The organism is Micromonospora sp. NPDC049497 (genome assembly GCF_044465805.1).
Taxonomy (GTDB): Bacteria; Actinomycetota; Actinomycetes; order Mycobacteriales; family Micromonosporaceae; genus Micromonospora.
Map to the genome: position 1 here is coordinate 1 of NZ_JBITMC010000004.1, position 55,683 is coordinate 55,683.

Consider the following 55,683-nt stretch of genomic DNA (forward strand, 5'->3'; position numbering starts at 1 on the left):
CGCAGCCACCAAGACCAACGACTGAACATCAACAACCAGCGAGGGGGTCAACATTCGGCCGGAACAGAGGGGTCAAGGTTGAGCCGGCGTTGACATGAGCGGGACCGCCGGGTGTTGGAGTCCCTTTGCTGCCTTCTCGCTGCCTCCGGGCAACGACTGAGCCTCAGATACGAGTCAAGGCCCCTCGATCGAGGGGCCTTGAGCTCGCCGTATTCATGGTGGGCGATACTGGGATCGAACCAGTGACCTCTTCGGTGTGAACTCTCGGCAAAGGGGTCGCATCGGACTCGATGCGAGGCCAGATGGCCTGCTGACGCGCTTTTCGGCTCGTTTCGGCTGGCACGGTTGCTGTACTTCGGTGCTGTACTGCTGGCATCAGACGAGGCGCTGGATGCGGACCTTCGGGCGCTCGTTCTTGAGGTGGCCTTGCTTGTGCTGGCGGATATGCTCGTCCCAGTACCTCCTGGTCGTAGTCGGGGTCGGGTGGGATCCACTTGTGGGAGCCGTCGCTGTAGTGGAACTTCTCGTCGCCGGGTCGCAGGATGCTCATCGGGTCCAGCCGAGGAATCGGTGGTGCAGGTGGCCGGCGGGCGCGTGGGCCAGGTCCTGGGCGGCGTCGACGAGCTGGGCAGCCAGGTAGAGGGCCAGCGACACCGGGGCGTGGTCGTACTCGGCTCGCAGCTCCCGCCGCCGGGTCTGGCAGGGCCACTCCCCCGCGCAGCCGCCGCACGTCCAGGCCGGCTTGATCGGGTGGTGAGTGGTCATCGCGGCCCCTCCTGGCTGGGCCAGTGGCCGCGGTTGATCGGAATGCGGTGACGGCTTTGGCACGGCAGGGTCGCGCCGCAGCGGCAGATGTGTCGCCCCTGCCGCCACGACCACACGGGTCGGTGGCGACGGGCGAAGGTAAGCGCTGCCGCCAAGACGTACTCGTCGTAGGAGACGCGCTTCATCGGCCCGCCACACTCAAGGCCACTAGCCGCCGAGTTGGCGAATTCCAAGGGAGCATTGCCGCCTCCTGGTGCTGGAGGTATCCGGAGGCGTGGATGTCCGATCGCGGGGGATGCGCCGGACATCCACGCCGGCGAGGACGGCCCACAGCGCCAACCGGGGGAATCGACCTCCTCGGAAACCTCCCATAGGTACCGTTGGGTGGTCAAGGGCTGACGTAGGTGGTCTACTCGTGTTGCCAACCGAGGGGAACACCGTGCCACCGCGCTACCGCTATGAGCAGATCGCCGACGACCTGGCCGAACGCATCAAGTCCGGCGAGTTCCAGCCGGGCTCCAAGCTGCCCAGCCGGCGAGAGTTGATCGAGCACTACGGCGTTACAGAGCCGGTCATCGACCGTGCCATGCAGGTGCTACGGATCAAGGGCATGACCGAGACGCTGCCAGGCGTAGGCGTCTTCGTCGCCGAGTAGTTACACAGCGGCCTGGATCAGGCCTGTGCCACCAGCAGACGCTTCGGTGTGAACGCGGGCACGGAGCACCGTTGGAGGCCATCCGATGCCGTCTTGCGCTGCTGGGTAGGGCTTCCGTGCTGCCGGGAACCGTCTACTGCCGTTCGGCGCTGGTCTTTTCGCTGCCTCCTGGCTGCCTCTCCTGCTCCGTCGCCCGCCAGTGCCCTGCTCGTGACCTTTGCCCGCTCTGGCCACGTGGTCAGGACCAACGCTTGCATTGCCGCCCTCACCAGTCGTCCGGGTACAAGTCCTCCTCCGGGTAGCCCGCAGAAATTAGCCGCCTGCGGACTCTCTCGACCTCTTGTGGCGGCGGGCGCTGCAGGCCGCGGACGCCGGCGTGGCCGGAGCCACCAGCCCGGCGGTGAGGCCGACGAACGCGCCCAGCGAATCGGGTCACCGTCCGGCCATTTGCATCCGTGATCTTCGAGTTGCCCATTTTGCGCCGTACCGCTGCGTCGCGCGGCTCTGCCGGCGGAGCTACGGATTGCCCGATTCGGCCAGCCGGTTCGGGGTCACCGGCGTGAGAGTCGTCGCAGCCTTCTCCACGTCCGCCGCCGGCACGTCGGTGCCCGGGCTGACGAGGACGAGCGCGTCGCCACGTCGTACGAGATGGACCTCTCCAACCGGCTCCACGCGCGTCCAGTGGTCGGGGCCGACCTGTCGGCATCCGGGCGATGCCGGTGGCTGGTTGCGCTGCCGCCGCAGCACGATGTCGGCCACGGCGAGACCGCACCGACCGGGCGGAGCGAAGTCGTCCGGCAGGTCGACGACGTACACGGAGATCCACCGACGACCCCGCGTCGCCGTCACCGAGAGCACCCGGTCGGCCCGGTCCGCGTGTGCCGAGGCGATGTCGTATCCCGGAACCTGCGGCACCAGCAGCGGAAGACCGAGTTCGGCGAAGGCCTCCCGGTCCCCGGTGCGGCGGGTCTCCTGCCGCAGGAGCGGAAAGACGGCCAGCGGTGCCAGGAGCGCCACAACCAGTCCCACCCGGACGGCGGGTGGCAGCGCGACGGTGACGACCGCGACGCCGAGGGCGAAACCGATTACGGCAAGCACCACCGCCTGCCACACCGGTGGCGGAGTCCACCGGGGATGCGCCGCCTGCTGTAGCAGGACACCGCCGGCGGTGGCGAGCGCACCGAGCGCGGCCGCCCACGGGGCCGGCCCGACGCCCGTGGCGCGCAGCGCCAGCCACACGGCCGCAGTCACCAGTAGCGGGCCGGCGAGCAGGACCGGGAACCCGAAGCCGAGACAGGCACCGATCGTGTCCGACTCGCAGGCGGCCACGGCACGCGCCCGCTCCTGCCACAGGGCGGCGAGCGCGCCCGCTCCGACACCGCCCGGGACGGCGGCGACGGCCATGCGGTTCAGCAGGTTCATCGACGCCTCCACACGGTGCGGGGGCCGACCGGACATCGGCCGGGCCCCCGCATGGTAGTCACCAGCGATAGTTGTAGATGGCCATGTAGCAGCCGAGGTCTACTCCGGATGAGACCACCTGCATTAGTTTGCGAGTCATGGCGACTCAGGCCCGCGCTGAGTAATCGGACGGATGCGCGACGACGGGATCGGGGATGTTCTGGCATCATGTCGCGACACATTATCGATAGTCGACGGGTGCTTGATCCGGCTCGCTGGGGGCGCACAGGCGTCGGCGCGCTGCTGGCCTGCCTCGTCGTGCTGCCTACCGCTGGATGCGCCCCCTCGGGCCACGACAGTGCTCGGGATAGGGTCTTGGAGAGAGCCGAACAGGTCGCCCACGAAACCGAGCCCTGGGCGACCGACTCACTCAGTCTGAAGGGCTGGAAAAGCAACCAGTCCGTACTCAACCGGCTTGTCGCCGAAACCGGAGGCGAGCGGCTCACCTCCTCGGTCCACGATCCTGACGAGCGTGGGGTGGGTCTGCTGGCCACGGTAGAGGTAATGATGGTGGGCCGCGTGTCTGAGGGCTGGCTGGCCGGCGACGAGGTGTACTACAACATTTGCGTGCGCTTCGACGTTCGCCGGGAGACCAGTGGGCCCCGCGAGATCACCCCCGTGCCCGTCGACTGCCCACATGGGGTTCCGGCCACCCGGGCACCGCAGTGACGTCGCGGCAATCGGTCCCGTGATGGCGAGGTTCTGGCCCGTTGGTGTTGGCTAGCTTGAAGCCATCGTGGTCGGGCCGTCGACTGGTCCGCCACGTCAAGACGGCCTTGACGCCTCGGGGGTGACCGGCGATAAGTCGGGGGCGGGGTTGGCGGCACGCCTCATGTAAGGGCAGGCCATCGGTCTGCCCACGACTCCTGCCCGAGGGTCGCAGAGGCTCCGAGGTCAAGGGCGGCCCGCAGGGCCGTCGCTTGCGACGCGTAGCGCCCTTGAGCTTGGAGGGGCGGCCCGGCACACTCGCGCCGCCAACCCCGACCCCGACGGCCGCGACCTGCCGCGCGGACCCGGGGTGTCCTTCCCTGCGCCGCGCCCGCTCGGGCGCGGCCCGGCCGGCTGCCGGCCACCAACCTCAACCACCCTCGGCGCTACCGTCTGCGGCGGCCCCCGGGCTTCCCGCTCTTCCGCGCCAGCCGCCGGGCGTTCTGCGTGGCCGGAGTCGGAGCGCCAGCGGAGCGACGGACGCGCGCCCAGGCGGCGGCGCGTGCGGCCCGTTCAGGGCCGCCTTGATAGACGTAAAGAAAGTCCTCCCACATCGGGCTGTCCCGTATCGCACGCCGCCCTCGTCGGCGGCTGGACGGCCGGACGCTAATTGGCCTCGGCCAGGTAGCCGACATGCGGCGATCCTGCTGCTGAGCGCACGTGGTAGCCCCAGCGGCGCAACGCCTGCATGATCTTCTCCGCGCCGGCAGGATTCGCCGAGTGGACGTACACGACGCCTATATCGAACGGGTGCTCCTCGAACGCGGCCCGCTCCAGCACCTCGACTACCGGCCAGATCGTGTCGTCCTCGCCGAGGTCGTGATCCAGCCATAGCTCGTCCAACCGCTGTCCCCGGTGCCGGGCCAGCACCTCAACGCCCGCCGCGCTGGTGCGCGCCACATGTGCCAACCTGCCGTCAACAAACGAACGCAGGCCGTCGACCAGCACGATTCGCGGCAGCTTCTCGGTAACCCGGACGCCCATCCTTCGCCCTGCACCTCAATGCCGCCATCGCTATTGGGGCCCGCATCCGGCATCGAAATACGACGGATTGACGTGTCGGTACCCGGTGCTACTCTGGCGCTCGTCGAGGACGCCAGCGCGGCCTTCCCTGCGGATCGCTGGACTCGATGTCGGAGATGCCGAGCGGCCTTCCTGCCGCTGATGCGGGCCACGTCCCGCCGGCTCTCGATCACACCGGCCACCATGCCGGTTTCCCCGAATCCGCTGAGCGGCCCAGCACGGTCTTCCCTGCCGTCCACGATGGCCCGGATTCGCCCACTTCACGGGTGGGGACAGCCTGCGGCAACCCGCCGGATGCCGATATCCCAGGCTCCTCACCCGTGCCGGCCCATTCATCAGGTCCACGAGCGCGATGGGACATGACCCATCGGCGTGGAGGTGGCACGACCACGATTCCGCCCTCCGGCGTCAGCCGCCCTCTCGGCGGTGCCAGGAGACACGACGAACACCACCAGCGGACACCCGTCGACGGCTGGTGGTGCTTCGTCTCCCGTCCCTGCCACCCCTGATGAGGAGACAGTCATGTCCACCCCGCTCACCATCTACCGCCCCGGCCTCGCCGTCGGCCGTGACGCCCAGGTCCTGCACCGCGCCGCCACGCCGGAGTTCACCGGCTGGCTGGAGCACACTCGCCCCGCCGGCGGCTGTGCTCGCCCGGTCCGCCTCACCGGCACCATCGCCGCCGTCGAGCGAGACACCGGCCGCATCATCGGCCAGCTGCACACCGACGAGCTGCCCGACCGGACGCTCTACAAGGCGTGCGGAAACCGCCGCGAATCGGTGTGCCCGGACTGCGCCTGGGTCTACCGGGGCGACGCCTACCAAGTCGTCTGTCGCGGGCTGACCGGCGGCAAGGGCGTCCCCGCATCGGTCGGCCAGCACCCGGTCGTCTTCGCCACCTTCACCGCCCCGTCCTTCGGCCCAGTCCACCACCGCCACGTCCCCCGCCACACCTGCCGCAGCCGGCAGCGCTGCGACTGCCGACCCGCGCCCTGCCGCGCCCGCGGCAACGCCGGCACCTGCTCCCACGGGCAGCCGGCGGCGTGCTTCGCCCGCCACGACGCCGACGATCCGCGGCTCGGGCAGCCGTTGTGCCTGGACTGCTACGACCACGACCACCAGGTCGTCTGGAACTCCTTCTCTGGCGAGCTGTGGCGGCGAACCAAGCAGGCGTTCGAACGCCACCTCGCCGCCCTCTGCCGGAGGCGAGGCATTCCGCTCGTCCGGGTCGTCACTGCCTCGGGCAAGGTCCGCTGGGTGCCGCCCGTGCGGGTGTCGCATGGCAAGGTCGCCGAGATGCAGCGTCGGGCAGCGGTGCACTTTCACTGTTTGCTGCGCCTGGACGGGGTTGACCCCGACGACCCGGACGCGCTCGTGCCGCCGCCGGCCGGCATCACCGTCGACGACCTGGAAGACGCGATCCGCGTCGCCGCCTCGCGGATCACCGTCACCACGCCCGCGCACCCCAACCGGATACAAGGCTGGCTAATCGCCTGGGGCGAGCAGATCGACGTCCGGCGCATCAACACCGCCAGCGGCGAGCTGACCGACGGCAAGGTCGCCGCCTACCTGGCCAAGTACGCCACCAAGGCCACCGAAGCCACCGGGCACTCGTTCACCCGGTTCACCCAGGCCACCATCGATGACTACGCCGATCCCGAAGGCGAACACCTCGCCCGCCTCATCGACGCCTGCTGGCACCTCGGTCGGCCCACCAGTACCGACATCGCCAGCGGCGCCGCAACGGCCGACGACCGTCAAGGCATCCTTGACACCAAACCGAACGCCTACGCCGGGCTGCGCCGCTGGGCACACATGCTCGGCTTCGGCGGCCACTTCCTCACCAAAGCTCGCCGCTACTCCGTCACCTTCGGCCTGCTGCGCGACACCCGCGCCACCTACCGCCGAGCTGAGGACGAAGAGGCAGCAGACACCGTCACGGTCGGAGTCCTCACCTACATCGGGTCTGGCTGGCTGACCGAAGGTGACGCCTTGCTCGCCAACACCGCCGCCCGACGGCGACGCGAGAGCAGACGCATCGGCCGGGAAGAACTCGCCCACGAAGCCTGGCTCCTCGGGGCCGCCGCATGAGCCAGAACCTCACGCCGCGCTGGTACTCACCCGCCGAGGTCGCCGTCCTGCTCGGCTTCGGCATCTCCAAGGTCAAGATGAAGATCGCCACCGGCGAACTGCGCTCCATCAAGGACGGCAAGTACCGCCGCATTCTCCCCGAATGGGTCGACGACTACATCCGCCAGCAGGTTGAACGCCAGGAGGCCGCCTGATGCCCGCACGCGCACGAGCCAACGGCGAGGGCTCCATCTTCCCCTACCGCAACGGCTACGCCGCCTACGTCTGGGTCACCAAGCCCGACGGCCGGCGAGACCGCAAGTACGTCTACGGCAAGACCCGCGAGGCCGTCCACGACAAGTGGATCAAGCTGCACCAGCAGGCCAAGGCTGGGCCGGTGGCGACCAGCGTCCCGACGGTCGGCAGCTTCCTCACCTGGTGGCTGGCCGAGATCATCGAGCCGAACCGCGCACCATTGACCTACGCGACCTACGAGACGTTCGTCCGCCGCTACATCTCCCCCGGCCTCGGCACGAAACGGCTCGACCGGCTCCAGTCACGCGACGTGCAGACCTGGATCAACAAGGTGGCCCGGACCTGCCAGTGCTGTGCCCAGGGCAAGGACGCCGCCCGCCCGAAGGACAAGCGGCGCTGCTGCGCGGTCGGCCGCTGCTGCCAAGCCGTCCCGTCGACGCGCACGGTCAGCGACATCCGGGCCGCGCTGCGGGCCGCCCTCACCCACGCCCAGGCCGAAGACCTCATCGCCAAGAACCCGGCCGTGCCGGTCACCCTCGCCACCGTCCGTCGGCCGCGGGGCAAGTCCTGGTCGAGCGACGAGGCCCGCAAGTTCCTCGAATCGGCCCGTGCCGACGAGGACCCGCTCTACGCCGCCTACGCCCTGGTCCTCGTCACCGGCCTGCGCAAGGGCGAGGCCCTAGGACTGACGTGGGAGGACGTCGACCTCGACGCCGGAGAGCTGACCATCGGTCGCCAACTGCAACGCGTACGCGGGCAGCTCCTGCACCGCGACACCAAGACCCAGGCGTCCGACGCCACCCTCCCCCTGCCCGACATCTGCCTGACCGCGTTCAAGCTCAGGCAGCAACAACGCGACGAGGCTGAAGCAGCCGCAGGCAAGGCGTGGCACGAAACTGGACTCGTATTCACCACCCGCTACGGCACACCCATCGAGCCGCGCAACTTCCAACGGTCGTGGCAGACGAGGTGCGACAAAGCCAAGGTCAAGCCGATCACCGTTCACGACGCCCGCCGTACCTGCGCCACGCTCCTGGCCGACCTCGACGTCCACCCCAGAGTCGCCATGCAGGTGCTGAGGCATGCCCGCTTCTCCGTGACGATGGAGATCTACACCCAGGTATCGACGAAGGCGACCAGAGACGCACTCAAACGCCTTGGCGATTCTCTCGGCCGCTGACGCCGTTGCTGTACTTAACTGCTGTACGACAGCAGAAAGGCCACCTCCCGAAGCCGGGAAGTGGCCTTTGACCTGCGTGGGCGATACTGGGATCGAACCAGTGACCTCTTCGGTGTGAACGAAGCGCTCTCCCGCTGAGCTAATCGCCCTCAGCGCCGACGACTCTACCTGATCGTGCGACCGGACCAAAAACCCGGGGCGTCAGTTCGTCGCCAGGTACTTCAGCACCTGCGCCACCAGGTCGATGCCGAGGCTGTACTTGAGCGACAGCCACACGACCGCCGACACGAACACCAGCCCGACCCCACCCAGCACGAACCGCACTCCGAGCGACTGTCGCGTCACCCACTGCGTCCAGCCGTGCACGTGCCGTCGGGTGAAGGCCAGCAGCCGGCGGGCCCAGTGGAACTCGACGGCCCAGATGCCGAGGCCGGCGATCACCAGCAGCCACCCGGGTCCGGGCAGCGGGATCAGCGCGATGCCGATCGTCACCACGAGGGCGCCGGCGATGGCGATGAAGATCTTGAGGGCGACCCGGCCGGTGGGATTGGCGCGGATCAACTCGAGGGTCGTCGACACCTGCTGCCGCCAGCGTGGGCGGCTGCGCCGTTCCGCCACGGCAAGGCCACCCCCCTGCTCCCGGACCGGCCGTCCGGGCCGGTCACGCTGCTCCTTCGGCACCCCGTACCCCCGCTTTTCGGCTGAGCAAACCGCGACGTTCGGTGGGCTTGGCGCGGTCATCCTCTCCATTGAGGATCGCTTCGTCACCATTTCCACCCCCAGTGTGGCGCGCGCCCGTCACTGCAACGGCCGACTGGACGTTACCGGAGTAAGTCGTCGACTGAGCCACCCGATGCCGGGCGGGACCAACGCACTGGGCAGAACCGGAAATCCTACATGAATCCTCACATTCACGCGGCGTTTCCGACCCCCTTCCCACCACTGGGTGAAGTCAGCGTATGGCGGAGCGTAGCCAGGAGTAGCACCTGAGTATGGGAAAAGCGGGACACGCGCGTTCCGCAGCGGTGCCGGGGGGAGATCGTCCATGAGTGTCATCCGACCGACGACCGTAGAGGTCGAGACGTCGCTAAGGCTCGTCGCACCTGACGCCACGGCCTTGCCGGTGCGTGCCAGTCTGCGTTACGACCCAGCTGATCCGTATGCGGTTCATGTCCTGTTCCATGCCGAATCGGCCGGGGGCGAGGCAGTCAGCTGGTCCTTCGCCCGTGAACTGCTGGTGACCGGTCTCGACGAGCCGGCCGGCATCGGCGACGTGCGGGTCTGGCCCTGGGCCACCCCGCGCGGCGACTTCGTCGCCCTGGCGCTGTCGTCGCCCGACGGCAACGCCCTCTTCGAGGTGCCGCGGAGCGTACTCGTGCGCTTCCTGCGGCGGACCTACGTCGTGGTGCCACGCGGCCGCGAGGCCGAGCACCTCGACGTCGACACGGCGGTGAACCGCCTGCTCGCCGGTCGCTGAACGACCGGGCAACCGGCCCACACCGGGGCCGCGCGGATCTGCCGAGTCCGCGCGGCTCCGGCTACCCGGGGGTACGCGGACAGCGTCCCGCCCCCGGTGGTGCTCAGCCGTGGGTGGTGATGCCACCGTCCACCGGGATGACGGCACCGGTCAGGTAGGCCCCGGCGCGCGACGACAGGTAGATCGCGGTGCCCGCCATGTCCTCCGGCCGGCCGATGCGGCCCAACGGCACCTGCGCCGCGATGGCCGCACGCGACCCGGGGTCCCCCAGCGCGAACGCCATCATCTTGCTCTCGAACGGTCCGGGCGCGATCGCGTTGACGGTGATCTGCTCGCCGGCGAGCTGGTGTGCCAGGCTGCGGGTGAGCATGTGCACGGCCGCCTTGGTGGCGGAGTACGCGTACACCTCCATGAACGGGACGCGCAGGCCGTCGACGGACCCGATGTTGATGACGCGGGCGGGGTCGTCGGCGCTGGCGCCGGCGCGCAGGGCCGGCAGCAGCGCGGTGGTGAGCCGGAAGACGGCCTTGACGTTGACCGCCCAGAGCTTGTCGAATGCGGCCTCCGGGTACGACTCCAGGGGTGCGCCCCAGGTCGCGCCCGCGTTGTTGACCAGGACGTCGAGCGTGTCGACCCGTTCCCGGACGGCGGCGGCGAGCCCCTGTGCGCCCTCGTCGTTGCCGAGGTCGGCCGGGATCGCCTCGCACCGGCCCTCGGTGGAGAGCTCCTTGGCGACCGCCTCGCAGACGTCGGCCTTGCGGGACGAGATGATCACGTGCGCCCCGGCCCGGACGAAGCCCTGCGCGATCATCAGGCCGATACCCCGCGAACCACCGGTGACCAGGACCGTCTTGCCGTCGACCGAGAACAGATCCGTCATGTCCATCCCATCGTGTCGTCCACCGCCGAAGGCGGCCCGAACCGGAGCTACCGCCCGGTAACGTAGCCCGGCCGCCGAAGCGAGAACAACCCCCGGCCGGGATGCAATGGCCGTGACCTCGGGCTACCGTCGCAGGTGATGGTCCCTCCCGGTCAGCTCACCCCCGTCCCGCTCCCCGGCGCCGGCGCCGGCGCAGCCCCGATCGACACCCTCACGCTAGGTGATCTCGCGCCCGGTCCCGGGTGGCGGCGCCCGGTGCTGGTGAACCGCGACCTGCTGGTCCTGACCACCGGCGGCCACGGCACGGCGGACCTGGACTTCCGTCCGCTTCCCTGCCGGCCCGGCACCCTGCTGCGGGTGCGGGCCGGGCAGGTGCTGCGCTGCACCGTCCCTCCGCTGGACGCCACGGTGGTGCGCTGGGACGCCGAGGTGCTGCGCGGGTTCGAGGTGGATCTCGACGCGGTCCCGCCGTGGCGACAACTCGTCGGCGAGGACGAGGACGCGGTGATCAACGAGGTGACCCAGCTGGCCGTCGACGCTCACCGGCACCGGGACGTACCCGCCGCCCAGGCGCTGCTCCGTCACCAACTCGCCGTCCTGCTGCTGCGGCTGTCGCTGCTTCCCGGCGTCGCGCCGTCGACCGCGCCGCGCGCCGAGGCGGCCACCTACCAGCGGTTCCGCCGGGAGGTGGAACGCGGCTACCCGCACAGCCGCCGCGTGGAGGACTACGCGGCCCAGCTCGGCTGCTCGGTGCGGACGCTGACCCGCGCCTGCCTGGCCGTCACCGGTCGCAGCGCCAAGCAGGTGCTCGACGAGCGGGTGGCGCTCCAGGCCAGCCGGCTGCTGGCGGCCACCGACGAGCCGATCGCCCGGATCGGTCGCCGGCTGGGGTTCACCGAGCCGACCAACTTCGGCCGGTTCTTCACCCGGGAGGTCGGCTCCAGCCCCGGCGCCTTCCGCGCCGCCCGCGACCAGCCTCTGGCCGGAGCCGCCCGGCCCGCCGCGGGGCAGCCCGCGCCGCCCGGGTCCGCGCCGCCCGAGCCCGGCGACCGGACGCCCTCACCGGCGACGTCCCCGGCCGGTCGGGAGAAGCCGACGAACGGGCGGCTCGTGCGTCCGCGCCCACCTGCCGACGCGACGGGCACCCGCCGCCCGGCATGATGGCAGGGTGCAGATCTCCGCGCGCGGCGACTACGCGGTACGGGCGGCGCTGAGCCTCGCCACCGCGTACCCTCACCTGCTCTCCACCCAGGCCATCGCGGCGGAGCAGGACATGCCCCGCAAGTTCCTGGAGGCGGTCCTGGCCGACCTGCGCCGGGGCGGCATCGTCCGGGCGCAGCGCGGCGCGGAGGGTGGCTACACCCTGGCGCGTCCACCGCGGGAGGTGACCGTCGGCGCGGTGCTGCGGGCGGTCGAGGGCCCGCTGGCCGGGGTGCGCGGCCTGCGCCCGGAGGAGACCCGGTACGAGGGCTCGGCGGAGAACCTGCCCGGGCTCTGGGTGGCCGTCCGCGCGGCGGTGCGCCGGGTCGTCGACGAGGTCAGCCTCGCCGAGATCGTCAGCGGGCGTCTCCCCGCGCACGTCCGGAAGTTGACGGCGCTGCCGGACGCCTGGGAGCCACGCTGATGCCGACCCCGACCCTGCGCACCGACCGGTTGGTGCTCCGGGCGTACCGGCCGGACGACGCGGAGGACTTCGTCGCCCTGCTCAGCGACGCGGAGGTGGGCCGCTTCATGGGCGACGGGCCGCTGGCCACGCAGGAGGCGGCGGAGCTGTTCGGCCGGGTGTTCACCGTGGTCTACGCCGAGGACCTCTTCAACGTCTGGGCGGTGCACCACGACGGCCGGTACGTCGGGCACGCCGAGATCAAGCGGACCGACCAGGTCGACGGCCACGAGATCGTGTACGCGCTGGCGAAGCCGGCCTGGGGTGTCGGGCTCGGCACCGAGCTGGCCCGGGCCCTCGTCACGTACGGGTTCGACACCCTCGGCCTGCCGCGGGTGCACGCCACCGTCGCCGACGCCAACCGGGCCAGTCTCGCCCTGCTGACCCGGGTCGGCTTCGTCCACGAGCGCGACATCGCCGAGGCCCACGGCGGCACCACCCGCGTCCTCACCGCCCACGCCCCGGATCCGGTCTAGAGCGGCACCAGCGGGGCCGTCCACCCTGGATCGGGCCCGGTTTCGCGATTCGTGGTTCCGGGCATGTTCACGTTCGACAGGGCAGGGAAGGGAAATTGAAGGGAGCCACGCGATGGGTCTGATGTTCCGCAAGCGCAAGAAGTACGGCCCGATCATCCTCAACTTCACCGAGAACGGGTTCTCGTCCTGGAGCATCAAGATCGGTCGCTGGTCCTGGAACTCCAGGGCCAAGGCGCACCGTGTGGACCTGCCGGGCCCGCTGTCCTGGAAGCAGGACAAGAACCGGGCGTGACGTCCCGAGGTCGAACGGGGTGCCGGTGCTTCACCGGCACCCCGTTCGACTTCGTGCGTAAGGATTCGTGCGTAAGGAAGGGCCCCCCGTTAACGCCTCCGGTAGAAAAAGGGCCCCCGCTTAACGCGGGCGAGCGGCGGTGACGACCACGTCCCCGCCCAGCCGGCCGTGCTCCGGGTCGCGGGTCACCGCGCCCGAGGCGAGCAGCCCGGTCAGCGCCCGGACCGCGTCGGCCGCCCGGTAGACGGTCGAGGTGAGGGCGTACCGGCGCAGCTCCGTCACCGTACGCGGACCGGAGCGGGTCAGTTCGGCCAGCAACTCCCGGCGCAGCGGTCCGGGCTCCGGGTCGGCCGCGATGTCCAGCACCCGGCCGGCGGGGTCGGCCGGGTCGCGGTAGCGCACCCCGGCGTACTCGTCGACCGCCCACAGCGCCTCCTTGAACGCCTCCAGGCTCCGGTCGAACCCGGTGGCGAAGGCGAGCCGGCGCGCGGGCGTGCCGTCGGTGGGTACCAGATCGACCTCGGTGACCAGCGGAAACCCGGCGTCGGCGAGTGCCGGCCGGGTCGGGGGCACCGGGCCGGAGGAGACCAGGAGCACCTCGGCCGGCCGGCCGCCCGCCGCGCCGCGCAGCACCGCCGGGTCCACCGGCCCGTCCACGTACGACAGCAGGGGCGCGCCCGCCGCACCGGCCGCCTTCAGGGCGACCGGCAGCCGGTCCGGCCCACCGGGCACCAGGTGTACGGCAACCTCGCTCGGCAGGGCCGCCTCCGCGACGCCCAGCCGGGCCGCCAGCTCCGTCCCCCCGCCGGCGAGCACCACCACGGTCAACTGTCGACCGCGCAGCCGGTCGGCGTACTCGGCCACGGCGCCCAGGGCGGCCTCCGGCGTCCCGGAGTCGTCACCGGCGTACGCCAGGACGACGGTGGCCCGCCGCGCGCGGTGGGCGACGCCCGGCAACCAGACCTCGAGGTGTCGGACGAGCAGTTCGCGCAGGACGGCGTCGGTCGGCATGCTGCCGTTCTACCCCACCCGCCCGCCGCGTGGACGGGCGGAGGGGCAACCCGCCGCGTGTCAGGCGGGGACGGAGATGCCGACGCCGCCGCGGGTCTGGCCGCCGTAGCGCCGGCGTTCGGCGTCCAGGTCGAGGCGGCCGATGCGCTTGCGGGCGGTGAGGGCGGTCTCGTCGAGGAGCGCGGCCGGCACCAGCCAGACGATCTCGAACTCCAGCCCGTCGGGGTCCTGCCCGTAGAGGCTCTTGGTGGTGCCGTGGTCGGAGCTGCCGACCAGGGCGCCGGCGGCGGCGAGCCGCTGGGCGGTGGCGGCCAGCTCGTCGAGGGTGTCGACCTCCCAGGCCAGGTGGTACAGGCCGACGGTGGAGCGACCGGCGGCGGAGCGACCGGCGGCGGCACCGATCTCGAACAGGCCGAGGTCATGGTCGTTGGTGGAGTCGGGGGCCTGGAGGAAGGTGGCGCCCCGGAAGCCGTCCGGCGTCATCGCGACCGGGCGGAAGCCGAGCACGTCACGGTAGAAGGCGACGCTGCGCTCCAGGTCGCTGACGTAGAGGACGGCGTGGTTGAGACGGTGGATTCCCATGCCACCGACGGTACGCCGATTTTGTTGAGCGTTCAACTAACTGCCGTATGATGGGCGTCATGACCCGTTGGCTGGACCCGGACGAGCAGCGCACGTGGCGGGCGTTCCTGACCGCCTCCCGGGGCCTGATGGAGACGCTCGACCGCGAGCTGCAACGCGACGCGGGGATGCCGCACGCCTACTACGAGATCCTGGTCCGCCTCTCCGAGGCACCCGACCGGCGGCTGCGGATGAGCGACCTCGCCCAGGTCAGCGGCTCGTCGCGCAGCCGCCTCTCGCACGCGGTGAGCCGCCTGGAAGCGGCCGGCTGGGTGCGCCGCGAGGACTGCCCCACCGACCGACGCGGGCAGGTCGCGCTGCTCACCGACGCGGGCTTCGCGACCCTCGCGGCCGCCGCGCCCGGGCACGTGGAAGGCGTACGCCGGCACCTGTTCGACGCGTTGAGCCCGGCCCAGGTCGACCAGCTACGCCGGATCAGTGAGGCCCTCGTGGACCATCTCCGGGAAACCTGACCGGCGCGGGTCTTGTACTTACCGTCGTCGGATGAGCACGATGGGGCGTGCCCTCCGGCTTCGGTGACCTGACTGACCAAGCGCATCACCTGGTGTCCACCGGCGACCTCGCCGGCGCCCAGCGGCTTCTCGCCGACGCGCTGACCGACGCCGACCCGCGCCCGGCCAACGCCACGCCCGAGCTGGCCGAGGCGGCCGGCCTCCAGGCGCGCGTCCTGGTCGCGCTCGGCGAGCCGCACTCCGCGCGGGGCTGGGCCGCCTTCGCGTACGCGGCCGCGACCCGGCTGCACGGCCGATCCGACCAGCGCACCATCGCCGCCGCGGCCACCCTGGCGGCGGTGCTGCACCGGGTGGGCAGCTGGTCCCGCGCCGCACGGCTCTACCAGGAGGTGATCATCGAGCTGACCGCCGCGGACGGGCCGGAGTCGCTGCGGGTGCTCGCCGCGCACGCCGACCTGGCCACCGTCGAGTACGCGCGCGGCCAGTGCCAGGCGGCCCGGGACCGGCTCGCCGACGCCTGGGAGCTGCACCGCGAGGTGTACGGCGACGGCCACCCCAGCGGCATCAAGATGCTCGCCCGGCTGGGCGCGATGCAGCGCGACTGCGGCGAGTTCACCGAGGCGCACGACAACCTGGCGCTGGCCCGGGAGCTGTGCCGGCAGCACCTACCGGCGGACGATCCCCTCGCGGCGCAGGTGGCGAGCCTGGCCCGGGCCGCCGCGAACCCCGACCACGTCTGCGCGGACACCACCCCGGTCGACCGGGACACCCCGATCGTGCCGACCGCCCGGACGCCCCCACCCGGCGACGGGCCCGCCCCGCCGCACGCGTACCACCCCTCCCAGGCCGGCTACCGGCCCGCCGAGCCGCCGCCGCAGCACACCGACCCGACGCACACCGTGCCGTCGCCCCGGCAGCCGGTGGACGGACCGGCCGACACCACGCCGGCCGACCAGGGCTGGTGGCCGCCCGAGCACGACCGGCGCGAGGAGCCCGCCGTCCCCCCGTCGGTGGTCCCCCTGGCCGGCACCGACGAGGCCGACGGCGTGCACCGGGTACGCCACCACACGGCCCGGGAGCCGAGCGACGAGCCGTACATCCCGTCCCGGCTGCTGCCGGTGCCGGTGCACCGCGCGCCCGCGCCCCCGCGCAACCGGATGCTGCCGCTCGTCGCGGGCGGCGTGGCGGTAGTGCTGCTGGGCGCCGCGGCCGTGGTGGCCGGGGTGTCCCGCTTCGACGGCGACGACGAACCGCCCGCACCGGCCGCGAGTGGCACACCCGGACCCGTCCCGAGCGGCACCACACCGCCGGCCACCACCGCACCCGCACCCACCGGCCCGACGGCCGGCGCCCCCGCCCCGCCGGGCAGCCCACCCGGCGCGCTCGCCCTGCGGGACAACCGCGACAGCGTCGTGCTGCGCTGGACGTACCCAGCCGGCGGTGAGGGGCCGGTGGTCATCTCCGGGGGCCGGGCCGGCCAGACGCCGAACGCCTTCGCCAACCTGCCCGCCGGCACCACCGAGTTCATCGCCTACAACCTCAACCGCAGCACCGACTACTGCTTCACGGTGGGGGTGGTCTGGTCCGCCGACACGATCGCCACCAGCAAGGCGGTCTGCACGAAGCGCCGTTGACCGACCGGTGATCGTCTGCGCCTCAGCGGTCCGACACGCCGGCCGCCGGACCGGTCACGCGCAGACGATCACCGTCCGGCTCCTCGCCGGGCAGGACCGGCAGCAGCACCTCCACCCGCAGGCCCGGAGGCGGATCGGCGTCGGCGAGGTGGATCCGGCCGCCGGCCCGGCGGGTCAGCTCCCGCACGATGGCCAGCCCGAGCCCCGCGCCGCCCACGTCGCGGTCCCGGCCCGGGTCGAGCCGGGTGAACCGGCCGAAGACCCGCTCCCGGTCCGCGGCGGGGATGCCGGGCCCGTCGTCGGTCACCGTCACCCGGTGGTACGCCCCGACGCCGCCCTCCCCCGCACCCGGCTCGACCGCCAGCACCACCTCGGTGCGCGCGTGCCGGACCGCGTTGTCCACCAGGTTGGTGAGGATGCGGCGCAGCTCGTCGGGGTCCCCCACCGTCCACGCCGGAGCGGCCGGGGCGACCAGGCGCACCGGCGGCGACGGGTACCGGGCGGCCACCGAGGCGAGCAGCCCGCCCAGCTCCACCGGCCCGGCCGACCGGACGGCGGGCGCCTCGTCGGTGCGGGCGAGCAGCAGCAGGTCGTCCACCAACCGGCTGAGCCGCTCCACGTCGGTCAGCAGGTTCACCGACACCGCCGGCCAGTCGGTGCGGTCCGCCAACCGCTGCGCGACCTCCAGCTCCGTCCGCATGTTGGTCAGCGGGCTGCGCAGCTCGTGCGCGGCGTCGGCGACGAAGGCCCGCTGCCGGTCCCGGCCGGAGCGCAACCGGTCCAGCATGTCGTTCAGGGTGACCGCCAGCCGGTGGATCTCGTCCTGCGACGCCGGTACCGGCAGCCGCCCGCTCCCGTCCCGGCCGGTGATCTCCTCGGCACCCCGGCGCAGCGCCTCGACCGGGCGCAGGGTCGCGCCCACCACCCGCCAGGCGACCGCCGCGAGCACGGCCACCAGCAGCGGGAAGCTGACCAGCAGGATGGTCCGGACCACGTGCGCGCTCTGCCGGACGTCGCCGAGCGACCGGGCGACCAGGACGGTGAGCGGGTCCTCGGCGGTGCCCGCCGGCACGGCGACGACCCGAACCGGCCCGGTCAGGCCGACCCGCTCCCCCGACACGGTCAGCCGGGTCGGGGCGTCCCGATCGACCTGATCCGGCCGGACCATCGGCACCAGCCGGTCGGCGTCGATCGAGGCCGCCCGGACGCGGCCCTGCGCGTCGATGACCTGCACCCGGACCTGCCCTCCGGCGACCGGCAGCGGGTCGGACAGGGCATCCTCGGCGGCCAGCAGGGCCACCGCGTCGGCGGTGCGGAACGCCTCGGTGTCGACGGTGCGGTGCAGGGACCAGGTGAGCACGCCGAGCAGCACCAGCCCACCGACGGCCAGGCCGACCGACACACCGAGCACACCGATCACCATGAGGCGGCCCCGCAGGCCGAGCGCGGCCCGCAGCCGCCGCCACGGCCGGCGCACCGGCGCCGGCGGGGCGCCGGGACTCACGGCACCGCCTTGGCTCGCGACTGCGGGGCTCGCAACACCGGCTCACTCCTCGCGCTCACGTAGCGAGCCGGTAGCCGACGCCGCGCACGGTCTCCAACCGCTCACGGCCGATCTTGCGCCGCAGGTAGCCGACGTAGACCTCGACGGCGTTCGGGGCGGTCTCCATCCCGGCGTCCCACACGTGGTCCAGCAGCTCGGTCTTCGACACGACCTCGCCCGCCCGCCGCATCAGGTAGTCCAGCAGCGCGAACTCCCGCGCGGTCAGGGCCACCTCGGCATCCGCCCGGGTCACCCGCCGCCGCGCGGGATCCAGCCGCAGGTCCCCGACGGTCAGCACGGTCGGGCGCTCGGGAGCGCCGCGCCGCAGCAGCGCCCGCAGCCGCGCCAGCAGCACCACGTACGAGAAGGGCTTGGTGAGGTAGTCGTCGGCGCCGCAGTCCAGCCCGTCGGCCTGGTCGTACTCGCCGTCCTTGGCCGAGAGCATGAGCACCGGCAGCCAGTGCTCCTCGGCGCGCAGCCGGCGGACCACCTCGTAACCGGAGAGGCCGGGAAGCATCACGTCGAGGATCATCGCGTCGTAGCCGCCGTGTCGGGCGGCGTCCAGCCCGGCCGGGCCGCTCGCCGCGACATCCACCGCGAACCCCTCGGCCGCCAGGCCGCGTTGCAGCGCCGACGCCAACCGGGACTCGTCCTCCACCACCAGCAACCGCACGGAGTCAAGGGTGCCACCCCTACGCTCGCACCCGTAGGGGAGTTCCTCAGCACCTTCACAGCGTGGACCGGGCAGGATGTGTCCCAGGAGGTGCCCACATGTCCGTCCTGAAGAGCCGTCCCGTCCTGCGCTGGCTGGTCCCACTGACCGCCGCCGTGACCGTCGTGGGCGGAGGTGCCGCGATCGGCACGTTCGCCGCCCAGGCCGAGCCGAGCCTGCCGCCCCGGACCGCCGCCCAGCTCCTGGTCGACCTGCAGACGTCCCGCCTCGACGGGTTGTCCGGCACGGTCGTCCAGCGCGCCGACCTCGGCCTGCCGCCGCTGGTCGGGCTGGTCGGCGGCAACGAGCTGACCACCCTGCTGACCGGTACGCACACCCTGCGGGTGTGGCACTCCGGGCCGGACAAGCAGCGCGTCGCCCTGCTCGACACCCTCGGCGAGCAGGACATCGTCCGCAACGGCCGGGACGTGTGGACCTGGAACAGCCGGACCAACTCCGCCACCCACCGCGTGCTGCCCGCCGAGGCCGGACGCGAGTCGGCACCCGAGCTGCCGGCGACGCCGCAGGAGGCGGCCGACCGGGCGCTCGCGGCGATCGACCCGAGCACCGAGGTGAGCGTCGGCCGGGCCGCCACGGTGGCCGGGCGGGACGCGTACGAGCTGGTGCTCGCCCCGCGCGACGCCGCCTCGCTGGTCAGCCAGGTCCGCATCGCCATCGACGCCCGCGAGCACGTGCCGCTGCGGTTCGAGGTGTTCGCCGACGGCAGCGACTCCCCGGCGTTCGAGATGGCCTTCACCCAGATCTCGTACGCCCGGCCGGACGCCGACCAGTTCACCTTCAACCCGCCGCCGGGCGTGACGGTGACCGAGGAGAAGGCCGAGGCGCGGCCCGCCGAGGATCGGGGCAAGCCGGCCGACGGGAAGAAGCCGGACGTGCGTACGGTCGGCGAGGGCTGGGCCACGGTGGTGGTCGCGCGGGTCGACGGCGCGGGACCGGCGCGCGAGAAGCGCGACGCCGCGGCGGCCGACGAGCCGGACGTGGGCGCGCTGCTCGGCAGCCTGCCGGCGGTCCGCAGCGACTGGGGCAGCGGTCGGCTGTTCTCCACCAAGATGGTCAACGTGCTGCTCACCGACGACGGCCGGGTGATCGCCGGGGCGGTGACCCCGGAGCGGCTCTACGAGGTGGCCAGGGGCTGAGCGACACCACAGCCTGATCGGGGGTCCGCGCGCGGCGCGGGCCCCCGTGGTCGTTTGCGGCGGGAACGCGACCGGCGGGCAGTGGCCCGGGACTCGCCGTGCGGGCTTGGTCCGGTACGCCGGCGGACGGTATCTTTCTCAGTTCAGGCAACAAAAAAGAACGGCTCAAAGGCCGTTCTCGGAAAGATACTAACCAATTGGGAGACGGCTTGTCAAGGCACTCCGGCGGTCCCGGTGAAGCGCAGCCCGACGACGAGATCGGCCGCGAGCAGGAGTACGTCTCGATGCTCTACGGGCGCCTGGACGGGCTGCGCGACCAGTCGTGCCGCCGGCTGACCGAGGAACTGCGCGCCACCGGTGGCACCCTGCAGGCCCGCTCCCAGCGCGACGGCGCCGTCCAGATGTACGCCGACCAGGTCGAGCAGTACTCCGCGGTGGAGAACGGCCTCTGCTTCGGCCGGCTCGACACCGACGACGGCGGTCGCCACTACATCGGCCGGATCGGCATCTTCGACACCACCGGCGACTACGACCCGCTGCTGATGGACTGGCGGGCCCCGGCGGCCCGCGCCTTCTACCTCGCCACCGCCGCGAACCCCCAGGGCGTACGCCGCCGGCGGCACCTGCGTACCCGGCACCGGAAGGTCACCGGCCTCAACGACGAGGTCCTCGACATCGAGGCCGCCTCACCCACGGCGCACGAGGAGCTGACCGGTGAGGCGTCGCTGCTGGCCGCCCTCAACGCCGGCCGGACCGGCCGGATGCGCGACATCGTCGAGACCATCCAGGGCGAGCAGGACCGGATCATCCGGGCCGACCTGCCGGGCGTGCTGGTGGTCCAGGGCGGGCCGGGCACCGGCAAGACCGCGGTGGCGCTGCACCGGGCGGCGTACCTGCTCTACACCCACCGCCAGCAGCTCTCCACCCGAGGGGTGCTGCTGGTCGGCCCGAACGCGACGTTCCTGCGCTACATCTCCCAGGTGCTGCCCGCGCTGGCGGAGACCGGCGTCCTGCTGCGTACCCCGGCCGACCTCTTCCCCGGCGTCAACGCCCGACGCGTCGAGTCGGCCGAGGCGGCGGCACTGAAGGGCCGCCCGGTCATGGTCGACGTGCTGGGCGCCGCCGTCCTTGACCGGCAGTGGGTGCCCGACGAGCCCCTGGAGATCGAACTCCCGCAGCGGGAGGTCCTGACGCTGGCCCCGGAGACGGTCCGGGTGGCCCGGGACCGGGCCCGGCGGTCGGGCCGGCCGCACAACCTGGCCCGCGCGGTGTTCGACGTCGAGATCGTCTACGCCCTCGCCGGCCAGGTGGCCGAGCGCATCGGCGCCGACCCGCTCGGCGGGGAGAACCTGCTGGACGAGGCCGACGTCGCCGAGATCCGCCGCGAGCTGCGCGAGGAACCGGAGGTGAAGGCCGTACTGGACCGGCTCTGGCCGCTGCTCACCCCGCAGCGCCTGCTCGCCGACCTGTTCGCCGACTCCGACCGGATCGCCACCGCCGCGGCGACGCTGACCGACGCGGAGCGGGCCCTGCTGCACCGCGAGCCGGGCGGCTGGACGCCGGCCGACGTCCCGCTGCTCGACGAGGCGGCCGAGCTGCTCGGCGAGGACGACCGCGCCGCGGCGGCCCGCCGGGAACGGATCCGGGCCTTCGAGCGGGAGTACGCCGAGGGCGTGCTGGAGATCGCCCGGGGCTCCCGGTCGATCGACGTGGAGGACGAGGCCGACGGCGGCGAGATCCTCGGCGTCACCGACCTCATCGACGCCGACCGGCTGCTGGAACGGCAGGAGGAGGCCGAGCGGCTGACCACCGCGCAGCGCGCCGCCGCCGACCGGAACTGGGCGTTCGGCCACGTCATCGTCGACGAGGCGCAGGAGCTGTCGCCGATGGCGTGGCGGCTGCTGATGCGCCGCTGCCCGAGCCGGTCGATGACGATCGTCGGTGACGTGGCGCAGACCGGCGCGCTGTCCGGTACGCCCTCGTGGGCCGAGGCGCTGGAGCCGTACGTGGCGCAGCGGTGGCGACTGGAGGAGCTGACGGTGAGCTACCGCACCCCGGCCGAGATCATGGCGGTCGCCGCCGACGTGCTCACCGAGATCGACCCGGCGCTGCGCCCGCCCCGCTCCGTCCGCGCCAGCGGCGTACCGCCGTGGGACCGTACGGTGCCGGCGGACCGGCTCATCGCGGAGCTGGTCGCCGCGGCCACCCGGGAGGCGGCGGACCTGGCGGGCGGACGACTCGGCGTAATCGTGCCCGCCGGCCGGGTCGACGAGCTGGGCGCAGCGCTCACCGCCGACCTGCCCGAGGCCGCCGTCGGCGAGCACCCGGAGCTGGAGAGCGCCGTGGTGGTGCTGACCGTCGCCCAGGCCAAGGGCCTGGAGTTCGACTCGGTCCTCCTGGCCGACCCCGACCGCATAGTCCAGGAGTCCCCAAGAGGCCGAAGCGACCTCTACGTAGCCCTCACCCGCGCCACCCAACGCCTGGGCATCCTCCGCCCCGCCTAACCCCACCCCACCCCACCCACCCCACCCACCCACCCGCCGCCCGCCGCCCTCCCCGGTGATCAAGGGGTTTGCGTCAGGATCCGCGCTCCGGCTTGACGCAAAGCCCTTGATCAACGCGGGCGGTGGGTGGGGTGGGTGGGGCGGGGTGGGGCGGGGTGGGGTGGGTGGGGTGGGTGGGTTACTGGTCGAAGGTGGAGTTGCCGGGGCCGGTGGCTGTGGTGGACTGGTCGCTCGTTGAGCCGCCGGTTGGGGTGCTGAGGCCGCCCGTGGTGGCGTCACCGGTCGTGGTCGGTGCGACCTTGCCGGGATGGCGTTCGGGTTGGCGGGCCAGCCGGCGCACGCTCGCCGGGCCGGCGGTGCCACCGGTCGTCGTGACCGCACCCTGACCGCGGGTGGGACCGCCGTCGCGCAGCACCTGCGGGTCGACCCGGACGTGAGCCGGGTCGTCCGGGTCCTCGTCCTGGATCACCCGCTGCACGTCGGTCTGGGGCACGGTCACCTCGTCCAGGGCCCCCTCGCCGTACACCTCACCGGCGATTCGGTCCTCGGCCCGCCGGGCGGCGTCCTGTCGCATGTCGTCCTCACGCATGTCGATTCACCTCGCAGAAGACGTCGGTGATCTCAGCGTGCCCGGCCACCGCCCGGCCAAACCCGCAGCGCCCGCCGGCCGACCCCAACCGCGACCCCCAGTACGGCCCGGCCTTCGCCACGGACCGGACATCCGCACCTCCAGCGACGGTACGGGCTCAAGGTGATCCCGTACACCGTCAACGATCCGGCGGTCATGCAGCGCGTCGTGGACCTGGGCGTCGACGGCATCATCACCGACAACCCGGACCTGCTGGTCCGGGTGGCGGTCCGTAACGGCCTGCGCTGAGCGCGGCGCCGGGCGGCACAGGGTCACGGCCCGCCCGGCGCCGCGACAACTATCCGGCCGGAGGTGGGTGTTACTGCCCCCGACGGGTCGGGTAGTCGCAGGGTGCCCCCGGCAGGAACGCGAACCGCGCCGTGGCCGACACACGGTGGCGGGGCGGGGGACTCATCAAATCCGAGGAGGACCCGATGAGCACGCAGGCAGCAAGCACCCGGCCGATGAACCGTCCGCAGGCCGACGTGCAGAACCGCACGCAGATGCAGGAACGCGCCACCATGGACCGCGCGGCCACGGAGACGCCCACCCGTCCGATGCCGATGGCGCACGACGGACGGCGCGAGGCGGTCCAGGCGCCCGGTACCGAGACCAAGCCGTCGCTGCGGACGACCGAGTTCTGGGTCTACATCGCCGCGGTCATCGGTGTCCTCGCCGCGTCCCAGTTGGTAGGCAAGAACTCCGCCGGGGTGGACATCTTCCGGGCCGACAACGCCTGGTTCATGATCACCTTGCTGACCCTCGGTTACCTGGGCAGCCGGGGTCTGGCCAAGGCGGGTAGCAACTTCCGCAGCGGTGACGAGCGCAAGGCCCGGCACTGACCGGCGCACCACCGCGTAACACCACGATGCCCTCCGGGATCCGTCCCGGGGGGCACCGTCGTGTGGAGGGCTACTCCTCGAAGCCGCCGAAGTCACCCTCGAAGGCGTCCTCGATCATCTCGCCGGCGACCATGCCGCCGGCCATACCGAGCGCCGCGCCGGCGACCATGCCGCCCATGCCGGGACCCCGGCGGTGACCGGCGTACGGGTTGCCGAAGCCACCCTGCGCCCGCAGGCCGCCGTAGCGGGAGGTGGTCTCCTTGAGCCAGCCGTCCACCACCTGCGCCCAGTCGACCCGGTCGGCGTCGGCGTGCGAGACCTGGTAGCGACCGAAGACGTCGTGGCCGGCACTCAGGAACCCGCCGCGCTTGTCGCACTCCAGGATGACGTCCACGCCCTGCCGGCTGGTGACGAAGGTCAGCTCGACCTCGGTGATGAGCTGCGCGTACTGGGGCGCGGCGAAGAACTCGATCTCCTGGTAGAACGGCAGGGTCTGCTGGGTGCCCCGGATGTGGCCCCGCTCCAGGTCGGCGTGCTTGAACCGGAACCCGAGCCGCTGGAAGGCCTCCAGGATCCGCTCGTGCACCGGCAACGGGTGCACGTTGACCTGGTCCAGGTCGCTCTTGTCGACCGCGCGGGCGATCGCCAGCTCGGTGCGCAGGCCCATGGTCATGCCGTGCAGGCGCTGGCCGTACACGTCGGTGATCGGGGTCTCCCACGGCACCGGGAGCTGGAACGGCAGGGACATCTGCTGCTTCGGGGCGAGCTGGAGCGCGCCGCTGACCGGCATCCGATGGAACTCCATCACCCCGGCGAACTCGTGGTCGCCGCCCTCGATCTCCACCCGGGTGACCAGGCCGATGACGACCTGCTCGATGTTCGCCGGCGCGTCACCGCCGACCAGGTTGACCTGCCCGTCCAGGGTGAGGCCGGGTCGGGTGTTGGGGTTCGTCAGGACCGTGTCCACGCTCGGACCGCCCACGCCGAACGCGCTCAACATCTTCTTGAAGACCATCGGAACTCCCGGATACCGATCCCCGCTCCGATCTGGAACGGGTCGTTGCTGCGGACCCTATCCAGATGCCCTGTGAGATGGCTGTGAAGCACGCCGGAGCGGCGATACGAGTAGATCCATCGGCGACTCAAGGGCGGATACCAGTTGCTAGAGATATCTTTCTAAAGCAATCTCTAGCGTATGACCGACGAGGCGCCTCAGCGTTCGATCAGGCTCACCGACCCGCGGGCCCTGCGGGCGTACGCGCATCCGCTCCGGATGCGTCTGATCGGGCTGCTGCGCAGCGACGGCCCGATGACCGCGACTCAGGCTGCCGCCCGGCTCGACGACAACGTGCCGAACTGCTCGTTCCACTTGCGACAGCTCGCCAAGTACGGGTTCGCCGAACGCGTTCCCGGGGCGGACAGCCGAGAACGGCCCTGGCGGGCCACCGCACGAGACACGTCCTGGGACGACGACTCCGACGACCCGGCCATGAAGGCCGCCACGGACCAGCTCAACAGTGTGATGCTTGCCCTCTTCGTGCAACGCGCGCAGGACTACCTCGCGGTCCGCGGCGACGAGCCTGTCGAGTGGCGGGCCGCCGCCGGCTTCGGGGACGCGCTGCTGCACGTCACCGCCACTGAGCTGCGCGAGCTCACGGAGGACATCGACGCGCTGCTGGCCCGGTACGACGAACGGGTTGCTGACCCGGCGAGACGCCCGCCCGGCTCTCGCCCGGTGCAGATCATCCAGATGGCGGTGCCGCGTGGACCCGTACCCGCCGAGGACCGGCAAGCGGAGACGGACCGTGATTGAACCCCTCGTCCTCACCGAACCCGCACCGCCGCGCCGGCCGCACATTCCCAAGCTGCTGCGGCAGACGGCCTTCCGCCGCTACTGGTCAGCGCAGACCGTGTCGCTCTTCGGCGACCAGATCACCGAGCTCGCCGTGCCACTGCTGGCCGTGCTCGCGATCGGCGCCGGACCCGCCGAGATGGGCTACCTGACCGCCGCCGCGCTGCTGCCGAACCTGTTCTTCTCCCTGCCGGCCGGCGCCTGGGTGGACCGGTACCCGCGTCGCCGCCAAGTAATGATCATCGCTGACCTCGGCCGGGCGGGCCTTCTCCTGGCCGTGCCGCTGCTGTGGTGGGCCGACGCCCTCAACCTACCGTTGCTCTGTGTTGTGGCCTTCCTGATCGGGACCCTCTCGGTGTTCTTCGAGGTGGCACACAGCAGCCTGTTCGCCGCCCTGGTCCGGCGACCGGACTACGTGGCCGCCAACAGTCTGATCAACGGCAGCAGAGCCATGTCGTACGTGGCCGGCCCGAGCATCGGTGGCGTGCTCGTCCAGGTGCTCACCGCCCCGGTCGCACTGGTCGCCGACGTGCTCACCTACCTGACGTCGGCTGTCTTCCTCGCCCGGACAAGGGTCACCGAGCGTCCCGTCCAGGCCGGCCCCGGCCTGGGCATGGCCGCCGGCGTGCGGTACGTGGCCCGCTCTGCGGTCCTTCGGGCGCTCCTGCTCGGTGCCACCACCCTCAACCTGTTCAACTACATGTTCGCCGCGCTCTTCCTGCTGTACGTGACCACCGAACTGGACGTCTCCCCCGGCCTGCTGGGCCTGATCATCGGAGCCGGCGCGTTCGGCGGCCTGCTCGGCGCAACGATCGCCGGCCCGGTCAGTCGCCGGATCGGCATCGGCCCCGCGGCGATCCTCGGCCTCGTCGTCTTCCCGGCCCCACTGATCCTCGTACCGCTGGCCGGCGGACCACGACCGCTGGTGGTCGCGCTGCTGGTCACCGCCGAGTTCGTCTCCGCGCTGGGCGTCATGGTCCTCGACATCGCATACGGATCGGTGCAGATCGCGGCCACACCGGAGACGATGCTCGCCGTGGTCTCCGGCTTCAAACGCACCGTCAACTACGGCATCCGGCCGGTCGGCGCCCTGATCGGCGGCGCACTCGGCGCCGCGATCGGCGTACGCCCCGCCCTCTGGATCGCCACCGTCGGCGCCCTGCTCGGAGTGCTCTGGGTCCTCTTCTCCCCGCTGCGCACCATGCGCCAACTGCCCGAGGAGGAGTGAGTGCTCCGCCCGGCGCCCCGTTCTGGGGCGCCTGCCGTGGCGGTCAGCAACCGCGGCCTCCGCAGCTCGATCAGGCGGCTGGTCAGAACGACACAGGATCCACGACGATCAGCTCACCCACCTGGTCACCGATCTGGCTGCGCGCCTCGGCCGGCAGGCCGACGTCGGTGACCAGCAGGTCCGCCTCCTCCAGCGGCGCGATGGTGGCGATACCGATGGTCTCCCACTTGGTGTGGTCGGCGAGCACCACCAGCCGGCGGGCGGCGTTGATGAGACAGCGGTTCACCCCCGCCTCAAGCAGGTTCGGCGTCGTGAAGCCGGTCCGCGGGCTCATCCCGTGCACGCCGAGGAAGAGCAGGTCCACGTTGAGCGTGCCGATCGCCGCCTCGGCCACCGGGCCGGTCAGAGCGTCCGACGGCGTCCGGATGCCGCCGGTCAGCACGACCGTCTGGTCGGCGCGCGGGTTCTGGTAGAGCGCGTCGGCGACCGGGATGGAGTTGGTCACCACGGTCAGGCCCCGCACGTCGGCGAGCAGGGTGGCCAGGGCGGCCGTGGTGGTGCCGGCGGACAGCGCGATCGCCATGCCGGGCTCGACCAGCGTGGCGGCCCGTTCGGCGATCGCCCGCTTCTCGGCCTGCTGCCGGATGGACTTGGCGGCGAAGCCCGGCTCCTCGGCGGAGCCGGGACCGGCCAGGGTCGCGCCGCCGTGCACCTTGTCCACCAGGCCCCGCTCGGCGAGCACCTCCAGGTCGCGGCGGATGGTCATGTCCGAGACCCCGAACCGGCTCACCAGGTGGCTGACGCGGACGCCGCCACGCTGCCGGATCAGGTCGAGGATGGCGGTCTGCCGCTGCTGGGCGAGCATCGAACCTCCTTGACGGCCGTGGGGAAGGGTAGTCGGCTCAGGCCGGATCCGCGGTGCGGGCCGCGTCCTCGCGTACCACGGCCACCTCGCCGGGGGCCACGGTCAGCTCGCCGGCGCAGGCCGCTCCGCCGAGCAGTTCGGTGCCGGTGACCGCCACCCGGGCCTCGGCGTCGGTGTGGTTGACGACGAAGAGCCAGCTGCGGTCGCCGGCCCGGCGCCGCACCACCTCCACCCCCGCCGGGACGTCGGCCGCCGGGCGGACGCCGGACTCGGCGACCAGCCGGGCCACCAGCGCGTCGGTGCCCTCGGAGTCCAGGCGGGTGCCGACGTACCAGGCCGCGCCGTCGCCGACCGCGTGCCGCGTCACCGCCGGCACGCCCGGCAGCGGCCCGTCGGCGTACGCGGCGAGCACCTCGGCGCCCTCGGCGTGCAGCCACTCGGTCCACACGTCGGCCGTCGAGCCGTCGTCAAGGTGGATCCGCTCCCCCGCCCGCAGCGGGAAGAACTCCTCGGTACGCACACCGAGCAGCTCGCGGAACGCTCCCGGGTAGCCGCCGAGGCGGATGTGGTCGTTCTCGTCGACGATGCCACTGAAGTACGTGACCAGCGCGGTGCCGCCGGCGGCGACGTACGCGCGCAGCGCCTCGGCGTGCGCGTCGCGGACCAGGTAGAGGGTCGGGACCAGGACCAGCCGGTAGCGCGACAGGTCGGCCGAGGGATGCACCACGTCGGCGGTGATCCCGGCCCGGAACAGCGCACCGTGCAGGGCGGTGAGCCGGTCGGCGTACGTGACGTCGACGCTGGGGTGCGAGTCCAGCTCGGCGCCCCACCACGCCTCGAAGTCGAACAGGATCGCCACCTCGGCGTCGACGCGGCTGCCGATCACCTCGGAGATCGCGGCCAGGTCCGCGCCCAGCCGGCAGACCTCCCGGAAGACCTTGGTGTCGGGCCCGGCGTGCGGGAGCAGCGCCGAGTGGAACTTCTCCGCACCGGCTCGGGAGGCCCGCCACTGGAAGAAGAGCACGCCGTCGGCGCCGCGCGCCACGTGCGCGAGGCTGTTGCGGCGCAACTGCCCCGGGGTCTTCGCGACGTTGCGGGGCTGCCAGTTGACCGCGCTGGTGGAGTGCTCCATCAGCAGCCAGGGGTCCCCGCCGGCGACGCCGCGGGTGTGGTCGGCGGCGAGTGCCAGCCCGAGGTGGGAGTCCGGGTCGGCGGCGGTGAGGTAGTGGTCGTTGGAGACGACGTCCACGTCGGACGCCCAGGAGTGGTAGTCCAGGTACTTGATGCCGGTGCCGATCATGAAGTTCGTGGTGACCGGCTGCCGGACCAGGCGGTCGAGCACCGTCCGCTCGGCGCGCAGCTGGGCCCGCTGCTCGTCGGAGGAGAAGCGCAGGAAGTCCAGCTGCTGGGTCGGGTTGGCGAAGGTCGGGGCGAGCCGGGGCGGGTTCACCTCGGCCCAGTCGCCGTACCGCTGGCTCCAGAACGCGGTGCCCCAGGCGGCGTTGAGGCCGTCCAGGCCGCCGTACCGCTCGCGCAGCCACTGGCGGAACGCCTCGGCGCTGACGTCGCAGTAGCAGTGCACGTTGTGGCAGCCCAGCTCGTTGGAGACGTGCCACATGACGACGGCCGGGTGCTCGGCGTACCGGGTGGCGACGGCCTCGACCAGGGCGAGCGACCGGTCCCGGAACACCGGCGAGCTGGGGCAGTACGCCTGGCGTCCGCCGGGCCACAGGATCGCGCCGTCGGCGCGGCGGGGAAGGGTCTCCGGGCGCCGGTGGGCGAGCCACGGCGGCGGGCTGGCGGTGGCGGTGGCCAGGTCGACGGCGATCCCGCCGCCGTGCAGCGTGTCGATCGCGCGGTCGAGCCAGCCGAAGTCGAACTCGCCGGGGGCGGGCTCCAGCAGGGCCCAGGAGAAGATGCCGACCGACACCAGGTTGACCCCGGCGCGGCGCATCAGTTCGACGTCCTCGGCCCACGTCGCTTCGGGCCACTGCTCCGGGTTGTAGTCGGCGCCGTACCAGATCCGGTCGCCCTGCCATCGCCGCATGGCTGCAGAGCGTGCCCCGACCTGCGAGGCAAGTCAACAGTTTCCAACATCGACATCGTTTCCAACGTTTACCTCATTACAGCCTTGTCACGACTGGGTTATCCGCGCCAGCCGCCCCTCTTGACAGCGCGGGAAGGGCGAGTAGTTTCAGGCGCCACTGGCAGTTCGTGTTTGCCAATGTGGATTCGCGATGGATCCGGATGTGGGATCACGAATGGCCGACCCGCCACCCCGTCACGGCCCTCGGGCGCAGCGCACCTCTTCATCCGCAGGAGGCACCATGTCCCGTCCCCGATCCCAAGCCGAGTACCTGGCCCGGCTCGTACCCCCCTCCGTCGCCGGCCTCCGCCGCCGCTCGGTGCTCGCCGGCGCCGGCGCCGGCGCCCTGCTCGGCACCGGTCTGCTCGCCGGCTGCGGCGGCGACTCCGACTCCGGCGGGTCGGGGTCCAAGACGGTGTCGCTCGGGTCGAACCAGTCCGACCCGAAGCCCAAGGAGGTGATCGCGAAGGTCGTCGACGGTTTCCAGACGTCCTCCGGCCTCCAGGTCGCGGTCAACACCGTCGACCACAACACGTACCAGGAGAACATCAACAACTACCTCCAGGGCAAGCCGGACGACGTGTTCATGTGGTTCGCCGGCTACCGGATGCGGTTCTTCGCCGCCAAGGGCCTCGCCGGGGACGTCAGCGACGTCTGGGGCAAGCTCTCGGGGCAGTCGGAGGCGTTCAAGAAGGCGTCCACCGGCGACGACGGCAAGCAGTACTTCGTGCCGTCGTCGTACTACCCGTGGGCGGTCTTCTACCGCAAGTCGGTCTGGCAGCAGAACGGCTACCAGGTGCCGACGACGCTCGACCAGCTCACCGCGCTCTCCGCCGAGATGAAGAAGGACGGCCTCGCCCCCATCGCCTTCGCCGACAAGGACGGCTGGCCGGCGATGGGCACCTTCGACATCCTCAACCTGCGCATCAACGGCTACCAGTTCCACGTCGACCTGATGGCCGGCAAGGAGTCCTGGACCTCTGACAAGGTCAAGAAGGTCTTCGACACCTGGCGCGGGCTGCTCCCCCTGCACCAACCGGACTCCCTCGGCCGGACCTGGCAGGAGGCGGCCCAGTCGTTGCAGCAGAAGAAGAGCGGCATGTACCTGCTCGGCCTCTTCGTCGCCCAGCAGTTCAACGCCGACGAGCAGGACGACCTGGACTTCTTCACCTTCCCGGAGATCGACCCCGCGATCGGGGCCAAGGCCCTGGACGCGCCGATCGACGGCTACATGATGGCGCGCAAGCCCAAGGAGGAGGAGAACGCCAGGAAGATGCTGGAGTACGTCGGCTCGAAGGCGGCGGCGGACATCACCGTCAAGAACGACCCCAGCACCCTGGTCGCCAACACCGAGGCCGACACCAGCGGCTACACGGCGCTGCAGAAGAAGGCCGCCGAACTGGTCGGCTCGGCCACCGAGATCGCCCAGTTCCTCGACCGCGACACCCGCCCCGACTTCGCGTCGACGGTGATCATCCCGGCGATCCAGCAGTTCATCAAGAACCCGGCCGACATCGACGGCCTCGTCAACAGCATCGAGAACCAGAAGAAGTCGATCTTCACCGACTGACGAGACGGCGAGAGGGGAAGGACACCGTGTCCGACCTGCCCCTGATCCAAGCGGATCGCGCCGTGCCGCCGCCGGCCGCGACCACCACCTCCACGGGTGGTCGCGGCCGCCGGCTACGGCTCCTGTCCCGCACCGACCGCGTGGTCATCACGCTGATGGTGCTCGTACCGCTGCTGCTCGTCGTCGGCCTCGTCTGGCTGCCGTCCGTCGCCACCGTGCTGCTCTCCGGCACCGACTGGGACGGCATCGGCCCGGTCAGCGAGATCGAGTGGGTCGGCGCGCGCAACTACTCCGACGTCATCAACATCTACCCGCCGTTCGTCCCCGCCGTGCAGAACAACCTGCTCTGGCTGGTGGCGCTCTTCGTGGTGGCCACGCCGATCGGCATGTTCCTGGCCGTCCTGCTGGACAAGGAGATCCGCGGCAGCCGGTTCTACCAGACCGCGCTCTACCTGCCGGTCGTGCTCTCCCTGGCGCTGATCGGCTTCATCTGGCAGCTGATCTACTCCCGCGACCAGGGCCTGCTCAACGCCGTGCTCGGCACGAGCATCGACTGGTACGGCGACCCGGACGTGAACATCTGGGCGGTGCTGTTCGCCGCCGGCTGGCGGCACGTCGGCTACATCATGCTGCTGTACCTGGCCGGGTTGAAGGGCGTCGACCCGTCACTGCGGGAGGCCGCCGCCGTGGACGGCGCGTCGGAGACCAGCACCTTCTTCAAGGTCGTCTTCCCGGTGCTGCGTCCAATCAACATCATCGTGCTGGTGGTGACGGTGATCGAGTCGCTGCGCGCCTTCGACCTGGTGTGGGTCATCAACAAGGGCCGCAACGGGTTGGAACTGATCTCCGCGCTGGTCACCTCCAACGTGGTGGGCGAGGCCAGCCGGATCGGCTTCGGCTCGGCGCTGGCCACCATCATGCTGGTCGTGTCGCTGCTGTTCATCACCGTCTACCTGGCCACCGTGATGCGGGAGGACCGCCGATGAGCACCGCGACGCTGACCCGTGAGACGGCAGACGCCGCGCCGACCCCGGCGCGGCGGCCCCTGCGACCGGCGCGGGTGGTCCTGCACGTGTTCCTCGCCGCGGTGGCGATCGGCTGGCTGTTCCCGATCCTGTGGGCGGTGCTGACCTCCCTGCGGTCCTACGAGTACACCGCCGCCAACGGGTACGTCTCGTTCGGCGGCTGGACGTTCGACAACTACGTCACCGCGTGGCAGACCGCCGAGTTCGGCAAGCACTTCCTCAACTCCGCGTACATCACCCTGCCGGCCGTGCTGCTGACGCTCTTCCTCGCCTCGATGGTGGCGTTCGTCATCGCCCGGTTCAGCTGGAAGACCAACATCGTCCTGCTCGGCCTGTTCACGGCGGCGAACCTGCTGCCCCAGCAGGCCCTGCTGATCCCGCTGTTCCGGCTGTTCACCCAGGTGCCGTTGCCGGCATTCATGAGCGACTCCGAGCTGCTCTACGACAGCTACTGGGGGTTGATCCTGGTCAACGTCGCCTTCCAGTGTGGTTTCTGCGTGTTCGTGCTCAGCAACTACATGAAGGCGCTGCCCCGCGACCTGTACGAGGCGGCGATGGTCGACGGGGCGAGCATCTGGCGGCAGTACTGGCAGGTCACCATGCCGCTGTGCCGGCCCGCCCTGGCGGCCCTGGCCACGCTGGAGGTGACCTGGATCTACAACGAGTTCTTCTGGGCCACCGTGCTCATGCGCACCGGCGACAAGTTCCCCGTCACCAGCTCACTGAACAACCTGCGCGGCGAGTTCTTCACCGACAACAACCTGGTCTCGGCCGGCTCGGTGCTGGTCGCGATCCCCACCCTGGTGGTCTTCTTCCTGCTGCAGAAGCAGTTCGTCCGGGGGCTCACCCTGGGCGCGTCCAAGGGCTGAGGGCCGGCGCCGTCGCGGCAGATATCTCCACGAGCGATATGCCTGTCAGGCATGAATATGACTGGCAGGCATATCGCTCACCGCTCTCATACCCCTCCGGATCCCGCCGAGAGATGGTGCCCATGTCGATCCCGACCATCGTCCACCTCCGTCGCGCCCGGACGAGCCTGGTGCTCGACGCGCGCGGCCCCGGGCTCCCCCGCGTCGTGCACTGGGGCGCGGATCTCGGCACGGTGCCGGCCGACGACCTACCCGGCCTGGTCGACGCGACCGTCCCGCCGGTGGTGCCGAGCAGCTTCGACGCGCCGACCGTGCTGTCGGTGCTGCCCGAGGCGGGCGCCGGCTGGAGTGGGCGTCCGGCGCTGGCCGGGCACCGCGACGGCACCGCCTGGTCCACCGCCTTCCATCTCGACGGACTGGACGTCGAGGACCCCGAGGAGGGGACCGCCCGGGCCACCGTCCGGGCCTCCGACGCCGACGCGCAGCTGTCCCTGACCGTCGAGATCGACCTCGACCCGACCGGCCTGCTGCTACTGCGACACCGGCTGCGCAACGACGGCGTCACCCCGTACGAGCTGCGGCAGCTCGCCCCCGTCCTGCCGGTGCCGGCGGTGGCCACCGAACTGCTCGACCTGACCGGCCGGTGGTGCCGGGAGCGGAGCCCGCAGCGGCATCCGTGGCCGATGGGCACCTGGGTGCGGGAGGGCTGGCACGGGCGGACCGGGCACGACGCGACCCTGCTCCTGGTCGCCGGGACCGCCGGGTTCGGCTTCGGCCACGGCGAGGTGTGGGCGGTGCACACCGCGTGGAGCGGTGACCACGTGACCTTCGCCGAGCGACGGCCCACCGGCGAGTCCACGCTGGGCGGCGGCGAGCTGCTGGCCCCCGGCGAGGTGGTGCTGGGCCCCGGCGCCGAGTACGCCACCCCACTCCTCTACGCCGCCTTCTCCGACGACGGCCTGGACGGGCTGAGCGACGTCCTGCACACCCACCTGCGGGCCCGCCCGAGTCACCCGCGTACGCCCCGGCCGGTCACCCTCAACGTCTGGGAGGCCGTCTACTTCGACCACGACCTGGCGCGGCTGACCGCCCTCGCCGACCACGCGGCCGAGGTCGGGGTGGAGCGGTTCGTCCTCGACGACGGCTGGTTCCGGGGCCGGCGGCACGACCGGGCCGGACTCGGCGACTGGTTCGTCGACACCGACGTCTGGCCGGACGGGCTGCATCCGCTGATCGACCACGTGACCGGGCGGGGACTCCAGTTCGGACTGTGGGTCGAGCCGGAGATGGTGAACCCGGACTCGGAGACGTTCCGCGCCCACCCGGAGTGGGTGCTGTCGGTGCCCGGCCGGTTCCCGCCGGAGTGGCGGCACCAGCAGGTGCTCGACCTCGCCCACCCGGACGCATACGCGTACCTGCTCGGACGGCTGGACGCGATCCTCACCGAGCATCCCGGGATCAGCTACCTCAAGTGGGACCACAACCGGGACCTCACCGAGGCGGGTCACCACGGCCGCCCCGGGGTGCACGAGCAGACCCTCGCGGTCTACCGGCTCCTCGACGAGCTGCGGGCCCGCCACCCGGGGGTGGAGATCGAGAGCTGCGCCTCCGGCGGCGCCCGGGTGGACCTGGAGATCCTGCGGCGCACCGACCGGGTCTGGGCCAGCGACTGCAACGACGCCCTGGAGCGGCTGGCCATCCAGCGGTGGACCGGGCTGCTGCTGCCACCCGAGCTGGTCGGCACCCACGTCGGGCCGGAACGCTCGCACACCACCCACCGGGTGCACGACCTCGGCTTCCGGGCCGCCACCGCGCTCTTCGGCCACCACGGCATCGAATGGGACATCGGTGCGATCAGCGACGGGGAGCGCCGCGAGCTGGCGGCGTGGGTCGCGCTGCACAAGCGGCTCCGTCCGCTGCTGCACGGTGGCCGGGTGGTCCGGGTCGACCACCCCGACCCGGCCGTCTGGGCGCACGGCGTGGTCGCGCACGACGGTTCCCGGGCGGTGTACGCGGTGGCGCGGCTGGCCACCTCGGTGGCCCAGGTGCCCGGGCCGGTCCGGCTGCCCGGCCTGGACCCGCGGCGGCGGTACGCGGTCCGCCCGGCGGTGGGCGTACCGGAGCCGGCGGTCCTCCAGATGACCGAACCTGGCTGGGGGTCGGGGACCACGCTGGGCGGGACGGTGCTGGCGACCGTGGGACTCCAGATGCCCGCCCTGCACCCCGAGCAGACCGTGCTGCTGGAGGTCACCGCGGTCGACTGAGATGACCGGGAACTTTTTTCGACGCGGATGTCGAGAACCGGTGCGCCGGCTTCTACCACCGGGTGAAAGCACCGAGGATGGTGCCCAGTCGTGAGGAGCCAGACGTGAAGTACATGTTGCTGATGCAGTTCAGCGCCGCCGGTACCGCCTTCCCCGCGATCGACACCTGGACGCCGGAGGAGATCCAGGCGCACATCGGGTTCATGGGTGAGGTCAACGAGAAGCTGGTCGCCGACGGCGAGTGGGTCGACGGGCAGGGCCTCGCCGGCCCGTCGCAGGCGAAGATCGTCCGGGCCGGCGCCGACGGCACCCCGGTGGTGACCGAGGGGCCGTTCGCGGAGACCAAGGAGTTCCTCGCCGGCTTCTGGATCGTGGACTGCGAGACCCCGCAGCGGGCCGTGGAGATCGCCGCGCACATCTCCACCGCCCCCGGCCCGGGCGGACGTCCGCTGAACATGCCGATCGAGGTGCACCCCGTCATGTCCGCCCCACCGCAGGAGATGTGACGACCGACCACACCGCCGAGGACCTGCTGCGCGAGCTGGCGCCGCAGGTCCTCGGCGTACTCGCCCGCCGGTTCGGCGACTTCGCCACCGCCGAGGACGCCGTGCAGGAGGCCCTGCTGGCGGCGGCGACACAGTGGCCCGTCGAGGGGCTGCCGGACAACCCGCGCGGCTGGCTCACGCAGGTCGCGTACCGGCGGATGATCGAACTGGTCCGCGTCGAGACGGCCCGCCGGCGGCGGGAGGACCTGGCCGCGCGACGGGAGCCGGACGACCGGCGGACCGCGCCGGCGGCCGACGAGGACCTGACCGCGCTGCGGGACGACAGCCTCGTCCTGCTGTTCCTCTGCGCCCACCCGGCGTTGACACCGGCGTCGGCGATCGCGCTCACCCTGCGGGCGGTGGGCGGCCTGACCACCGCCGAGATCGCGCACGCCTTCCTGGTGCCGGAGGCCACCATGGCGCAGCGGATCAGCCGCGCCAAGCAGCGGATCCGCGCCTCCGGCGTCGCCTTCCACATGCCCGAGGGCGCCGAGCGGGGCCGGCGGCTGGCGTCGGTGCTGCACGTGCTCTACCTGATCTTCACCGAGGGGCACACCGCCAGCACCGGCGCGGACCTGCGCCGGGTCGACCTCGCCGAGGAGGCCATCCGCCTGGCTCGTCAGGTACGCGCGCTGCTGCCCGACGACAGCGAGGTCGCCGCGCTGCTGGCACTGATGCTGCTCACCGAGGCGCGGGCGGCGGCCCGTACCGGCCCGTCCGGCGAGCTGATCTCCCTCGCCGACCAGGACCGGAGCCGCTGGGACGGTGCCGCGATCGCCGAGGGAACGGCGCTGGTCACCCGGGCCATGGCGCGCGGGCCGGTCGGGCCGTACCAGGTGCAGGCCGCCATCGCGGCACTGCACGACGAGGCGACCACCGCCGCCGACACCGACTGGCCGCAGATCCGCGCGCTCTACGGGGTGCTGGAACACCTCTCCGACAACCCGTTGGTGCAGCTCAACAAGGCCGTCGCGACGGCCATGGTGGACGGTCCGGCCGCTGGGCTGGCTGCCGTCGACGCAGTGGCCGACGACCCGCGGCTGGTCAGGCACCACCGCGTCGACGCGGTCCGGGCGCACCTGCACGAGATGGCCGGCGACCGGGAGCGGGCGGTCACCCACTACCGGGCGGCAGCGGTCGCCACGACGAGCGTTCCCGAGCAGCGCTACCTGCTGATGCGTGCCGCCCGCGTGACTGCCGACCGCCGGTGACCACCGGACCTCCCCGGTCCGGCGGTGGCCGGGTCCGCGCGGACCCGGCCACCGGTGGGGGTACGACGGGCCTCAGCTCGCGGTGCAGCTCACCGCGGGCGTGGCGTTGGTGCCGTTCCAACTGGCGATGAAGCCGAAGCTGGTGCTGGCGCCCGCGCCCAGCCGGCCGTTGTAGTCGACGTTGCGGGCGGTGTACGTCGAGCCGGAGGCGCTGACCGTGGCGTTCCAGGACTGGCTGACCGTCTGGCCGTTGGCGAACGTCCAGCGGGTCGTCCAGCCGGTGATCGCCGAGGAGCCGGCGGTCACCCTCACCTCACCCTGGAAGCCGCCCTGCCAGGAGTTGACCACGCTGTACGTGGCGGTGCAGCCGGCGCTCGGCGGCGGCGTGGTGGGGGGCGGAGTCGTCGGCGGCGGGGTGGTCGGCGGCGGGGTCGTGGGCGGCGGCGTGGTCGGCGGGGTGGTGCCGAAGACGGTCGCCTCCTTCGCGGTCTGCCGGATCCCGTTGGCGCCGTTGAAGAGACGCTGGCCCCAGGTGGTCAGGCGGGCCGGGTCGAAGGCGGTGGCCATGTCCAGGTACTCGACACCGCCGCCGTTGCCGCTCCACGACCAGCCCAGCCACCCGATCCCGTTGGCCTGGCTGTACGACAGGATCGTCTCCTCGTCCGGGTTGCCGTCGGAGTGGTCGAAGCCGAACTCGCCGACGACGATGGGCAGGCCCGCGCTGCGGAACCGGCCCAGGTAGTCGCTGATCTCCGCGGCGGTGTCGAAGACGCCGTACATGTGGATGGAGAAGACGGTGTTGCGGTCCGGGTCGGCGGCGAACACCGTCGACGCGTTGTTGCGCATCGTGAAGGACCAGTCCTGGCCCCAGTTGGGCGCGTCCACCATGATCGTGTGGTCCAGGCCGGCGTTGCGCAGCCGCTTGATGGCGTTGGACGTGTCGGTGGCCCAGGAGCCGTAGTTCTGGTTGCCGTACGGCTCGTTGCCGATGTTGACGATGACGTACCTCTCCTGGCCGGCCAGGACGTCGGCGATGCTCAGCCAGTAGTCCACCGCCCGGTCCAGGCTGACCGCGCCGCTCTGCTCGCCGTAGCCGGTGGTGTCGTGGACCTCCAGCACGCAGATCAGCCGGTTGGCCTTGCACAGGGAGATGACGTTGGCGACGTCGGCGTTGCTGTTGCGGGTCCAGCGGTCCCCGCTGGCGAGCACCACCCGCACGGTGTTCGCGCCGAGCGCCTTGACGTTGGCGAAGGAACTGGTCTGCTGCGGGTACCAGGTGTGGGCGTGGTTGACCCCACGCATGACGAACTCCGTGCCGTTGGCGTCGTAGAGCTTGCCGTTCGCCACCGAGAAACCGGTGGCGGCCCGCGCAGGCTGCCCGAACGCCAGTACGCCGACGAGCAGCGCCAGCAGCGCCGCCGCGACGGCGGTAAGTCGTGTCTTCATGGTCTTCCTCACCGAGGGTCCCCCGCTGCCCAGGGCGGGGTGGGGACGTCTCAACCGGCGGCAGCTGCAGCCCGACAGCCGCCACCTGGCTCCCGGCGACGCAGGAATCAGCGTAGGGCGATGGGTGCTCCGACGCAATGAACCGGTTAAGGAAAGCGTGGTCGATCGGGACGTCAGGGTTGGCCGACGCCCACCGGGGTATCCGGTGACGATCCGCCGGCCCGGAAGGGGAGGGACATGGTCAACGTCGGCTACACCCTGATGTGCGAGCAGGCCGGCCCGAAGGAGCTGGTCGACTACGCGGTGCGCGCCGAGGCCGCCGGCTTCGACCACCTCGTCATGTCCGACCACTACTACCCCTGGCTGGACTCCCAGGGCCACTCCCCGTACGCCTGGTCGGTGCTCGGCGCCGTCGCCCACGCGACCAGCCGGGCGGAGCTGATGTCGTTCGTGACCTGCCCGATCCGGCGGTACCACCCGGCGGTGGTGGCGCAGAAGGCGAGCACCATCGGGGTGCTGTCCGACGGCCGGTTCACCCTCGGGCTGGGTGCCGGGGAGAACCTCAACGAGCACGTGGTCGGTGGCTGGCCGCACGTCGAGCAGCGGCACGAGATGTTCGAGGAGGCGCTCCAGATCATCCGCCCGCTGCTCAACGGCGAGACGTTGACCTTCTCCGGCAACCACTACGACGTGCCCGACGCGTACGTCTGGGACCGGCCGGAGCGCCCGGTGCCGATGGCCATCGCCGCGTCCGGCCGCCAGTCGGCCACCCTCGCCGCCGAGTACGCCGACGGCATCGTCGCCACCGACCCGCTGCCCCACCTGATCGAGATGTACGAGGAGGCCGGCGGCGCCGGTCGCCCCCGCTACGGGCAGGTGGCCATCTGCTACGGCCCGGACGAGGCGGAGTGCCGCAAGATCGCGCACGACCAGTTCCGGTGGTTCGGCCTCGGCTGGAAGGTCAACGCCGACCTTCCCGGGCCGGACGCCTTCGCCGCCGCGACCCAGTTCGTCCGCGAGGAGGACGTCGCCCAGGGGATCTCCTGCGGTCCGGACGTGGACCGGCACGTCGAGGCGGTCAAGAAGTTCGTCGACGCCGGCTTCACCCACGTCGCGATCGTGCAGATCGGCGGGGAGAGCCAGCCGATGTTCCTGGACTGGGCACAGGAGCAGCTGCTGCCGCGGCTGCGGGAGCTGTGAAACCGTCCCTGCTGCGCCGGCCGCGCACCACCGCGGCCGGCCGCTTCGGACCGGCCGAGCTGCGACTCACGCTGGCCGCACCCCGGCCCGCGGCCGGGCTGACCAGCGAGTGGCACCTGGTGGACGGGCTGCGGACGCACACCCGGCGCACCGCCGACCCCGGCACCGGCGCACCGCCCGTGGTGCTGGTGCACGGGCTGGCGGTCTCCCACCGGTACCTCACCCCGCTGGCCGTGGCGCTCGGCGACACCCACCCGGTGTACGTGCCCGACCTGCCCGGCTTCGGGCTGACCGAACGGCCCGGCACCGCGTACGACGTGCGGCAGCACGCCGACCACCTGGCGGCCTGGCTGTCCGCGTACCGTCTCCCGCCGGCCTGCCTGGTCGGCCACTCCTTCGGCGCGGAGGTCGTGGCGGCGGCGGCCGCCCGGCACCCCGACGCGGTCCGCGCGGTGGTCCTGGCCGGGCCCACCAGCGACCCGGCGGCCCGCTCGCGGCGCGGGCAGTTCGGCCGCTGGCTGGTGGACACGCTGGTCGAGGCGCCCCTGCAGGCACCGATCCTGCTCCGCGACGTGTGGGACGCGCGCCCCTGGCGGGTGTACGCGACCCTGACCTACTCGGTGCGCAACTCCATCGAGGAGGACCTGGTACGGATCACCGCGCCCACCCTGGTGGTGACCGGCTCGCGGGACCCCGTGGTGCCGCCCGGCTGGCGGTCGCAGGTCACCCGGCTCGTCCCCGACGCCCGGGACGTGGTCGTGCCCAGGGCGGCGCACAACGTCCTGACCACCGCGCCCGGCCCGGTGGCCGACGCGGTCCGCCGGCTCCTCGCCCTCTCACTGACGAACAGGTGATCGCATGCGCATCGGCAACACGGAGATCCGTCCGGCCGGCGGCGGCCTCGGCTGCCTGCTGATGATCCTGTTCTCGGTGGTCGCCTCGATCGTGCTGACCGTCCTGCTCAACCTGGTCTTCTAGCAGGTTCAGGGAGGGCTCAGGCCGGATCCAGGTCCAGGTCGGCGACGACCGGGTAGTGGTCGGAGGCATGGTCGGCGTCGCCGCCCCGGACCACCCGTACCGTCCGCGTGAGCGGGACGACCGGCGGGGTGGCGAGCAGGTAGTCCAGCCGCGCCCCGACGAACTCCACCCCGCCGTGCCGGGTCGGCACGGTCCGTCCCTCCACCTCCGCCGTGGCACCGGCGTGGGCGGCCCAGAGGTCCACCAGGCCCGCCGCGAGCAGGCGGGACACCGCCCGGGTGTCGACCGTACGGCCGTCGCGGCTCAGGTGCCGGCGGCGGTACCGCACCGGCATGGTGGCCAGCCGCCCGGCGTGGTCGACCGTCGGGTCCAGGGTGTTCAGGTCGCCGCCGAGCAGGGCCAGGGAGTCCGGGCTCCGGCGCACGGCAGTCGCCAGCCAGTCGGCCTCCATCCGCCGCCGCCCCCCGGAGTACGGGTACAGGTGGGTGCCGAGCACGGTCATCGGCCCCGCCGAGGTGGCCACGCGTACGCGGGCCGCGGCGTGGTGGAACGGACGGCGTACCCGGCCGGCGTCCAGCACCCGCAGCGGCGGGCGGACCAGGACCGCGACCGGCTGCCCGAAGCACGCCCGGGCCAGGTGGGGTCGCATCCCCACCCGGCCCGCGAACCCGCCGAGCGTGTCTGGTCGGTCGAAGCCCCGCAGTTCCTGCAGGAGGAGCAGGTCGGGCCGCAGGTCGGTGACGACCCGGACGATCGCGTCGGTGCGGTCGACGCCGCCCGCGTCCCGGCCGCCGGTCCGGATGTTCCAGGTCATCACCCGCAGCATCGCCGGGTCAGTCCGTCCGACCGGCCTTGACCAGCTCGTCGTCGAGGGTGTCCACATCCTCGGAGGAGATGCTGGGCCGGTTGCCCTCGCGCAGGTCCTCGTTGGGCCGGACCACCCAGTAGAGCAGGCCCACCCACAGCGCGGTGAGGATGATCGCGCCCATGAAGTCGGTCGGGTGGTGCATGCCCCGGTACATCCGGGAGATCGCCACGCCGGTCGGCATGATCATTGCGAGGGCCACGAAGATCCACCGCCACCAGCGGTCGGTACGCGGGAAGACGATCAGCGCGATCGCCGTCCACAGGCACAGCGTCGCGGCGATGTGCCCGGACGGGAAGGACGAGGTCGGCATCGGCCCGTCCAGGTTCCCCACCGGCGGGCGGGGCCGGTCCACCGCGGCGGCCGAGGCGAGGAAGAGGCTCAGCTCCCCGAACATGGTCAACGCCACGAACAGCACCGGCCGCCAGCGCCGCCACACCGCCAGCACCAGCGGGCAGAAGACCAGCGAGATGAGCAGGATGGCGTGGGTGTCGCCGGCCTTGCTCCACCAGTAGCTGAAGTCGTCCCACGCCGGGGTGCGGTGCTCGGCGAACCAGCGCGGCACGTCGGTGTCCAGCGTCGCGAAGAAGGTGCCACCGGCGTGGTAGCTGACGAACAGCCCGAACCCGTACAGCGCGCCGAGGACCAGCACCCAGCCGACCAGCAGCTCGAACACCGCGGCCCGGGGGTGCGGCAGCAGGTGCGCCTCGTCCGGCGCCGGCGACACGTCGTGCGCGGCCTCCGGCTCCAGCCCCTCGGTCAGCGCCGGGACCCGCCGGCCGCGCTCCAACCGCCACAGGCGGAAGGCGTACGCGGTGACGCCCAACCACGCCGCGCCCAGCAGCCAGGCGCCCAGCACGTCGGAGACGAAGTGCACGCCCAGCGCGATGCGCGTCATCCCGATCAGGAAGACGACCAGGCCGACCAGCGCGATCGCCGGCTTGCGCCAGCGGGGCCGGAGGGCGGGGAGGAAAACCAGCAGCAGCGCACCGTACGCGACGAACGACCCGAGCGCGTGGCCGCTGGGGAAGCTCTGCCCGGCGTAGCTGCCGATCGGCACCTCCACCTCCGGACGGAGCCGGTCGACAAGCGTCTTCACCGCCGGGTCGAGGATCAGCGCGCCGATCCCGGCGATGATGAGGAACACCGCGAGCCGGCCCTGCCTGCGGATCAGCAGGCCGATCACCGCCACCGACACCAGCCAGAGGATGACCGCCCGGCCACCGAGGTCGGTCAGCGCGTTGAGCACCGTCACCAACGGGCCGTGTGGCGCCACCTGGTCGTTCAGCCACTGCGCCACGCCGTGGTCGACGTCGTAGAGCGGGCTCCACCGCACCCGGACCAGCACGAGCAGCAACCCGAAGCCGACCCCGCCACCGAGCACGATCGCCAGACCGGCGAGCGTGCGCTCGGTGAAGTGCCCCAGGGGTCTCCGCACCACATCCTTGACCGCGCCCACGGCAGCCTCCCTCTCTCTGGCGTGCCGCTTTACCCGATCGGCGCTTCGCGTACACCGGGGGCGGTTCGGGATGGCCTAGAGGGAGGTCATCTCGCCGGTGTCGTGGAGTTCCGCGCGGTCGGCCTCGGGCTCCCACAGGTCCGGCTGCGCCGGCTCGTCCACCCCGATCCGCAGCGCCTCCAGTTGGGCGGCGAAGGCCAGCCCACCGAAGAGCGCCATGCCGGTGAGGTTGGCCCAGAGCAGCAGGGCCATCATCCCGGTCAGCGCCCCGTACGTCTGGTTGAAGTCGTCGCTGAGCACCACGTACGCGGCGAGCAGGAGGCTGGCCAACCACCACAGCACGGTGGCGATGCCGGCGCCGAAGAACAGCCAGGACAGGCTCGGCTGGTTACGCCGGGGGGCGTGCCGGAACAGCACCGCCACGGCGAGCACGGTCAGCCCGAGGCTCAACGGCCAGCGGACCACGTCCCAGATGCCTTCGGCCACGCCGCCCCAGGCATAGTGCCGCTGCACCGAGTCCCCGATCGCCCCGCCGGCCACCAGGATCAGGAACCCGACCAGCGCCGGCAGGCCGGCGCAGAGGGCGAGGACCGCCGCGCGCACGTACTTCCACAGCGCCGGGCGGTCCCGCTCGACACCGTAGATCCGGTTGGCGCCCCGCTCGATCTGCGCCATGGTGCTGGTCAGCGCGACCAGGCCGGTCAGCAGGCCGAGGCTGAGCGCCAGCTCGCCCGCCTCCTCGGTGCGCTCCCCCTCGCCGAGCAGCTCGGCCACCACCTCGTCGCTGGCCCCCGGGGACAGCGCCAGGACGGTGTCGGCGACGACCTCGCCGCCCTCCTCGACGCCCAGCTCCGTGATCAGACCGGTGAGCGCGATCATGAACGGCACGACGGCCAGGCAGAGCTGCAACGCGAACGCCCGGGAGTGGCTGAACCCGTCGCCGTAGCGGAACCGGATGAACGCGTCCCGCAGCAGGTGCCAGCCGCCCTGCCGGCGCAGTGTGTGCCAGGCGTCGTCGGCGGACAGCTCCTCGTCGGCCATCAACTGCGTCTCGGGCACGATCCGCGTGCTACTCACGACGCGTCTCCTCGACCAGCTCCTCGCCCCGCTCGGCCGCCGCCTTCGCGTCGTCGGACAGGTCCGGAGCCGCCTCCGGCTGCGGTACGCACAGCCACAGCGCCCGGCGGCGGATCTCCGCCTTGAGGGCCCGGCCCGGCGCGATCAGGTCGCCGTCGAGCTCCCGGGGTTGGGGGCGGTTGCTGGTGATCTCCACGCGCCGGGCCCGGAACACCTCCATCCGCGGGACCCTGCCCTGCCGGCGGGCGACCGCCCAGCCGAGGGCGAGCCAGTGCCGCAGGGTGCGCGGGGTGAGCACGGCGACGTCCAGGTAGCCGTCGTCCGGCTCGGCCTCGGTCAGCAGCGTCACGCCGCCCTGGAGGCGGCCGACGTTGGCGACCAGCACCGAACGGGCCCGGCGCCGCATGGGCTGCTGGTCGTCGATGCGGATGGAGACCTTCATCGGCCGGTCACGCAGGTGGCGGGCGGCCCCCACGACGTACGCGGGCCAGCCGATCCGCTTCTTGGTGGTCTCCGAGGTGGCGGCGAGCATCTGGGCGTCGAAGCCCATGCCGGCCATCACGGTGAAGTGGTGCTCCTCGACCTGGCCGACGTCGAGCAGCCGCCGCCCGCGCTCGACGGCCACCGCCAGGCCGGCCGCGAGGTCGTTGGAGAGACCGAGGTTGGCGGCGAGCAGGTTGCCGGTGCCCTGGGGCAGGATGGCGAGCGCCACGTCGGTGCCGACCAGGGCGCTGACGCAGGACATCACGGTGCCGTCGCCGCCGCACGCGAAGACCACGTCCACGCCGGCCTTCACGGCCTCCTCGGCCTGGCCACGGCCCGGGTCCTCGACGGTGGTCTCGAACCACAACGGCTCCGCCCAACCGGCGGCGGCGAGCGCCTCGTCGACCGTGCGACGCAACTCGTCGAGGTCGTCGACCTTCACCGGATTGACCACCACCGCGGACCGCAGCCCGCCATCGGCGGCCCCGGGCCGCTCGTCCTGTCCAGCATCCACGGCGCAAGTGTGCAGCACGACCCGCAGTTCAGCGAGCCCCCGTGCCGGCGGCGTCGGTAGTCCCACAGAGACGTTTCAGCGGGGCCGCCACTGGTTGGCCCGTTCGCCCCGGGCGGCCCCGCTCCGCCGCCTCGGTCACCCGCTGCCGCCGGGTGTCCCGCTTCGACTGGACGATCCACTCCGGGCACCGACCGGGGGAACCCCTCTCGGCACCGGCCGAGACATCCCGGCCGACGAGCAGCGTCACGCGGCCGTCCGCAGCGCCGTCTCGACCCGGCGGCGCAGGTCGTCGAGGTCGACGCCCGCCTCGTGCAGGACCAGCGCGGCCAGGCCGTTGCCCTCGCGGAGCAGCCCCAGCAGGATGTGTTCGGTGCCGATGTGCGAGTGCCGCAGCCGGAGCGCCTCGCGCAGGGACAACTCCAGCACCTTCTTGGAGCGCGGGGAGAACGGGCCGCCCGCGTACCGTCGGCGACCCCAGCGCCGGCGCGGCGCCGGCACGGCCTCGCGGAGCGCGTCCGGGCCGAAGCTCTCCTCGATCCGCGCGACGATGGCGGCCAGGTCGATGCCGATCTCCCGCAGCGCGGCGGCGTCGGCGTCGGCGAGGCCGGTGCCCCCGCGTTCGGTGTGCCGCCGGATCCGGTCCCGCAGGTCGTCGGCGGTGACCCCCGCCTCCTGTAGGACCCGCACGGCGAGGCTGTCGTCGTCGGCGAGGACGGCGAGCAGCAGGTGCTCGGTGCCGACCGGCCGCTGACCCTCGCTCCTCGCCTCGTCGCGGGCCCGCCGCACCACCGCGCGGGCCCGGTCGGTGAACCGTTCGAACATCACGCCTCCCAGGAGTTTCCGACCGCCGGCCGCCCGGCGTGCTTCTTGTGCACCGCCTGCCGGCTCACCTCGAGCGCGTCGGCGATCTCCTGCCAGGACCAGCCCTGTCGTCGGGCGTTGTCCACCTGGACCACCTCGAGCCGCTCGAGCAACCGGCGTAGCGCGCGGACGGCGCGCAGCCCGACCCGGGGATCGGTGCTGCCGGCCTCCGCCGCGAGTTCCGTCGCCTGACTCATGCCGTCAACTTACGTTGACAGGATCGATCGTGTCAACCATCGTTGACGACAACGGAAAAGGCCGCTGGCCGGCACCCGGTGTTCGGGTGCCGGCCAGCGGCTTGTTTCCCCCTTGGAGGAAGGTCTGTGGTGGTCAGCTGTTCCAGTGCTCGGCGACGAGGTCGGCGGCCTGCTGCTCCCACTGGGCGTAGTGGTCGGGGTAGGCCGAGACCTGGACGGTCTGGGCGGCCTTGGTCAGCGGCATGTCCTTCCAGCCGTCGACCTGCTTGAGGCCCTTCAGGAAGGCGAGGGTGCTGTACTCGGGGTCGGTGATCTGCTCGACGGTGCCCCAACCGCTGGAGGGGCGCTGCTGGAACAGGCCCTGCGAGTCGTGGTCGTTGCGCTCACCCAGGTGACCCAGGTTCTCCAGCTTCGACTCCTGCAGCGCGGTCGCGATCGACACCACCGCGGCACGCTCGTCCATGTCGGCCTTCTTCGTCGCCGCGATGATCGCCTTCACGTTGCCGACCTGCTCGTCGGTGAGGTCGATGCGGGACTGCTTGCCCTGCACACCGTGCGGGATCAGCTTGCCGGTGTCGGTCTTGTCGGCCTGCACGGCGACCGCGACGGGCTTGCCGTCGACCGCCGCAGCGGCGGTGGCGGTGGCGGGGCCGGCGAAGATGCCACCGGCGAAGGCGATACCAGCGATACCGAGAACGCTCTTACGCATGATCGTGTTCATGGGGAAAGCTCCTTCGGGGGTCAGCACCCTGAGCCGAGGGGGATCGGCCGTACGGGGTGCGAGGCACCATCCGGCGCTCAGAAGATGTCGGGGGATCGGCACACGCTCACCGGAGCAGGGGGTTGCTCGTCCGCGGTGCCAGGGGGATGTAACGACCGGCTACCCGCCGTCATTCCCGGGGGGCCGGGGATCCGCATGTCGGCGGTCCCGTGTTCGTCGAGGGGATTCAACGACCGGCCGGCCACCATCATTCCCGGGCCGGGCGACCCACGCCCGAGGGCTGCGCGTCCTGCTCGATCGTCCACCAATGTAACGACCCCCGACCGGCCACGATTCCGCCGCCAGGATGCCCCCGGTCACACCCCGAAACCGGACATCCGGGATCGGTGTGGTTGTTGATCGACTCGGGTGCCGTGAAGTCGGGGTGTCCGGATGGGGTTGATGCGCCGGTTTCAGTGACGTCGAGTGGATCTCCGCGGTGATCATGAACTTAGCGGGCCTCAAAGCGGACATTCAGCCCGCCAGCCTCATGATCGGACGCGGTCCGACGATGCCGGGGGGCGCTGGTGGCCATGGGTGGTGGCGGACACACTTGACGGCCTGACAAGTTGTGCAAGGATTGTCAGCATGTCGAACGAACGTCTGGAGGCCATCCTCGCCGCCGCGTACGAGTGCTTCACGCGCCACGGCGTACGCCGCACGACGATGGACGACATCGCGGCCACGGCCGGCATGTCCCGTCCCGCCGTGTACCAGTACGTCCGCAACAAGGACGACGCGTACCGGCGTCTCGCCGAGCGACTCTTCGCCGGCTCACTCGCCGAGGCGCGGGCCGCCGCCACCGATCCGGCCGCCTCGACCGCTCAGCGGCTCACGGCGGCGCTCGGGGCGAAGCTGGAGCTGACGCTGACCCTGCACCGGGACAGCCGGCACGCCGCCGAACTGCTCGACACCAGCACCAGGCTGACCGGGGACCTCGTCGAGGCGTACACCCGGGAGCTGACCGACGTGGTGGCCGGCGCGCTCGCCGACCGCGCGGGCTCGCGGGCCCGCGCGGTGGCCGAGGTGCTGGTCGCGCTCACCCGCGGCCTGGAGGCCGACCTCACCGACCCCGACCTGCCCCGGCAGCGACTGCGCGACGGCGTCGCGCTCGTCGTGGCCGGGCTGGATAAGCCTGGAGACCTCTCATGACCACCGTCCTCATCACCGGCACCTCCTCCGGCATCGGCCGGGCCACCGCGCGACGGCTCGCCCGCCGCCCCGAGCTGACCGTCTACGCGACCGCCCGCAAGGTCGAGGCGATCGCCGACCTGGCCGAGGCCGGCGCCCGGCTGCTCCCCCTCGACGTGACCGACGAGGCGTCGATGGCCGCCGCCGTGGCCGCCATCGAGGCCGAGCACGGCCAGGTCGACGTGCTGATCAACAACGCCGGTTACGGCGAGTACGGCCCGATCGAGGAGACCCCGATGGCCCGGGTCCGGGCGCAGTTCGAGACGAACGTGTTCGGGCTCAGCCGGCTCACCCAGCTGGTGCTGCCCGGGATGCGCCGGGCGGGGAAGGGCCGCATCGTCAACGTCAGCTCGATGGGCGGCCGGATCGTCTTCCCCGGCGGCGGCTACTACCACGCCAGCAAGTACGCGGTGGAGGCCATCTCCGACGCGCTGCGCCAGGAGGTGCGGCCCTTCGGCATCGACGTGGCGATCATCGAACCCGGCCTGATCCGCACCGGCTTCGGCGCGGTGGCCGCCGAGTCCCTCGGCGCGGGCGCGGACCCGTCCGGGCCGTACGGGAGCATGGTGGCCGCGGTCGACGCGGCGATGTCCACGTCGTACGGGAACAAGCTGCTCGCCGCCACTCCGGACACGGTGGCGCGGGTGATCGAGCGCGCGGTGACCGCCCGCCGGCCACGGACCCGGTACCTGGTCACGGCGGCGGCGTGGGCGATGGTGCACACCCGCCGCCTGTTCGGTGCGCGGGTGTTCGACGCGGTCAACCGGTACCAGTTCCGCTGACCGGGGACCGGAGCGGGCGGGTGAACCGGACGATCCCGCCCGCCGCCGCGGCGCCGCGACTAGCCTCGGATGAGAGCCGGGCGCGACGCCTGCGGAGGTGATGTCCGATGCCCGCACCCACCGACGCGGTGCTGGTCGGGGTCGGCTCGGAGCGCAACCTGCCGCTGGTCCGCCTGGCCGCCCAGGAGGCCGCCGCGCACGACCGCCCGCTGCACCTGGTGCACGCGTTCGACTGGGCGGGCGCGTTCGAGGCCCAGTCGGTGGCCGGGCCCCGCGCCGAGGCCGAGGACCTGATCTCCCGGGCGGCGGCCGCGGCCAACGAGGTGGAGCCGGCGGTCCCGGTCAGCGGGGAGATCGTCGAGGGCGGACCGGTGCCGGCCCTGGTGCGCCGGTCGGAGACGGCGTTTCTGGTCGCCGTCGGCGACGGCGGGATGGCCACCTGCGCGACCTGCGTACCGACGGATGCCCCGGCGGTGCAGCTGGCCGCCCGCGCGGGCAGTCCGGTGCTGGTCGCCCGCCGCGACCCGCCCCCGCAGGGGCCGGTCCTGGTCGGCGTCGACGGCTCCGCCAGCTCGCAGCGGGCCCTGGCCTGGGCGTACGACTGCGCCGCCCGGCGGGAGGCACGGCTGCTCGTCGTCCGGGTCGTCGAGAAGGACGGATCCGACGACCCGGACCTGCTCGCCGGGATCGTGGCCCGCTGTGGGGCGGCACACCCGGAGGTGTCCGCCGAGTGCCACACCATCCGCGGCGATCCCGGCACCGTCCTGGTCGAGCAGTCCCGCTCGGCCCAGCTGTCCGTGGTCGCCGCACGGGGTGACGATCCGTGGCGCGGCATGCTCGGTTCCGTCAGCCAGTCCCTGCTGTACCACGCGCCGTCGCCGGTGATCGTCGTACGGGGAATCGCCGCCGCGCCGGGCGACGGCGCGTGACGGTTCCGGCCGGCGTACCGGGTCCCACGTCCGGGCGAGTCGGGACCAACGGCACTGATCCACAGCGGCCGATCCGGCGAAGCTCGAAGGCGAATCGGCGTTCCAAGGATGCACGACTCCCCCAACCGCGAGAGGCTCGACAGTATGGACACCGCTCTCGACCTGCACAGCCCCCTGACCGAAGACGAGCTGCGCCGGCTGGACGCCTACTGGCGGGCGGCGAACTACCTGACGGTCGGGCAGATCTACCTGCTGGACAATCCGCTGCTCCGGGAGCCGCTCAGGCCGGAGCACGTCAAGCCGCGGCTGCTCGGCCACTGGGGCACCAGCCCCGGCCTGAACCTGCTCTACGCCCACCTCAACCGGGTCATCGTCGCCCGTGACCTGCCCGCCATCTTCGTGACCGGCCCGGGCCACGGCGGCCCGGCCATCGTCGCGAACACCTGGCTGGAGGGCACCTGGAGCGAGCGCTACCACGGCGTCGGCCGGGACGAGGCCGGCATGGCCGAGCTGTTCCGGCAGTTCTCGTTCCCCGGCGGCATCCCCAGCCACGTCGCGGCGGAGGTGCCGGGTTCGATCCACGAGGGCGGCGAGCTGGGGTACGCCCTCAGCCACGCCTACGGCGCGGCGTTCGACAACCCGGACCTGCTGGTCGCCTGCGTCATCGGCGATGGTGAGGCGGAGACCGGTCCGCTCGCCGGCAGTTGGCTCTCCAACGTGTTCCTCAACCCGGCTCGCGACGGCGCGGTGCTGCCGATCCTGCACCTCAACGGCTACAAGATCGCCAACCCGACCGTGCTGGAGCGGATCCCCGCCGACGACCTGAGCGCGATGATGCGCGGCTTCGGCTACCAGCCGTACGTCGTGGAGGGCGACGACCCGGTCCGCGTGCACCAGACGCTGGCCGCCACCATGGACCGGGTCCTCGACGAGATCGCCGAGATCCAGCGGCGGGCCCGCTCGGGCGGACCGGTCGAGCGTCCCCGCTGGCCGATGATCATCCTGCGGACGCCGAAGGGCTGGACCGGCCCCCGCGAGGTCGACGGCAAGCAGGTCGAGGGGACCTACCGCGCGCACCAGGTGCCGCTGTCGGAGGTCCGCAAGAACCCGGAGCACCTGGCCGACCTGGAGCGCTGGCTGCGCAGCTACCGGCCCGAGGAGCTGTTCGACGCCACCGGCGCCCCGGTCGCCGACCTGGCCGACCTGCCGCCAAGCGGGGATCGGCGGATGAGCGCCAACCCGGTCACCAACGGCGGTGTCGTGCTGCGCGACCTCGCGCTGCCGGACTTCCGCGACTACGCCCTGGACGTGCCGCGTCCGGGCGCCACGGTCGCCGGCGCCACCGGCGCGCTGGGCACGTGGATCCGCGACGTGATCGCCGCCAACCCGGAGACGTTCCGCCTGTTCGGGCCGGACGAGGTCGCCTCCAACCGGCTCGGCGCGGCCTTCGAGGTCACCGACCGGGCCTGGATGGCCGCCACGGTCCCCGGGGACGACCACCTGTCGCCGGACGGACGGGTGATGGAGGTCCTCTCCGAGCACCTGTGCCAGGGCTGGCTGGAGGGTTACCTGCTCACCGGCCGACACGGCGTCTTCACCAGCTACGAGGCGTTCATCCACATCGTCGACTCGATGCTCAACCAGCACGCGAAGTGGCTGAAGGTGACCCGGGGCATCCCCTGGCGCCAGCCGGTCGCCTCGCTGAACTACCTGCTGTCCAGCCACGTGTGGCGGCAGGACCACAACGGGTTCTCGCACCAGGACCCCGGCTTCATCGACCACGTGGCCAACAAGAAGGCCGAGGTCGTCCGGGTCTACCTCCCGCCGGACGCGAACACCCTGCTGTCCACGATGGACCACTGTCTGCGCAGCCGGCACTACATCAACGTGGTGGTGGCCGGGAAGCAGCCGGCGCCGAACTGGCTGTCGATGGAGGAGGCGATCCAGCACTGCCGGCGCGGCCTGGGCATCTGGGACTGGGCCAGCACGGACGCCGGCAGCGAACCGGACGTGGTGCTCGCCTGCGCCGGCGACGTGCCGACGCTGGAGACCCTCGCGGCGGCGGACCTGCTGCACCGGCACCTGCCGGAGCTGAGGGTCCGGGTGGTCAACGTGGTCGACCTGATGCGACTTCAGCCGTCGTCGGAGCACCCGCACGGGCTGACCGACTCCGAGTTCGACACCATCTTCACGCAGGATCGGCCGGTCATCTTCGCGTACCACGGCTATCCCTGGCTCATCCACCGGCTCACCTACCGGCGGACCAACCACGACAACCTGCACGTACGCGGATACAAGGAGGAGGGCACCACCACCACGCCGTTCGACATGGTGATGCTCAACGACCTGGACCGCTTCCACCTGGTCATCGACGTGATCGACCGGGTGCCGGGGCTGGCCGCCCGGGCCGCGCACCTGCGGCAGGAAATGGTCGACGCCCGCCAGGCGTGCCGGGACCACACCCGCCGGTACGGCGAGGACGACCCGCGGGTCGCCGAGTGGCGCTGGATCCGGGAGACCGCCCCCGACCTACGAGGTGGACAGTGAGCGGCGAGGAGATCCTGGTCGGCTACGACGGGTCCCCGGACGCGGCGCGGGCGCTGGACTGGGCGCTCGACGAGGCGGGCCGCAGCGGACGGCCGGTCCGGCTGGCGTACGTCTTCGAGTGGCTGACGGTGGCCGGCTGGATCGGCCCCGGCGTGGCCCCCGGAGTCTGGCCGGACGAGGAGGCCCGGCGACAGGTCGAGGAGCTGGTGAGCAGGGCCGCCCGCGACGCGGGGACCACGCACCCGGAGCTGACCGTCACCGGTGAGGTGCTCGACGGGCCACCGGCGCTGGTGCTCCAGGAGGCGTCGGTCGACGCCGGCCTGCTGGTGCTCGGCACGCGCGGGCACGGTGGGTTCGGCGAGCTGTTGGCCGGGTCGACCGCCGTCACGGTGGCCGCGCACGCGCACTGTCCGGTGGTGGTGGTCCGCGACGGGACCAGCGAGCGGTGGGCCGGGCCCGTGGCGGTCGGCGTGGACGGCTCGGAGTGCTCCCTGCTCGCGTTGGGCTTCGCGTACGAGCAGGCCGCGGCCCGGCGGGTGCCGCTGCGCGTGGTGCGCGCCTGGCAGCCGCCCGCCGGCCGGTGGGCCCCTCCCGGCTTCGACCCGGACGCGGCGGTCGCGGAGGCCCGGACCGAGGTGGAGGAGGCGCTGGCCCGCTGGCGGGGGGCCTTCCCGAACGTCGAGGTGACCGTGGACGTGGCGGGCGGCAGCGCCTCGTCGCTGCTGGTCGAGGCGAGCCGCGGCGCCGGGCTGGTGGTGGTCGGGACGCGCGGTCGGGGCGGACTCCGGGGCATGCTGCTCGGCTCGGTCAGCCAGCAGCTCCTGCACCACGCTGACTGCCCGGTCGCGGTGGTCCGGGAGCGCTGACCGGTCACCGGTCACAGCGCGGCCCGGCGCGGCCCGGCGCGGCCCGGCGTGGTGCGGCCGGCGTGGCCGGACGAGGCCCGGCGTTGTCCAGGCCCGAGCGCGCCGAGACGAAGCCCTGGTGTGTCGCTGGTCGAGGCGACAGTTGTTCGAGAGCGTTATGTCTCACAGACATATTCATGTCTGTGAGACATAACGCTCTCGGCCCTTGTGCCTTCCAGATCGACGGCGCCGGCGCCCTTCAAGTAGACGGCGGCGGAGGCGTGATCGAAGCCGGGCCATGCGGAGGCCGGGCAGCGTGACGGCGGGGTCAGCGACCGTCGGTCGGGTTGAGCGAGAAGTAGTCCTCCTCCTCCTGGATCAGGTGCAGACCGAGGACGGCCGCCAGGCCGTAGAGGGTGGCGAGCAGGTCGGTGCGCTGGTCGGGGCGTACCGGACCGTCGCCGGCCTGCGCCAGGTGCGCGCCGATCCGGTCCACGAGCCGCCGGACCTCCACGTGCGCCCGGCTCATCGTGGAGGTGGCCTCGGCGCTGCCCAGCGGGTCGGCCAGGGCGGGATAGAGCTGCTGCTCCTCCCCCGCCTCGTGCGGCAGCACCTCCTGCGTCAACCGACGGTGGCTTTCCCGCAGCGCCGGCAGGCACGCCGGGTCCTCCGGCCGGGTGGCCAGCAGGTCGGCCACGTCCCGCAGGCCCACGAGCACGTCCCGTACGCCGCCGTGCTGGTCGGCGTACTCGGTGAGCAGCTCGCGGGTGCGCGGCGGCACGTCCCGGTGCCGCAGCCCACCGGTCAGGGCGCGCAGCGCGTTGAGGATCACGAGCACGTCGATGCCCTCCTGGAGGAAGGCCCCGGCCACCGGAGGCAGCCGGCCGACCGCAGCCACCAGCATCGCCAGCACGGCCAGCCCCATCCCGACGGTCGCGCTCTGCACCGCGATCCGACGGGCGTAGCGGGCGATCTCCACGGCATCGGCGAGGCGGTCGAGGCGGTCGACGGTGAGCACCGCGTCGGCGACGTCCGCCGAGGCGGTCGCCCCGGTCGCGCCCATCGCGACACCGACGTGCGCCTCGGCCAGCGCCGGAGCGTCGTTGACCCCGTCGCCGACCATCACCGTCACCGCCCGGTCCGCCTCCGCGCGGACCCGGGTGACCTTCTCCGCAGGGGAGCAGCGGGCCAGCACGTCGTCCACGCCGACGGTCCGGGCCACCTGGTCGGCGGTGTCCGGCCGGTCGCCGGTGACCATGACGATCCGCCGCAGGCCCGCCTCGCGCAGGCGTCGCACGGTACGCCGGGCGTCGGGGCGTACCGGGTCCTCCAGCAGAACCGCCCCGATCGGCCCGGCGTCGCCGCCGACCCACACCACCGACCGGCCGGCCAGGTCGGCCCGGGAACGAACCCGTCCCGCCCAGTCCGGCAGCTCGCCGTCGAGCTGGCCCACCCGCACCGTCCGGCCGTCCACCAGCCCGCGTACGCCCCGGCCCGGCTCCTCGGTCACGTCGGTCGGCTCGGCCAACGACAGCCCCCGATCGCGGGCCTGCCGCACCAGCGCGCGGGCCAGCACATGCGGGGAGAGCTGCTCCACCGACGCGGCCAGGCGGAGCACCTCGTCGCGGTCCCCGCCCGGCGCGGCGACCGTCTCGGCGGCGCGTGGCCGGCCGGCGGTGAGCGTGCCGGTCTTGTCGACCAGCAGGGTGCGGGCCCGGCCGAGCATCTCCAGCGAGGCGCCGTCGCGGACCAGTACGCCACGCCGGGCCGTCCGGGACAGGCCGGAGACGATCGCGATGGGCGTCGCCAGCAGCAGCGGGCACGGGGTGGCCACCACCAGCACGGCGACCGCCCGGATGAACTCGCCGGAGAGCAGCCAGCCCAGACCGGCCAGGACCAGGGTGAACGGCACGAACGCGGCGGCGTACCGGTCGGCGAGCCGGACCATCGGCGCCTTGCGGGCCGTCGCCTCCTCGGCGAGGCGGACGATGCCCGCGTACGTGC

The 55,683-nt window shown here is 72.2% G+C and carries 52 protein-coding genes, 1 tRNA gene and 1 pseudogene (1 of these 54 only partly in view); 31 read left to right on the forward strand and 23 right to left on the reverse strand.

Annotation, left to right across the window (positions count from 1 at the left end):
- Positions 1–546: 546 nt before the first annotated feature.
- Positions 547–765 carry a flavin reductase gene (locus ACIBR0_RS07690; protein ID WP_396713290.1) on the reverse strand — a complete coding sequence of 73 codons (219 nt, stop codon included), beginning with the start codon at positions 763–765 and terminating at the stop codon, positions 547–549.
- Between the two features lie 415 nt (positions 766–1,180).
- Between ACIBR0_RS07690 and ACIBR0_RS07695 the strand changes: the two genes are divergently transcribed.
- A complete protein-coding gene (locus ACIBR0_RS07695) occupies positions 1,181–1,420 on the forward strand; it encodes a GntR family transcriptional regulator (RefSeq protein ID WP_334456773.1) in 240 nt (79 codons plus the stop codon).
- A 516-nt stretch (positions 1,421–1,936) separates the two neighbouring features.
- Here ACIBR0_RS07695 and ACIBR0_RS07700 read toward each other — a convergent pair.
- Entirely contained in the window at positions 1,937–2,842 is a 906-nt protein-coding gene (locus tag ACIBR0_RS07700) for a hypothetical protein (RefSeq protein WP_396713292.1), read from the reverse strand.
- A gap of 354 nt (positions 2,843–3,196) precedes the next feature.
- Here ACIBR0_RS07700 and ACIBR0_RS07705 point away from each other — a divergent pair, with 354 nt between their 5' ends.
- Entirely contained in the window at positions 3,197–3,550 is a 354-nt protein-coding gene (locus ACIBR0_RS07705; RefSeq protein WP_396713293.1) for a hypothetical protein, read from the forward strand.
- A gap of 645 nt (positions 3,551–4,195) precedes the next feature.
- Here the strand turns inward: ACIBR0_RS07705 and ACIBR0_RS07710 are convergent.
- Positions 4,196–4,573 carry a cyclic-phosphate processing receiver domain-containing protein gene (locus tag ACIBR0_RS07710; RefSeq protein ID WP_396713295.1) on the reverse strand — a complete coding sequence of 126 codons (378 nt, stop codon included), beginning with the start codon at positions 4,571–4,573 and terminating at the stop codon, positions 4,196–4,198.
- A 561-nt stretch (positions 4,574–5,134) separates the two neighbouring features.
- On the opposite strand from ACIBR0_RS07710, the gene ACIBR0_RS07715 reads away from it, so the two are divergent.
- Genes ACIBR0_RS07715 through ACIBR0_RS07725 form a run of 3 tightly spaced genes read left to right on the forward strand, consistent with a single transcriptional unit; the run spans position 5,135 to position 8,117 of the window.
- A complete protein-coding gene (locus ACIBR0_RS07715; RefSeq protein ID WP_396713297.1) occupies positions 5,135–6,703 on the forward strand; it encodes a replication initiator in 1,569 nt (522 codons plus the stop codon).
- Positions 6,700–6,897, forward strand: a complete 198-nt coding sequence (locus tag ACIBR0_RS07720; RefSeq protein WP_396713298.1) for an excisionase family DNA-binding protein — start codon at positions 6,700–6,702, stop codon at positions 6,895–6,897. Before ACIBR0_RS07715 ends, ACIBR0_RS07720 begins: the two co-directional genes overlap by 4 nt.
- Complete coding sequence (locus ACIBR0_RS07725; RefSeq protein WP_396713300.1) at positions 6,897–8,117, forward strand: tyrosine-type recombinase/integrase; 1,221 nt, start codon at positions 6,897–6,899, stop codon at positions 8,115–8,117. Before ACIBR0_RS07720 ends, ACIBR0_RS07725 begins: the two co-directional genes overlap by 1 nt.
- Before the next feature lie 77 nt (positions 8,118–8,194).
- Here the strand turns inward: ACIBR0_RS07725 and ACIBR0_RS07730 are convergent.
- Both ACIBR0_RS07730 and ACIBR0_RS07735 read right to left on the reverse strand, forming a co-directional pair.
- Positions 8,195–8,266 (reverse strand) — tRNA-Val (locus ACIBR0_RS07730).
- A gap of 52 nt (positions 8,267–8,318) precedes the next feature.
- Complete coding sequence (locus tag ACIBR0_RS07735; RefSeq protein WP_396713302.1) at positions 8,319–8,867, reverse strand: TIGR02611 family protein; 549 nt, start codon at positions 8,865–8,867, stop codon at positions 8,319–8,321.
- Between the two features lie 295 nt (positions 8,868–9,162).
- Here ACIBR0_RS07735 and ACIBR0_RS07740 point away from each other — a divergent pair, with 295 nt between their 5' ends.
- A complete protein-coding gene (locus ACIBR0_RS07740; protein ID WP_007457244.1) occupies positions 9,163–9,594 on the forward strand; it encodes an SsgA family sporulation/cell division regulator in 432 nt (143 codons plus the stop codon).
- A 103-nt stretch (positions 9,595–9,697) separates the two neighbouring features.
- Here the strand turns inward: ACIBR0_RS07740 and ACIBR0_RS07745 are convergent, their stop codons facing one another.
- Entirely contained in the window at positions 9,698–10,474 is a 777-nt protein-coding gene (locus ACIBR0_RS07745; protein WP_396713304.1) for an SDR family oxidoreductase, read from the reverse strand.
- A 138-nt stretch (positions 10,475–10,612) separates the two neighbouring features.
- Between ACIBR0_RS07745 and ACIBR0_RS07750 the strand changes: the two genes are divergently transcribed.
- The 4 genes from ACIBR0_RS07750 to ACIBR0_RS07765 all read left to right on the forward strand — a co-directional run bounded on the left by ACIBR0_RS07750 (position 10,613) and on the right by ACIBR0_RS07765 (position 12,905).
- On the forward strand, positions 10,613–11,635 hold the full coding sequence (locus tag ACIBR0_RS07750) for a helix-turn-helix domain-containing protein (protein ID WP_396713306.1): 1,023 nt from the start codon (positions 10,613–10,615) through the stop codon (positions 11,633–11,635).
- 7 nt (positions 11,636–11,642) lie between these two features.
- Entirely contained in the window at positions 11,643–12,098 is a 456-nt protein-coding gene (locus ACIBR0_RS07755) for an RrF2 family transcriptional regulator (RefSeq protein WP_396713308.1), read from the forward strand.
- A complete protein-coding gene (locus ACIBR0_RS07760; protein ID WP_396713310.1) occupies positions 12,098–12,613 on the forward strand; it encodes a GNAT family N-acetyltransferase in 516 nt (171 codons plus the stop codon). The genes ACIBR0_RS07755 and ACIBR0_RS07760 overlap by 1 nt, the downstream gene beginning before the upstream one ends.
- 112 nt (positions 12,614–12,725) lie before the next feature.
- Positions 12,726–12,905, forward strand: a complete 180-nt coding sequence (locus tag ACIBR0_RS07765; RefSeq protein WP_357034630.1) for a DUF4236 domain-containing protein — start codon at positions 12,726–12,728, stop codon at positions 12,903–12,905.
- Positions 12,906–13,025: 120 nt separating this feature from the next.
- Here the strand turns inward: ACIBR0_RS07765 and ACIBR0_RS07770 are convergent, their stop codons facing one another.
- The gene (locus ACIBR0_RS07770) at positions 13,026–13,916 is read right to left on the reverse strand and encodes a hypothetical protein (RefSeq protein WP_396713312.1); all 891 of its coding nucleotides are present in this window, start codon (positions 13,914–13,916) and stop codon (positions 13,026–13,028) included.
- Positions 13,917–13,976: 60 nt separating this feature from the next.
- Entirely contained in the window at positions 13,977–14,498 is a 522-nt protein-coding gene (locus tag ACIBR0_RS07775; RefSeq protein WP_396713314.1) for a VOC family protein, read from the reverse strand.
- Between the two features lie 50 nt (positions 14,499–14,548).
- On the opposite strand from ACIBR0_RS07775, the gene ACIBR0_RS07780 reads away from it, so the two are divergent.
- Together ACIBR0_RS07780 and ACIBR0_RS07785 are read left to right on the forward strand one after the other, a co-directional pair.
- Complete coding sequence (locus ACIBR0_RS07780) at positions 14,549–15,010, forward strand: MarR family winged helix-turn-helix transcriptional regulator (RefSeq protein ID WP_396713315.1); 462 nt, start codon at positions 14,549–14,551, stop codon at positions 15,008–15,010.
- A gap of 47 nt (positions 15,011–15,057) precedes the next feature.
- Positions 15,058–16,644, forward strand: a complete 1,587-nt coding sequence (locus ACIBR0_RS07785; protein ID WP_396713317.1) for a tetratricopeptide repeat protein — start codon at positions 15,058–15,060, stop codon at positions 16,642–16,644.
- Positions 16,645–16,666: 22 nt separating this feature from the next.
- Here the strand turns inward: ACIBR0_RS07785 and ACIBR0_RS07790 are convergent, their stop codons facing one another.
- Both ACIBR0_RS07790 and ACIBR0_RS07795 read right to left on the reverse strand, forming a co-directional pair.
- A complete protein-coding gene (locus ACIBR0_RS07790; RefSeq protein WP_396713319.1) occupies positions 16,667–18,148 on the reverse strand; it encodes a sensor histidine kinase in 1,482 nt (493 codons plus the stop codon).
- A gap of 55 nt (positions 18,149–18,203) precedes the next feature.
- Positions 18,204–18,860 carry a response regulator transcription factor gene (locus ACIBR0_RS07795; RefSeq protein ID WP_396713321.1) on the reverse strand — a complete coding sequence of 219 codons (657 nt, stop codon included), beginning with the start codon at positions 18,858–18,860 and terminating at the stop codon, positions 18,204–18,206.
- A 98-nt stretch (positions 18,861–18,958) separates the two neighbouring features.
- Here ACIBR0_RS07795 and ACIBR0_RS07800 point away from each other — a divergent pair, with 98 nt between their 5' ends.
- Both ACIBR0_RS07800 and ACIBR0_RS07805 read left to right on the forward strand, forming a co-directional pair.
- Positions 18,959–20,056 carry an outer membrane lipoprotein carrier protein LolA gene (locus tag ACIBR0_RS07800; protein WP_396713322.1) on the forward strand — a complete coding sequence of 366 codons (1,098 nt, stop codon included), beginning with the start codon at positions 18,959–18,961 and terminating at the stop codon, positions 20,054–20,056.
- A 284-nt stretch (positions 20,057–20,340) separates the two neighbouring features.
- Positions 20,341–22,560, forward strand: coding sequence for a HelD family protein (locus ACIBR0_RS07805; protein WP_396713801.1), 2,220 nt, complete (start codon positions 20,341–20,343; stop codon positions 22,558–22,560).
- 178 nt (positions 22,561–22,738) lie between these two features.
- Here ACIBR0_RS07805 and ACIBR0_RS07810 read toward each other — a convergent pair whose 3' ends face one another.
- Positions 22,739–23,149 carry a hypothetical protein gene (locus ACIBR0_RS07810; RefSeq protein WP_357035888.1) on the reverse strand — a complete coding sequence of 137 codons (411 nt, stop codon included), beginning with the start codon at positions 23,147–23,149 and terminating at the stop codon, positions 22,739–22,741.
- Between the two features lie 153 nt (positions 23,150–23,302).
- On the opposite strand from ACIBR0_RS07810, the pseudogene ACIBR0_RS07815 reads away from it, so the two are divergent.
- Positions 23,303–23,437, forward strand: a pseudogene (locus ACIBR0_RS07815) (glycerophosphodiester phosphodiesterase); the annotation flags it as partial.
- A 185-nt stretch (positions 23,438–23,622) separates the two neighbouring features.
- A complete protein-coding gene (locus ACIBR0_RS07820) occupies positions 23,623–24,030 on the forward strand; it encodes a hypothetical protein (RefSeq protein ID WP_396713325.1) in 408 nt (135 codons plus the stop codon).
- 70 nt (positions 24,031–24,100) lie between these two features.
- Here ACIBR0_RS07820 and ACIBR0_RS07825 read toward each other — a convergent pair whose 3' ends face one another.
- Positions 24,101–25,045 (reverse strand): sporulation protein, encoded by a 945-nt coding sequence (locus ACIBR0_RS07825; RefSeq protein WP_396713327.1) that lies wholly within the window; start codon positions 25,043–25,045, stop codon positions 24,101–24,103.
- Positions 25,046–25,225: 180 nt separating this feature from the next.
- Here ACIBR0_RS07825 and ACIBR0_RS07830 point away from each other — a divergent pair, with 180 nt between their 5' ends.
- Both ACIBR0_RS07830 and ACIBR0_RS07835 read left to right on the forward strand, forming a co-directional pair.
- Complete coding sequence (locus ACIBR0_RS07830; protein ID WP_396713328.1) at positions 25,226–25,843, forward strand: winged helix-turn-helix domain-containing protein; 618 nt, start codon at positions 25,226–25,228, stop codon at positions 25,841–25,843.
- Entirely contained in the window at positions 25,836–27,110 is a 1,275-nt protein-coding gene (locus ACIBR0_RS07835; protein ID WP_396713330.1) for an MFS transporter, read from the forward strand. The genes ACIBR0_RS07830 and ACIBR0_RS07835 overlap by 8 nt, the downstream gene beginning before the upstream one ends.
- A gap of 82 nt (positions 27,111–27,192) precedes the next feature.
- Here the strand turns inward: ACIBR0_RS07835 and ACIBR0_RS07840 are convergent, their stop codons facing one another.
- A complete protein-coding gene (locus ACIBR0_RS07840; RefSeq protein WP_396713332.1) occupies positions 27,193–27,975 on the reverse strand; it encodes a DeoR/GlpR family DNA-binding transcription regulator in 783 nt (260 codons plus the stop codon).
- A gap of 37 nt (positions 27,976–28,012) precedes the next feature.
- A complete protein-coding gene (locus ACIBR0_RS07845; protein ID WP_396713334.1) occupies positions 28,013–30,022 on the reverse strand; it encodes a beta-galactosidase in 2,010 nt (669 codons plus the stop codon).
- Between the two features lie 280 nt (positions 30,023–30,302).
- On the opposite strand from ACIBR0_RS07845, the gene ACIBR0_RS07850 reads away from it, so the two are divergent.
- The 6 genes from ACIBR0_RS07850 (at position 30,303) to ACIBR0_RS07875 (ending at position 37,545) form a co-directional block, all read left to right on the forward strand.
- Positions 30,303–31,631: an ABC transporter substrate-binding protein gene (locus ACIBR0_RS07850; RefSeq protein WP_396713336.1), complete on the forward strand. Its 1,329-nt coding sequence runs from the start codon at positions 30,303–30,305 to the stop codon at positions 31,629–31,631.
- Positions 31,632–31,657: 26 nt separating this feature from the next.
- Positions 31,658–32,617: a carbohydrate ABC transporter permease gene (locus tag ACIBR0_RS07855; RefSeq protein ID WP_396713338.1), complete on the forward strand. Its 960-nt coding sequence runs from the start codon at positions 31,658–31,660 to the stop codon at positions 32,615–32,617.
- Positions 32,614–33,525: a carbohydrate ABC transporter permease gene (locus ACIBR0_RS07860; protein ID WP_396713340.1), complete on the forward strand. Its 912-nt coding sequence runs from the start codon at positions 32,614–32,616 to the stop codon at positions 33,523–33,525. Before ACIBR0_RS07855 ends, ACIBR0_RS07860 begins: the two co-directional genes overlap by 4 nt.
- A gap of 122 nt (positions 33,526–33,647) precedes the next feature.
- Entirely contained in the window at positions 33,648–35,789 is a 2,142-nt protein-coding gene (locus tag ACIBR0_RS07865) for an alpha-galactosidase (RefSeq protein ID WP_396713342.1), read from the forward strand.
- A gap of 113 nt (positions 35,790–35,902) precedes the next feature.
- A complete protein-coding gene (locus ACIBR0_RS07870; protein ID WP_396713803.1) occupies positions 35,903–36,295 on the forward strand; it encodes a YciI family protein in 393 nt (130 codons plus the stop codon).
- Positions 36,292–37,545, forward strand: a complete 1,254-nt coding sequence (locus ACIBR0_RS07875; protein WP_396713344.1) for an RNA polymerase sigma factor — start codon at positions 36,292–36,294, stop codon at positions 37,543–37,545. The genes ACIBR0_RS07870 and ACIBR0_RS07875 overlap by 4 nt, the downstream gene beginning before the upstream one ends.
- A gap of 72 nt (positions 37,546–37,617) precedes the next feature.
- Here ACIBR0_RS07875 and ACIBR0_RS07880 read toward each other — a convergent pair whose 3' ends face one another.
- Complete coding sequence (locus ACIBR0_RS07880) at positions 37,618–38,991, reverse strand: cellulase family glycosylhydrolase (protein WP_357033971.1); 1,374 nt, start codon at positions 38,989–38,991, stop codon at positions 37,618–37,620.
- 237 nt (positions 38,992–39,228) lie between these two features.
- On the opposite strand from ACIBR0_RS07880, the gene ACIBR0_RS07885 reads away from it, so the two are divergent.
- A complete protein-coding gene (locus tag ACIBR0_RS07885) occupies positions 39,229–40,191 on the forward strand; it encodes a TIGR03557 family F420-dependent LLM class oxidoreductase (protein WP_396713346.1) in 963 nt (320 codons plus the stop codon).
- On the forward strand, positions 40,188–41,045 hold the full coding sequence (locus ACIBR0_RS07890) for an alpha/beta fold hydrolase (protein WP_396713348.1): 858 nt from the start codon (positions 40,188–40,190) through the stop codon (positions 41,043–41,045). Before ACIBR0_RS07885 ends, ACIBR0_RS07890 begins: the two co-directional genes overlap by 4 nt.
- A gap of 140 nt (positions 41,046–41,185) precedes the next feature.
- Here ACIBR0_RS07890 and ACIBR0_RS07895 read toward each other — a convergent pair whose 3' ends face one another.
- From ACIBR0_RS07895 to ACIBR0_RS07925, 7 genes are all read right to left on the reverse strand, one after another.
- Positions 41,186–41,995: an endonuclease/exonuclease/phosphatase family protein gene (locus tag ACIBR0_RS07895; RefSeq protein WP_396713350.1), complete on the reverse strand. Its 810-nt coding sequence runs from the start codon at positions 41,993–41,995 to the stop codon at positions 41,186–41,188.
- A gap of 7 nt (positions 41,996–42,002) precedes the next feature.
- The gene (locus ACIBR0_RS07900; protein WP_396713352.1) at positions 42,003–43,493 is read right to left on the reverse strand and encodes a phosphatase PAP2 family protein; all 1,491 of its coding nucleotides are present in this window, start codon (positions 43,491–43,493) and stop codon (positions 42,003–42,005) included.
- A gap of 75 nt (positions 43,494–43,568) precedes the next feature.
- On the reverse strand, positions 43,569–44,570 hold the full coding sequence (locus tag ACIBR0_RS07905) for a YihY/virulence factor BrkB family protein (protein WP_396713354.1): 1,002 nt from the start codon (positions 44,568–44,570) through the stop codon (positions 43,569–43,571).
- Positions 44,563–45,567 (reverse strand): diacylglycerol/lipid kinase family protein, encoded by a 1,005-nt coding sequence (locus tag ACIBR0_RS07910; protein ID WP_396713356.1) that lies wholly within the window; start codon positions 45,565–45,567, stop codon positions 44,563–44,565. The genes ACIBR0_RS07905 and ACIBR0_RS07910 overlap by 8 nt, the downstream gene beginning before the upstream one ends.
- A gap of 243 nt (positions 45,568–45,810) precedes the next feature.
- Positions 45,811–46,389 carry a Clp protease N-terminal domain-containing protein gene (locus tag ACIBR0_RS07915; protein WP_396713358.1) on the reverse strand — a complete coding sequence of 193 codons (579 nt, stop codon included), beginning with the start codon at positions 46,387–46,389 and terminating at the stop codon, positions 45,811–45,813.
- Complete coding sequence (locus ACIBR0_RS07920; protein WP_357033994.1) at positions 46,389–46,625, reverse strand: HTH domain-containing protein; 237 nt, start codon at positions 46,623–46,625, stop codon at positions 46,389–46,391. The genes ACIBR0_RS07915 and ACIBR0_RS07920 overlap by 1 nt, the downstream gene beginning before the upstream one ends.
- Before the next feature lie 133 nt (positions 46,626–46,758).
- Positions 46,759–47,346 (reverse strand): hypothetical protein, encoded by a 588-nt coding sequence (locus ACIBR0_RS07925; protein ID WP_396713360.1) that lies wholly within the window; start codon positions 47,344–47,346, stop codon positions 46,759–46,761.
- Between the two features lie 627 nt (positions 47,347–47,973).
- On the opposite strand from ACIBR0_RS07925, the gene ACIBR0_RS07930 reads away from it, so the two are divergent.
- The 5 genes from ACIBR0_RS07930 (at position 47,974) to ACIBR0_RS07950 (ending at position 53,700) form a co-directional block, all read left to right on the forward strand.
- Complete coding sequence (locus ACIBR0_RS07930) at positions 47,974–48,537, forward strand: TetR/AcrR family transcriptional regulator (RefSeq protein ID WP_396713362.1); 564 nt, start codon at positions 47,974–47,976, stop codon at positions 48,535–48,537.
- Entirely contained in the window at positions 48,534–49,358 is an 825-nt protein-coding gene (locus ACIBR0_RS07935; RefSeq protein WP_396713364.1) for an oxidoreductase, read from the forward strand. The genes ACIBR0_RS07930 and ACIBR0_RS07935 overlap by 4 nt, the downstream gene beginning before the upstream one ends.
- Positions 49,359–49,465: 107 nt before the next feature.
- Positions 49,466–50,287 carry a universal stress protein gene (locus ACIBR0_RS07940; RefSeq protein WP_396713366.1) on the forward strand — a complete coding sequence of 274 codons (822 nt, stop codon included), beginning with the start codon at positions 49,466–49,468 and terminating at the stop codon, positions 50,285–50,287.
- 144 nt (positions 50,288–50,431) lie between these two features.
- Positions 50,432–52,834 carry a phosphoketolase gene (locus ACIBR0_RS07945; RefSeq protein ID WP_396713367.1) on the forward strand — a complete coding sequence of 801 codons (2,403 nt, stop codon included), beginning with the start codon at positions 50,432–50,434 and terminating at the stop codon, positions 52,832–52,834.
- Complete coding sequence (locus ACIBR0_RS07950) at positions 52,831–53,700, forward strand: universal stress protein (RefSeq protein ID WP_396713369.1); 870 nt, start codon at positions 52,831–52,833, stop codon at positions 53,698–53,700. Before ACIBR0_RS07945 ends, ACIBR0_RS07950 begins: the two co-directional genes overlap by 4 nt.
- A 307-nt stretch (positions 53,701–54,007) precedes the next feature.
- Here the strand turns inward: ACIBR0_RS07950 and ACIBR0_RS07955 are convergent, their stop codons facing one another.
- Positions 54,008–55,683 carry the 3' portion of a heavy metal translocating P-type ATPase gene (locus tag ACIBR0_RS07955; RefSeq protein ID WP_396713371.1) on the reverse strand. Its footprint extends 658 nt past the window's final position, so only the last 1,676 of its 2,334 coding nucleotides appear in the window; the start codon falls outside the window, past its right edge; its stop codon occupies positions 54,008–54,010.

Coding starts and splice junctions, on each gene's coding strand:
- ACIBR0_RS07690 (WP_396713290.1), bottom strand. CDS start 765: ATGACCACTCACCACCCGATCAAGCCGGCCTGGACGTGCGGCGGCTGC.
- ACIBR0_RS07700 (WP_396713292.1), bottom strand. CDS start 2,842: ATGAACCTGCTGAACCGCATGGCCGTCGCCGCCGTCCCGGGCGGTGTC.
- ACIBR0_RS07710 (WP_396713295.1), bottom strand. CDS start 4,573: ATGGGCGTCCGGGTTACCGAGAAGCTGCCGCGAATCGTGCTGGTCGAC.
- ACIBR0_RS07715 (WP_396713297.1), top strand. CDS start 5,135: ATGTCCACCCCGCTCACCATCTACCGCCCCGGCCTCGCCGTCGGCCGT.
- ACIBR0_RS07720 (WP_396713298.1), top strand. CDS start 6,700: ATGAGCCAGAACCTCACGCCGCGCTGGTACTCACCCGCCGAGGTCGCC.
- ACIBR0_RS07725 (WP_396713300.1), top strand. CDS start 6,897: ATGCCCGCACGCGCACGAGCCAACGGCGAGGGCTCCATCTTCCCCTAC.
- ACIBR0_RS07735 (WP_396713302.1), bottom strand. CDS start 8,867: ATGGAGAGGATGACCGCGCCAAGCCCACCGAACGTCGCGGTTTGCTCA.
- ACIBR0_RS07740 (WP_007457244.1), top strand. CDS start 9,163: ATGAGTGTCATCCGACCGACGACCGTAGAGGTCGAGACGTCGCTAAGG.
- ACIBR0_RS07745 (WP_396713304.1), bottom strand. CDS start 10,474: ATGACGGATCTGTTCTCGGTCGACGGCAAGACGGTCCTGGTCACCGGT.
- ACIBR0_RS07750 (WP_396713306.1), top strand. CDS start 10,613: ATGGTCCCTCCCGGTCAGCTCACCCCCGTCCCGCTCCCCGGCGCCGGC.
- ACIBR0_RS07760 (WP_396713310.1), top strand. CDS start 12,098: ATGCCGACCCCGACCCTGCGCACCGACCGGTTGGTGCTCCGGGCGTAC.
- ACIBR0_RS07765 (WP_357034630.1), top strand. CDS start 12,726: ATGGGTCTGATGTTCCGCAAGCGCAAGAAGTACGGCCCGATCATCCTC.
- ACIBR0_RS07770 (WP_396713312.1), bottom strand. CDS start 13,916: ATGCCGACCGACGCCGTCCTGCGCGAACTGCTCGTCCGACACCTCGAG.
- ACIBR0_RS07775 (WP_396713314.1), bottom strand. CDS start 14,498: ATGGGAATCCACCGTCTCAACCACGCCGTCCTCTACGTCAGCGACCTG.
- ACIBR0_RS07780 (WP_396713315.1), top strand. CDS start 14,549: ATGGGCGTCATGACCCGTTGGCTGGACCCGGACGAGCAGCGCACGTGG.
- ACIBR0_RS07800 (WP_396713322.1), top strand. CDS start 18,959: ATGTCCGTCCTGAAGAGCCGTCCCGTCCTGCGCTGGCTGGTCCCACTG.
- ACIBR0_RS07805 (WP_396713801.1), top strand. CDS start 20,341: ATGCTCTACGGGCGCCTGGACGGGCTGCGCGACCAGTCGTGCCGCCGG.
- ACIBR0_RS07810 (WP_357035888.1), bottom strand. CDS start 23,149: ATGCGTGAGGACGACATGCGACAGGACGCCGCCCGGCGGGCCGAGGAC.
- ACIBR0_RS07820 (WP_396713325.1), top strand. CDS start 23,623: ATGAGCACGCAGGCAGCAAGCACCCGGCCGATGAACCGTCCGCAGGCC.
- ACIBR0_RS07825 (WP_396713327.1), bottom strand. CDS start 25,045: ATGGTCTTCAAGAAGATGTTGAGCGCGTTCGGCGTGGGCGGTCCGAGC.
- ACIBR0_RS07830 (WP_396713328.1), top strand. CDS start 25,226: ATGACCGACGAGGCGCCTCAGCGTTCGATCAGGCTCACCGACCCGCGG.
- ACIBR0_RS07840 (WP_396713332.1), bottom strand. CDS start 27,975: ATGCTCGCCCAGCAGCGGCAGACCGCCATCCTCGACCTGATCCGGCAG.
- ACIBR0_RS07845 (WP_396713334.1), bottom strand. CDS start 30,022: ATGCGGCGATGGCAGGGCGACCGGATCTGGTACGGCGCCGACTACAAC.
- ACIBR0_RS07850 (WP_396713336.1), top strand. CDS start 30,303: ATGTCCCGTCCCCGATCCCAAGCCGAGTACCTGGCCCGGCTCGTACCC.
- ACIBR0_RS07860 (WP_396713340.1), top strand. CDS start 32,614: ATGAGCACCGCGACGCTGACCCGTGAGACGGCAGACGCCGCGCCGACC.
- ACIBR0_RS07865 (WP_396713342.1), top strand. CDS start 33,648: ATGTCGATCCCGACCATCGTCCACCTCCGTCGCGCCCGGACGAGCCTG.
- ACIBR0_RS07870 (WP_396713803.1), top strand. CDS start 35,903: ATGTTGCTGATGCAGTTCAGCGCCGCCGGTACCGCCTTCCCCGCGATC.
- ACIBR0_RS07880 (WP_357033971.1), bottom strand. CDS start 38,991: ATGAAGACACGACTTACCGCCGTCGCGGCGGCGCTGCTGGCGCTGCTC.
- ACIBR0_RS07885 (WP_396713346.1), top strand. CDS start 39,229: ATGGTCAACGTCGGCTACACCCTGATGTGCGAGCAGGCCGGCCCGAAG.
- ACIBR0_RS07895 (WP_396713350.1), bottom strand. CDS start 41,995: ATGCTGCGGGTGATGACCTGGAACATCCGGACCGGCGGCCGGGACGCG.
- ACIBR0_RS07915 (WP_396713358.1), bottom strand. CDS start 46,389: ATGTTCGAACGGTTCACCGACCGGGCCCGCGCGGTGGTGCGGCGGGCC.
- ACIBR0_RS07920 (WP_357033994.1), bottom strand. CDS start 46,625: ATGAGTCAGGCGACGGAACTCGCGGCGGAGGCCGGCAGCACCGATCCC.
- ACIBR0_RS07925 (WP_396713360.1), bottom strand. CDS start 47,346: ATGAACACGATCATGCGTAAGAGCGTTCTCGGTATCGCTGGTATCGCC.
- ACIBR0_RS07930 (WP_396713362.1), top strand. CDS start 47,974: ATGTCGAACGAACGTCTGGAGGCCATCCTCGCCGCCGCGTACGAGTGC.
- ACIBR0_RS07935 (WP_396713364.1), top strand. CDS start 48,534: ATGACCACCGTCCTCATCACCGGCACCTCCTCCGGCATCGGCCGGGCC.
- ACIBR0_RS07940 (WP_396713366.1), top strand. CDS start 49,466: ATGCCCGCACCCACCGACGCGGTGCTGGTCGGGGTCGGCTCGGAGCGC.
- ACIBR0_RS07945 (WP_396713367.1), top strand. CDS start 50,432: ATGGACACCGCTCTCGACCTGCACAGCCCCCTGACCGAAGACGAGCTG.